A 57671-nucleotide genomic window follows, 5' to 3' on the forward strand; every position below is an offset into this window, starting at 1 on the left:
TTATTCCGTGCCTGTTCCTTTACGGGGCCGGCGGGATTCTTGCAGGATTTGCATCGACGACCTTTGCGAACGCTTTCCCGTGGGTGCTTTTCGGGAGAGGACTGCAGGGGCTTGGAGCAGCCGGTACAGCGCCGATCGCAATGGCGCTGACAGGAGACCTTTTTAAAGGATCTGAAGAAAGCCGGGTGCTCGGTCTCGTTGAAGCCTCGAACGGCTTCGGAAAAGTGCTGTCTCCGATTTTAGGATCATTGATAGCATTGATCGCTTGGTTTTGGGTGTTTTTTGCATTTCCTGCTTTCTGTATTGCACCGATCATTTTGACTTGGATTTTTATCAAAGAAAAAGACAAGAAAAAAGATCCGCCGCCTCTCGGAAAATATGTGAAAGGGCTGACAAGCGTTTTTAAACATGAGGGCAGATGGCTTTTCACCGCATATCTCGCAGGGGCCGTCTGTTTGTTTACTCTGTTTGGCATCCTCTTTTACTTATCTGATGTTTTGGAAAAAGAATTTCATACAGACGGCGTAAAGAAAGGTCTGATCTTGGCGATCCCTCTGCTTGTCATGTGTACAACATCATATATTACGGGCAGCAAAATCGGACAAAATCAGCAGCTGATGAAAAAAATGATGGTTATCGGGCTCGCTCTGATTACGGTTTCCTACGGCACACTGTCTTTTTTCTCCGCGCTCATTCCTTTTATTTCGATCCTTGTCATCAGCAGCATCGGTACAGGCTTTGTTCTGCCGTGTGTCAACAGCTTCATAACCGGGGCTGTCGGAAAAGAGAGGCGCGGCTTTGTGACATCGCTGTACGGATCGGTCAGATTTTTAGGAGTCGCGATCGGTCCGCCGATTTTCGGGAGGCTGATGGAATGGTCGAAACTCGGCATGTTTATGTCGATTGCGGGCCTGACATTAGTCGTCGGTGTGTTGGTGCTGACGATGATTCATGTCAAAAAGGAAGACACCAAAAAAGGGGAGAAGGGGCTGCAGCCTGCTGACGCAAGATAGGAGGGAAGAGAAAAAATATGCGCATTGAAAAGGTTGACACATTTCCGCTGTTCCACAGGCTTTCCTCCCCTTACGGCGATGCGAACGGATTGAAAAGCTACAGAACGTGCTACCTGATTCGGATCACGACAGCTTCAGGCCTGTCGGGATGGGGAGAATGTGCGGATTGGCTGCCTGCTTTGGATGCGGGCTTTAAAAAACGGATCATTCCTTACTTAATTGGAAAAGAAGCGGGCAATCGCACAGAGCTTGTCACCGTCATCAAAAAGTGGCATCAGCGGGCCGCAGCTGCCGTTAGCATGGCTTTAACGGACATTACGGCGAAAAAAGCAGGCCTTTCGGTATGTGAATTATGGGGAGGAAAACTGAGGGAGCAGATCCCGGTCTATGCCTCATTTCAATCATATTCAGACAGGCCCGATTGGAGCCGCCATTCCCTCCGGCTTGTCGAAAAGGCCGTGCGGTCCGGATTTAAAACCGTCAAGCTGAAAGCGGGAGGCAAGTTGTTTTCCGAAGACTTGGCGCATATTCAGGCGTTCCAGGAGATGACAGGCCAAAACACCGGACTGATACTCGATGCCAACCAGAGTTATGACCAGGCCGCCGCACGGAAGTGGGAAACGTGGTTTTCCGCCTGGGGCAACGTGCTTTGGTTTGAAGAGCCCATGCCGTTTGACGTTCCCGCTGAATACCGGATGCTGCGTTCAGCGCTTTCTGTTCCGGTTGCCGGAGGAGAAAATGTAAAAGGCGCAAAACCGTTTTTGCCGATTTTTCTGGAGAACGCAGTCGATATTGCTCAACCCGATGTTATGCACTGTGACGGCACAGACGATTTTCAAACCGTTCTGAAGCTCGCCAGGCATTTCGGAAAAAGGGTTTCTCCCCACAGCTATGACGGCGGACTTTCAAGAATGTACGCCGTTTTCGGACAAGCCTGTCTGCCGCCTTGGAGCAAAATGGACGGAGAAGATATCGAACCGCTCGAATGGGATGCGATGGAGAATCCGTTCACAAAACTCGTGCCCGTCAGCATAAAAGACGGATACATTCAAGTCCCGGACAAAATCGAAATCGATACAGAGCTCGTAGAAGCGTATGGATGGGACGGCTCGTCTTACATGTGAAAGCGCCAACTCGAAAAAATGTGATATTTTTCATTTCCCCTTACATATAGTAGGAAGAGGACAAGTTTCTTTAAAGGGGATTATATCCGTATGGGAAGAAAGCTCAAAATCGTACATGCTATCGTGCTGGGCAGCGTGTTACAGGGTCTCGGCATGGCGCTGTTTTTGTTTCCGAACCATATTCCTTCAGGGGGCGCAGCCGGCATCGCTGTTTTGCTCAATTTTTGGTTTCAGGTTCCGCACGGATTAACCGTCTGGGCTGTCAACTTTTCGCTGCTTTTAACGGCCGTTAAATGGCTTGAACCCGTAACGGTCTTCGGGACGATGGGGGCGATTACCATGACGTCCGTTTCGGTGCAGATCTTCGAATCCTGCATGCCCCTCATGACGACGAACAATATCTGGCTGGATTTATTTTACGGATCCGTCCTTTTGGGGACGGGGGTTGGACTGCTATATAAATACAATATTTCTAACGGCGGTTTTGGCGCCCTGGCTTTAATGATATCGATTTACCGCGGCGGAAAACCGGGAACTGCACTGTTTATGATGAACGCATTCATCTTCCTTTTGACGGCGTCTGTCATCGCCTGGGGAATCGTTATCCAAGCACTAATCTGCCAGTGGATTTCTACGAGGATCATCGATGCGATTTATCAGATTCGCTTCCGTCCGTTATTGATGCCTATCGCCAGTTTCCGCAATAAAAAATAGGCCGCTTTTCAAACGACCCTAATCATATAAATAAAATGTATCTGATCGAAGTCCCAGTCTCAGCGTTTCAAGCGGAATGGCATCCTGAAACGGTATATTCGCCAAATTGGCGTCAGGACCGATTTTTTCAATGAAACACGTCTGCAGCTGTTTCGTCGGCGCTTCAAAAATTAAATCCCTTGAAGCGATGCCGGAATGAAGGATCTCCTCAATAAGCTGGGACCGCATTTCTCCATCGCTTTTGCACAGCCCGCTCGTGCCGCTTTCCCTCGTTTCCGTGATCACTTTCTCGGCTCCGGCTTCAAGATCTTCGAGGATGTAATCGATCCATTCGGCTGACTCCAGCTCACTGCTGAGGGCGCTGTCTTTGCTGCCGACTTCGCTGAACACGTGAAACTCTTTCGAAAAATCGGAAATAAAGCTTGCTTTATCTTTATTAGAGAGACGGACCGTTCCGTTTGATATTTCCACATAACGACATCCATATAATTTGCAGTAGCGATAGTAATCTTCAATTTTATCCTGGCTTAAAAACTTCTCAAACAACGTTCCGCCAAAAAAGAATTGAACGTCATTTTGCTTCAGACAATCGATTTTCTCAACCAAATATTTCGTAATTAAAGATGTTCCCCATCCAAATTTCACAAAATCTATATAATCTGCCGCTCCGTGAATCGTATCTTTAAAAAAGTTCAAGGGAACCCCGTTATCAATCAGGATGGTGATCCCTTTTAATCTTGGTTTAAGCTGCCTGTCGGGCAGTATCAGTTCAGATGAAATCATTGATTACCCCTCACAATCTGCTGTATCTTTCATACTTTTAGGTAAATGTCTGTCGGCCATTATTCAGCTGTCACAATAAGAATTCACCTTTTCCCGTTTTTCGTTTCTCCCATTCATGTGTTGCCGTTCGGCAAGGAGTGATCTTCGTCCACCTCCCATTAGGCAGCATGTTAGCCTCTCATCTCCTGACTTGCTTCTCAACTAGGTATCTATCCATTTTGTGAAGTCAAAGTAAGTATATTCGCCGTCCTTTCATATGGTTCCTCACTAGTTCTTCACAATGAAAACTGACGTAAAAAGAAGGCCCGCGACAGATACGCGAAGCCCTTACTTAATCTTAGAAAATATATCAGTATATCAAATCCGGATCTCTCACCGCCAGTTTTTATTTTAATGCCGCAAGACAGATGTAATGATTGACTGATAGGAATCGGTTTATTTCAATTTGGCGCGCCGGGTCTTTCAGATATTCACAAAATTGCTGAAATCATAACAATTTCCAGATCACATTTAGTTTAAAAAGTGAATAATCTGCCTATATGTTCTTTCAGTTCATGTTTCGTATCAGGGGGTAAGAAAACTAACCTTTAGGACGTATTGGGGGAAAATCGATGAACGATGTTTTAACGTATCACACATGGAATGAAAAAGCTTCTGAAGAGGTGATGGATACCTTCAGCGGCGAGATGGACGTTTTGAAATGGGCGTACAGCACGTATCAAAAAATTGTTTATGCCTGCAGTTTCGGCGCGGAAGGAATCGTTTTGATCGACTTGATTTCAAAAGTTGTGAAAGAAGCGGACATCGTGTTTTTAGATACAGGACTGCATTTTCCGGAAACATATGAACTTATCAATGAAGTGAAAGATCGCTATCCCGGTCTGTCGATTCGCTTTTTAAAACCCGGCCTCTCGCTTGAAGAACAGGAAAAACGCTATGGCAGCGAACTTTGGAAACGCCATCCGGACCATTGCTGCCGCCTTCGCAAGATCGAGCCGCTCAGAGAGCATCTGTCAGGTATGGAGGCATGGATGACCGGGCTGAGGCGGGAGCAGTCGGAAACACGGAAACATGTCCGTTATATCAACAAGGACGACAATTTTAAACTGATTAAAATCTGCCCCCTTATTCACTGGACATGGGAAGATGTCTGGACTTACATTAAGCTGAATCAGCTGACGTATCACAAGCTTCATGATCAAGATTATCCGAGCATCGGCTGTGAGGTGTGTACGTCTCCCGTGGCAGACGGCGGCAATTTAAGAGCGGGAAGGTGGGCCCGTCAGGAAAAAACAGAATGCGGGCTGCATCAATTCCGGTAGGAGCTGGGTAAAAGATGACGATTACCATTTTGGCATTCATTATCGCTTTGTTTTTTGCCATGAACATAGGAGCGAGCGGAGCAGCAGCTTCAATGGGAATAGCGTATGGCGCAGGTGCCGTCCGGAAAAGGCAGGCGGCCTTGTGGATCAGCGGAATCGGTGTATTTTTGGGCGCCATGATAGGCGGAGGAGAGGTTGTGAAAACAATCGGTTCAGGCATTATCCCCACGTCTATTCTCAATGTGCATATTGTCGTGATTATCCTCGGAGCATCTGCGATTTTGCTGTTTATTGCAAACATCGCGGGGATTCCCCTTTCAACCAGCGAGGTGACGGTCGGCTCGATTGTCGGGGTCGGCGTCGCATTTCAAGCGGTATTTACCGATAAGCTGTTGGTGATCGTCATGTATTGGCTGATCATTCCGATTGCCGCTTTTTTTCTCGCTTTTTTCATTGGACAATTGCTGAAAAAAGCCGAGAAGAGGCTGCGGTGGCTTAAACAGCAAAAATGGGCGCGGCTGCTCACCGCACTAGTGATTTTAACCGGGTTTTTAGAAGCCTTTTCGGCGGGAATGAACAATGTCGCGAATTCCGTCGGACCTCTCGTTGGAGCAGGCCTCTTGTCAGTCAGCAGCGGAACGTTTCTTGGGGGACTGTTCGTGGCTATCGGAGCCATTTGCCTTGGAAGCAGAGTCATTGAGACGAATGGGAAAAAAATCACCGAGTTTTCGCTTTTGCAAGGGTCATGTGTTTCCGGACTCGGTGCGTCCCTAGTCATCGGCGCTTCGCTATTTGGCATTCCCGTGCCGCAAACCCAGATTACGACTTGCAGCATCATCGGGATTGGCCTTTCTGAAAAGGGAAGGGCAATTTTTCGTAAAAGCGTTATTTTGAAGTTAATGAAAGTATGGGTTGTTTCACCGGTTTTTTCACTTGTCATTTCGTATAGTCTCGTGAAAATCTTTCTCGATTTTGATTTATATTCAGTTGTAGTTGTTTTATGTGTTTTTCTTGCCACTCTTGGATCTGTAAGCCTTATGAAACATGCCAGGCAGAAACAATCAGATGTCCGAAGAAACAGGGATCATGTAAAGTCGATCGTTGGAGGAAGGGGGCAAAAAAGAGAGCCTGCCGCATGGAGGGACTTTAGTTAACCGGGCCCGCCTGTTTTGGATGATTGGGACTAAGGCCCGGAATCAGCCGGATGAAAAAAGGCGCTCGTGCAGCTTTATCTGTTTCATTGCCTGATCGTGAGAAGTCATGAGCGGAACGGCACTTCTCAGCCGTATGATCGAAGAAGAGGTTGGCACGACGCCGCTATTTTTTGAAGAATACCAATGGATTGGCAGAAGGCGCGGCGCAGCAGATGGCCCTTTTTCTCAGGAAAAGTATTCCTCTGGTTTAAACTACATCCCGATTGTTAACAATGAAGAGAGAGATTCGGGAGGGAACCTTGATGGAATATGTACACTTGGTAGTCGAACTGACGATAGGGTTTGCAGCTTTATTTCTGATGACGAAAATTCTGGGGAAAACCCAATTTGCCCAAATTACGCCGTTTGATTTTATTTCCGCTTTAATATTGGGGGAAATGGTTGGAAACGCGATTTTCGATCAGGATGTCACCATCTGGAAAGTCCTTTTCGCCATCCTCGTTTGGGCCATTCTAATCTATTCAATAGAAGTTTTATCACAAAAAGTGCAAAACATCAGAGGTTTTCTCGAGGGCAGGCCAAGTATTGTGATCAATAAAGGAAAAATCGATTATAACGCCCTCAAAAAAAATAAATTGGACCTGAACCAGCTGCAGACATTGGCACGTGAAAAAGGCTGTTTTTCCTTAAACGAGATCCAATATGCCATCCTTGAAACAGACGGTTCGCTCAGCGTCCTGCCAAAACACAAATACGGGATGCCGACAAAAGAAGACTTAAACATCCCTTACAAACCGGTTCAGCTCCCGGTGCCGTTAATCCTCGACGGCGAGCTCGAAAAGAACAATCTGCATGAAGCCGGCTTTGACGAGCTTTGGCTGCAAAATCAATTATCAAGTCAAGGTATTACACAGTATCAAGAGGTGCTTTATGCGGAATGGCGCGGCGATGAGGGGCAGCTTTACGTTACAACCTATTGATATTGGCAAGCGCGGGTTCGACAAGCTTCGAGCCCGCGCTTTTCTATTTGCGCTCACACGGCTAAAGGATCGTACTTTTTTACCGGTCCGAAAGGCTGTCAATCTCTAAAAAATTCCGTTAAATCATTCAAACGGCCTTCAAATAGAGGAAAGACAAACGACAAAAGGTGCAATTGAAGTTGAAAAATCTGCTTTCAGCCTCTTTTTCTTTTCCTTTTTTCTTCAAAAATCTCCATTTTTCACATGACCTGCGCCGTCCAATCAAAACACGCAAACTTGACATAAATATCTAAAGTGTTAATATACTAACCGTGTTCGAAAAAATACGAACAGAAATGCGAACAAAGGGAGATGTTAAAGATCTTTAATCAAAAAAACGTAGCTTTTATAGGGGCAGGATCAATGGCAGAGGGAATGATCTCAGGCATCGTTCAATCCAAAAAACTGCCTGCTTCGCAAATCTATGTTACAAACCACACGAACCACCGGCGTTTAGAAGAACTCCAGCAGAAATATGGAATACGAGGCGTCAGAAAAGAAGAACTTGACTATCAGAACATCGATTGCTTCATCTTGGCGATGAAGCCGAAAGATGCAGAGAGTGCTCTTATTTCCATGAAACCGCATATTCAACCCCATCAGCTTATCGTGTCAGTTTTAGCTGGCATATCAATTTCATTTATTGAAAACGAGCTGCACGGCATGCAGCCTGTCATCCGAATCATGCCTAACACCTCAAGTGCAATCGGCGCATCTGCAACCGCCATGGCCGAAGGCAGCCATGTAACAGCCGATCTGTCAAAAACCGCGAAACAACTGCTTCAATGCATGGGAGAAGTCTATTCCATCGAAGAAAGCAAAATGGACATTTTCACCGGCATTGCCGGCAGCGGGCCTGCTTACTTTTATTATTTAATGGAGCACATCGAAAAAGCGGGAGCCGAGGCTGGATTAAGCCAAAAACTAACGAGGGAAATCGGCGCGCAGACATTGTTAGGCGCCGCCAAAATGCTGTTGGAAAGCCCTGAAGATACAGCTGTTCTCAAAGACAACATCACTTCCCCTAACGGTACGACTGCCGCCGGTTTAAAGGCCTTGGCGGAAAGCGGCGGAGGCGAAGCGATCGAACAGGCGGTCAAACAAGCCGCAAAACGATCCAAAACCATCAGTCTCGAACTTGAACAATTAGTCGCAGCAAAGTAAGCACCCGTAACGAAGAAAAATACTACAGGAGTGATAAAATGACCTCTAATCAACAGAGGGTAGTTGTCAAAGTGGGAAGCAGTTCTTTAACAAGTCTTCACGGCGAAATCAGCAGCAAAAAGCTCGAAAAACTCGTTGAGCAGATCGTCCGCCTCAAAGATGAAGGGCACGAAGTCCTCCTCGTTTCATCTGGCGCTGTGGCGGCCGGATACCGGAAACTTGGCTTCATCAACAGGCCGGATACATTGCCTGAAAAACAAGCATCCGCATCTGTCGGCCAGGGCTTACTAATCGAAGCGTATTCCAAGCTCTTTTTATCCCATGGCTATATCGCTTCACAAATATTAATCACAAAAAGCGATTTTTCAGATGAAAAACGGTACAACAATGTGAGAAATACGATGAATGTTCTGTTGAAACGCGGCATTATTCCGATCATCAACGAAAATGACACAGTTACCGTCAACCGGCTCAAATTCGGAGACAATGATACGCTTTCTGCTAAAGTGGCGGGTCTGATCGACGCTAACCTGCTGACCATCCTCTCTGATATAGACGGCCTTTATGACGCGAATCCGCGAAAAACGCCGGACGCCGCACTCGTCCGGGAAGTAAATGAAATCACGCCGGAGATAGAAGCTTCAGCAGGGGATGCCGGAAGCGAAGTCGGAACAGGCGGCATGAAGTCGAAACTGGACGCTTTTAAAATTACAATGGCTTCAGGCATCAAAGGATTTTTAGGGCGTGCAGACACCTCCGGTCTGTTGCAAGAAGCAATCAGCGGGACTGCGAGGGGAACGTATTTTATTCCGAATGACGATTCACACACGCTCAACCATAAAAAGCAATGGATAGCATTTAACTCTGGACCTGAAGGAGACATCATCGTCCACAACGAAAGCAAAGAGTTTATTATCGACCGTAAAAAAAGCCTGTATCCTTCTAGTATTTACGAAATTAACGGCCGTTTCAGCAACGGTTCCGTCGTTCGAATCCTTGATCAGGAAGGAGAGGAAATCGGCCTCGGCGTCGTCAACTTTTCCTCATCCCAGCTTCGTAAATGGAAGAAGGATACGAATCAGGAAACAGCCGCTTCCTCACAGGCTGTCGTTGACAGAGAAGCGTTTGTCTGTCATTTAGAGCTATCCGTTCCGCTTTAAAAAACAAATCAAAGGAGGAATTGACATGACGGCGACAAGCGAGAACATCAGGGCACAAATCGAAGAAAAAGCGATAAAGGCAAAAACAGCTGCAAAATCTTTGCGGCTGACAACTGAAAAAGACAAGAACGAGGCGCTTGCTGCACTGGCCGAACACCTGAAACAAAACATGAGCTATATTCTCACTGAAAATGCCAAAGATATTGAAGCGGGACGAAAAAAAGGCTATGATGCAGCCTACATCGACCGCCTGTCGCTCAATGAAGACAGGGTACTGGATTTTGCCGATGGACTGCTGGAAGTCGCGGAACTGGATGATCCGGTCGGAGAAACGCTATCAAGCTGGACGCTCGACAACGGGCTAAAGGCGGAAAAAGTCAGCGTTCCTCTCGGCGTCATCGGCATGATCTATGAAGCGCGTCCGAATGTGACTGTCGATGCAACCGGGCTCGCTCTAAAATCGGGCAATGCGATCGTTTTGAAAGGCGGCTCTTCCGCCATTCATTCGAATACAGCGATCGTATCGGTCATGCACCAAGCGCTGGAAACGACAGACATTCCCCGCGATGCTGTTCAATTTATCGAAAGCACGGACCGAAGCGCCACGAAGCAGCTCTTCAAGATGAAAGAGCATATCGATGTACTCATCCCCCGGGGAGGCGGTGCCCTCATTCAGGAAGTCGTTGAGAACGCAACCGTTCCCGTTCTTGAGACGGGAGTCGGCAACTGTCACATCTATATCGACCGGGAAGCAGACCCTGAAAAAGCAATCGATGTCATGATCAATGCGAAAACAGACCGCCCCGCCGTCTGCAATGCGCTTGAAACGCTGATCGTTCACGAAAAATGGCTTGAGGAAAACAGTGCAGCGCTTATCAATGCTTTAAACGAACACGGTATTCAAGTTCACGGGGACGAAAAGGCGGTTCAATGGATTCCAGGCGCGATACCAGCGGGGGAAGCCGATTGGCAGAACGAATATTTAAGCCTTGATCTCGCGGTTAAAGTCGCAGCAAGTCTTGAAGAAGCCTGCGATCATATCGAAACATACGGAACAAAGCATTCAGAAGCGATTATCACCGAAAATCCGAAAACAGCCAAGGCTTTTCTGAATACCGTTGATGCGGCAGCACTGTATCATAATGCCTCAACCCGGTTCACCGACGGCGGCGCACTCGGCTTCGGCGCGGAAATCGGGATTTCTACACAGAAGCTTCACGCCCGCGGACCTATGGGTCTGAAAGAATTGACCACATGCAAATATATCATGAGAGGCGACGGCCATATCAGAAGATAAATAAAAAAGCCTGCATTGAAACTGCACCTCAATTGTCACCTGACAATCTTGAGGTGCAGTTTTTTCTTACGGCTGCATCCGCCGTATCACGGAAAACATACGGCGTAGTGGTTTTTCTTTAAGCATCCTTTAAAATCCTTCCTTTACATCCTTTCAATCAAATTACATAATGATCTATGATATAGGATTCAAAAGGAGAGTGTACGTTATGCAACCCCAAACCGGAAAAACCTGCGTTCCGACCGGTGTGGATCTTAAAAACACCGGTTTTGGATATACGTTGTCATTGATAAGCGGCAAATATAAAATAATCATTCTATATTGGCTGTCTGAACGCGAAGTGATGCGGCATAATGAGCTGAAGCGAAGCATCGGCACCATTTCCTTCAAAACGCTGAGCATCATGTTAAAAGAGCTGGAGGCAGACGACCTTATTATACGTAAGGAATTTCCCCAAATTCCCCCAAAGGTGGAGTATTCATTATCTGAACGCGGACGTTCTCTCTTACCTTTGTTCAATATGATGTGTGAGTGGGGAGAGAAAAACAGGCTGGGCTGACAGCCTGTTTCAACCGGAATGATTTCCGCAAAACTTAAAGATTGTCAATAAAACGCAAATAATCCCGGGCGCTTTTCTCCAATTCTCCCGCTCCCGGCCCGGTCGCTTCTTCCTCATTTCCGCCGGGCTCATTTTCCTTGCCGTAAAACGCAAAAAATGAACGATAGTCTGCATGACAATATCGGAATGTCGTTTCAAATGGAACTAATATTTGTTCAAGCGTATAGCGGTACCTTCCGTTTTCACCATAATCTTCTTCTTTAATTCCGGCGGATACACCTAATGCCACTTTACGATTTTTTAATCGATCACCTCCATTTGAACCATAAGCCCATCCGTAAGCCAATACATCATCAAGCCATTTTTTAAGAAGAGGCGGACAGTTAAACCAATAGATAGGGAATTGAAAAACAAGATTGCCGTGCGCTTCCACCAATTTTTGTTCTTTTTCCGCGTCAATGTTTCCATCCGGATATACGTCGGACAATTCGTGAACCGTATACTTTTCCGGATATTTTTTGAGCTCCTCTACCCAGCGCTTATTGATAACTGATGTTTCTAAACTTGGATGTGCAACGATAATCAGTGTTTTCAAAAATTTTCCTCCTTCGGCATGTTTTCATCTTGATTATAAAGTTCACACTGCGAATTTGTAAGTATGCACTTTTGGTTCAGGTACTTACGTAAAGGTAAGTATCAGTTGTCATCAAACGGTCCGATTTTGCCTGTCCAAAATCCTCTGGCATGAAAAATGCACTTTTTTAATATAATGTTACAAAGCTCTGCTGCCTAAGGAATTTGACGATCCAAAAAGGGGGTCACTTTATGAATTTTGAACTAACCAGAGAACAGCAAATGGTTCGCGAACTCGCCAGAGATTTTGCGAAACAGGAAATTGCACCGCATGCCGAACATGTTGACAGGACGGGAGAATTTCCGGTTGAGACATTTAAAAAAATGGGGGAGCTCGGCCTCTTGGGAATTCCGTTTCCGGAATGCTACGGCGGGTCAGGCGGGGATACGATTTCCTATGCGCTTAGCGTCGAAGAAATCGGCAAAGCGTGCGGGAGCACCGGTCTAAGCTATGCTGCGGCTGTATCGCTCGGGGCTGCACCGGTTTATTATTTCGGCACCGAAGAACAAAAACAAGAATATCTCGTGCCACTTGCGACGGGCCGGGCGCTCGGAGCGTTCGGGCTGACCGAACCGAATGCAGGATCAGATGCGGGCGGCACCCGGACAAAAGCCCGCTCGGAAGGGGACAGCTATGTGATCAGCGGGGAGAAATGCTGGATCACCAATGCCGGATATGCCCGGACCGTCATCGTCACCGCCGTCACCGGAAAAGATGACAACGGAAAAAACATCATCTCCGCCATCATCGTTCCGACAGATTCGGAAGGCTTCACCATTAATAGCGAATATGACAAAATGGGTGTCCGCGGCTCCAATACATCGCAGCTCATCTTGGACAATGTCCGCGTTCCAAAACAAAATCTGTTGGGAAGCCCGGAAAAAGGGTTTAAACAGTTTCTCAATACACTTGACGGGGGCAGAATTTCGATCGCCGCGCTGGCCGTCGGTATCGCTCAAGGCGCTTTTGAGGCCGCGCTTGCATACGCACACGAACGAAAACAATTCGGCCGGCCCATCTCCTATTTCCAGGCGATTCAGTTCAAGCTTGCCGACATGGCCATGGAAATTGAGCTTGCCCGCAATATGGTGCTGAAGGCCGCCTGGCTGAAAGATCAAGGCCGGCCGTTTACAAAGGAAGCGGCTTTCGCCAAGCTTTATGCCTCAGAGATGGCGTTCAGGACATGTAATCAGTCCATTCAAATACACGGAGGATACGGGTATATGAAAGAGTACGGAGTCGAGCGGATGCTGCGGGATGCCAAATTAATGGAAATCGGTGAAGGAACTTCAGAAATTCAACGGCTCGTCATCGCAAGGCAGCTCGGCATAGGCAAACAAGCGGCAAAATGAAAACGCTTTCCGGGAGAAGGGAGGGACAACGTTGGCAGAGCTGCTCCATTTGACTATCGGAAAATTGTTGGAGAAAACCGCGGCAAACGCACCTGATCACGAGGCTGTCGTCTATCCGGATCGCCGTCTCCGTTATACGTACCGGCAATTTGACCAGTTGTGCAGAAAAGTCGCAAAAGGACTGGTGGCGCTCGGTATTGAAAAAGGTGAACATGTCGCAATTTGGGCTTCCAATACTCCGGAATGGCTCACCGCCCAGTTTGCCTCGGCAAAAACGGGCGCGGTGCTTGTCACAGTCAACACGAACTATCAATTATCAGAGCTTGAATATGTGCTGAAACAGTCAGATGCCACAACACTCATTTTAATGGAATCATACCGGGGCACTTCTTACATTGATATCCTTTACAAACTGATTCCTGAATTGAAGGAGTCGGAACCGGGTAAGCTCGCATCTGAAAGACTGCCTTTCTTAAAAAATATTATTTTGATGGGAGATAAAAGGCATCCCGGCATGTACCTTTGGGATGACATATTAAAGCTCTCCGGTTCGGTAAGCGAAAAAGCGCTTGATCACAGGATGGAACGACTCAAAGAGCATGATGTCATCAATATGCAATATACATCAGGTACGACAGGCTTTCCAAAAGGCGTGATGCTCACTCATTCCAATTTGGCAAACAACGCGGCAAATATTGCGGAATGCATGAATTTATCGAGAAAAGACAGAATGTGCATCCCCGTACCCTTTTTTCACTGCTTTGGATGCGTGCTGGGAACTCTCGCTTGCGTCACCGCCGGTGCGACGATGGTGCCGGTGCAAGAATTCAATCCAAAAGAAGTGCTTTCCGCTGTCGAAACGGAAAAATGCACGGCGCTGCACGGTGTACCGACCATGTTCATTGCCGAACTGAATGATCAAGATTTTGCATCATATGACTTGTCTTCTTTAAGAACGGGTATCATGGCCGGTTCAAACTGTCCGATTGAAGTTATGAAAAAAGTGATCAATAACATGGGGATGTCTGAAATAACGATTGCATACGGACAGACAGAAGCATCACCGGTCATTACCCAGACGAGGGTCAACGATTCGCTCAAAAGAAGGGTCGAAACCGTAGGGCGCGCCTTGCCGAATGTTGAAGTCAAAATAACTGAACCGGGCACAAATCAGGAGGTTGCAAGAGGCGTTCAAGGCGAGCTGTGCACACGCGGCTACCATGTCATGAAAGGCTATTACAAAAATTCTGAGGACACGGCAGCGGTGATTGATGAGGACGGATTTTTGCATACAGGTGATTTAGCCGTAATGGATGAAGAAGGCTACTGCCGGATTACCGGGAGATTAAAAGACATGATCATCCGAGGCGGAGAAAACATATACCCGCGGGAAATAGAAGAGTTTTTATACAAGCATCCCAACATTCTCGACGTCCAAATTGTCGGTGTGCCTGACGAAACATTCGGTGAAGAGATATCGGCCTGGATCAAACTGAAAAGCGGAGCATCCATGACAGCTGACGAATTAAAAGAATACTGCAAAGGTAAAATCGCCCGTTATAAGATTCCGCGCTATATCGCATTTGTCGAAGAGTTCCCGATGACGGCATCGGGAAAAGTGCAGAAATTTAAATTAAGGGAGCAAGCGCTTGAACATTTTCAATTGTAATTTTCTCTTGCAAGTGCGACGAACTAAAATGAGGGACTCTTTTGTTAAACGGATCATCCGCACATGTAAACGGATGCCGTGTAGCCTAAAGCTTTTGAAAGTGAAGCAAAACTGTATCTTAATTGGTTAAGGTACAGTTTTTTTATGAGGTTTTTCAAAAACACGTGAGATGATATTTTTTACGAATAAATGATGACAATTTATTTGCATTTCTGCTCGGAGTGCGTGGAATTCCAGCTCTGTTTTTTGAATAAAATGGTATAAACATCGTGATATTTTCTCCGCTTTAGAGCTTTTCTTATGTTATGAGCAGTAAAGACAAGAATTTTGCAGATGAGATAAAATAACCATTTTCTAAAAAATTATTGAATTTATTGTAAACATTGTTGTATTTTATCGAATTTGTATTACAATGATTCTCATACGTATGATTTAGCCATATATTGTCATATAACCTGTAATTATTTTACTTTTTTTATTCTCTTATATTTGAAATGGAGGGGTTCCATTGAACACAACCTACACTTTGACCCATGCTCAAAGGAGAGTATGGTTTACCGAGCTGCTCGATCCGGGTACAAGTATCTGCAATCTTGCAGCCTGTGTCAAATTCAGGGGCGCTATTGACCTTGATGTGCTGCGGCGGGCTTTGGATTTTTCAGTTTCCCGGCATGATTCACTTCATTTTCAGCTGACAGAAGGGAAAGGGGAAGAGCCTGATCTTTATCTCGCTGAACATCGCCCGCTTTCCATAGAGACTATTGATTTGACAAAGGCCGGCAAGTCCGAACGGAATAAGTGGATTGACGATCAGACTTCGATTCCGTTTAAGCTGTTTCATTCACCGCTTTATCAATTCACCCTGCTGGCGATTTCGAGCGAAGAAGTTTGGCTCTATGCAAAATTCCACCATATCATAATGGACGGTATTTCTCTTAATCTGCTAGGCAATCAACTGATTGAGATGTATCAAAAAATGATTCGGAATGAACCCTTACCTCAACATCATGAACCTTCCTATCTCACCTATATCGAAAAAGAGAAGCAATACTTGCAATCTTCCCGGTTTGAAAAAGACCGCTTATTTTGGACAAACACCTACCACACCATTCCAGAACATTTCCCACTAACAGAAAAAGCCTTGCCTCAACAACAAAGCACCGCCGCTTTAAGAGAAACCCTGACTCTTTCACATCCCTTGGCAGAATCAATCCGACACTTTTGCGAAAAGCATCAAATTAGCATTCTTTCTCTGTTTATGGCTTCGTTTTACATATGCATCAGCAGAATGACATCCAGCAAGGATATTGTGATTGGGACCTATTACGGAAACCGCGCCTCCAGGCTGGAAAAAGACATGCTCGGTATGTTTGTGAGCACACTGCCAATCAGAATGGAAGTCGATCCGGATTGTGATGTTCTTTCATTTGTCACAAGCATCGGGAAAGAACAGCTTTCAGTCATGCGTCATCAAAAATATCCCTACAATCTGCTGATGAACGAATTAAGGCATCAGCATGGTGATCTGCAAAATTTAATTGTCACTTCCATACAGTATCAGCCGCTTCAATGGCAACAAGCAGATGGCTTTGAATATGAAACGGCCATGTATTTCAGCGGGCGCACTGCAAATCAGCTGTCTGTTTCAATTAAAGAGCGCCTTGATACCGGTATCATACAGTTAAATTTTGATTATCATACCGCTATGTTTACTGATCATGACATCAAACGGATTCAATCCCATCTTTTAACCGTTTTGGAGAAGGCGCTTGAGAAGCCGGACCAGCCGATTAAAAACATCGATATGGTAGAGTCCAACGAAAAGGAACGGATTTTGTCTGCTTTTAACCAAACAGATTCCGTCAAACCTTTGGCGCCGACGCTGCATGGTTTTTTCACCCGCCGCGCGGCGCTGTCGCCGAACTTGCCGGCGGTTCGTTTTTCCGGCGGTATCTTAACGTACCGAGAGCTTGATCAGTATACCAATCAACTTGCTGTCCGGTTGAAGAAAAAAGGCGTCGCCAAAGAAAGTGTGGTCGGCGTGCTCGCCGACCGTTCACCGGAGATGGTGATCGCGGTGCTGGCTGTTTTGAAAGCCGGCGGCGCTTACGTGCCGCTTGATCCAGACTATCCTGAAGAACGGCTCAGATATATGCTCGCTGACAGTGGCGCCCGGCTTCTCGTCACAGGGCCGGGTTTGTCCGTCTCCGGATTTTCCGGGGAAACGCTTGAAGTCAATCTGTCATCACTTCGAACGGAACCAGCGGAGAACGAACCGGTTTGCGCTCATACGGATGGCGGCTCACTCGCCTATGTCATCTATACATCCGGTTCAACCGGGACACCGAAGGGCGTCGCGGTTGAGCACCGACAGGCTGCCGCCTTTTTGTCCGGGATGCAGCGCCAGTTCCCATTAACTGAAGATGATGTCATCGTGCTCAAGTCATCGTTTTCATTTGATGCTTCGATCTGGCAGTTGTTTTGGTGGATGATTCCCGGCGCCTCCATGTATTTGCTTCCGCAGGGCTGGGAGAAGGATCCCGCTTTGATGACAGAGGCCTTCACAAAAGAAGGAGTGACGACGGCGCATTTTATCCCGGCGATGGCCAACAGCTTTTTAGACCAGGTCGAGATGGAAACAGAGGAGAAAAGGACAAGCCTTGCGAAAACCTTGAAACGCGTATTCGCCGGAGGTGAAGCGCTCGCTCCCCAGACAGCCGCCCGATTTGCCCGGTCTTTGCCGGAGACTGCGGTCATTCACGGCTACGGGCCGACAGAAGCTACGGTGGATGCCGCATTTTATCGGTACGACCATGAAAAAGACAGGGAACGGATGCGGCTTCCGATCGGAAAACCTGTACCGGGAGCCCGTCTTTATATTTTAGACAGTGAGAAAGCTGTCCAGCCCATAGGGGTGGCCGGAGAACTGTATATCGCAGGCGCGGGCGTCGCAAGGGGCTACTTGAACCGTCCGGAGCTGACAGAAGAACGGTTTCTCGATGACCCGTTTTATCGAGGGGAACGCATGTATCAAACGGGCGATCTGGCGAGATGGCTCCCGGACGGCACCGTTGAATGGCTGGGCCGCATGGACGGTCAAGTGAAAATCCGCGGCTACCGGATCGAACCGGGGGAAGTCGAAGCGGCGCTTCGCCAGATCGACGGCGTGCGGGAAGCGGCGGTTGTCGCACGGACAGAAGGGGAGGAAACCGAGCTTTGCGCCTATATTGAAGGTCAGGACCAACAGACCGCAAGGACAGAACTAGGCAAACGCCTGCCGGTCTATATGATGCCTTCAGCCTTCATCGAGATGGAAAAGTGGCCTGTCACTCCGAGCGGAAAGCTTGACCACAAGGCGCTGCCCGCTCCCGACGGAGCGGCTGAACGACGCGCTTATACCGCGCCGCAAACCATCACGGAAATGAAGCTCGCTAAGCTTTGGGAAGAGGTGCTGAAATACGGCCCTGCCGGCACTCGCGACCACTTTTTTGAACAAGGCGGCCACTCGCTGAAAGCGACAGCGCTCGTCTCCCGCATCGCCAAAGCGTTTGGCGTGCAGGTGCCGCTGAAAGAGATTTTCGCCAAGCCGACACTGGAAGAGCTCGCCGCCGTGATTCAGGAATTGGATGAAAGTCCGCATGCGGCGATTGAACCGGCGGACAAACAGGACACCTACCCGGTGTCCTCGGCGCAAAAGCGGATGTATGTGCTTCAGCAGCTGGAAGACGGCGGTGTCGGCTACAATATGCCGGCGGCGCTTAAGCTGACAGGACCGCTCGACCGCGCCCGGCTTGATGAAGTATTCAGGCAGCTGATCCGCCGCCACGAATCGCTCAGGACGTCGTTTGAAACAGGGGCAGACGGCGAGCCTGTCCAGCGCATCCATGATGATGTCCCGTTTCAGCTGATGGAGTTGGCGGCGGCTGAAGACTTTGTCCGTCCGTTCCGGCTTCAAGAAGCGCCGCTTTTCCGCGCCGCTCTTGTGAAGGAGGCGGAGGAGAGCCACCTGTTGTTGGTGGACATGCATCACATCATTTCCGACGGGGTGTCTGTCGGCACCTTAATCCGCGAATTCAGCGAGCTGTACGTCAGCCAGACGCTTCACCCGCTGCGGATTCAATATAAAGACTACGCCGTCTGGCAACAGGCATTCAAACAAGGGGAGGCGTACAACAGACAGGAAGCCTATTGGCTGAAGCAGCTCGACGGAGAGCTACCGGTGCTGGAGCTTCCGGCCGACAACGCCCGCCCGGCGGTGCGAAGCTTTGCGGGTGATACAGTGTCCCGCACGCTTGATGCGAAAACAACAGCCGGCCTTTACAAGATCGCCCGCGACAACGGTTGCACCCTGTATATGGTTCTTCTCGCCGCGTACAGCACGCTTCTTGCCCGTCTCAGCGGACAGGAGGACATCATCATCGGTTCGCCGATCGCCGGAAGACCACACAAAGACTTAGAACCTGTCATCGGCATGTTTGTCAACACATTGGCGATCAGAACGCAGCCGGCAGAAAACAAATGTTTCAGCGATTTCTTAAAGGAGGTCCGCGAAACGGCGCTTGAGGCATTTGAACATCAGGATTATCTGTTTGAGGAGCTTGTCGACAGGCTTGATGTCGTCCGTGATATGAGCCGCAATCCGCTGTTTGACGCCATGTTTATTTTGCAAAACATGGAACAGCACGATATGCAATTAGCCGGCCTTCAAGTCAATCGCGTTCAAACATTTGCCCATCAAGTATCTATTTTTGACCTTACATTGACCGCTTGCGAATCTAACGGGAATATCCGTCTCGACATGGAATTCAGCACCGATCTTTTCTTAAAAACAACCATCGAGCGCTGGATGAAACATTTGCTTGTACTTTTGCGCCATATCGTCCATCAGCCCGAGACAGATCTTGCACGCTTCAATCTTCTGAACGATGAAGATCAATACCAAATTCTTGTTGAATTTAATCACAAACACCTTCAACTTCCAGAACGAACAGCAGTGTTTCACGAACTGTTTGAAGAAACAACAGCGAATAATCCTCAGAAAATCGCAGTCATTGAGGGCTCGAAACAGATCAGCTATCACCAATTGAATGGTCGCGCCAATCGACTGGCGCGGACGCTTCAAACAGCCGGAATCGGTCCTGGAAAACGAGTTGCGATTTTGGCCAATCGTTCGATTGAAGCCATCATAGGTGTTTTGGCCGTGCTGAAAGCGGGAGGAGCGTATATCCCGATAGATTCCCATTATCCAGAAGAAAGAATTCGGTTTTTATTAAAAGACAGCGAAGCATCTGCGCTACTGGCCCAGGCTGAATATATAGATATCGCTTCACTTTTGACAGATGGCAGTATGCCTTGCATCCAGCTTGACCATGAACATAATGGCCTGCACGAGGAAAATATGGTTTCAACAGCAACTCCAAAAGATACTGCCTATGTCATCTATACTTCGGGAACAACAGGAGTGCCAAAAGGAGTTGAAGTCAGACATCGCAATTTCACACATGCAGCGCTTGCTTGGCGAAGCATCTATGAGCTTGACCGCACACCGGCGAGAGTGCTGCAAATGGCCAGTTTCTCGTTTGATGTCTTTTCAGGAGACATAGCCCGGGCATTCTTAGACGGGGGAACGCTTGTGATTTGCCCGGATGATGTCCGAATTGAGCCCGAACTGTTATGTAAGCTGATGAATCAACAGCAGATTACATTAATGGAATCGACACCAGCCCTGATTGTTCCCTTTATGGAATATGTTTACCGGCGGAAATATCGATTACCGAGCCTAAAGGTGCTGATTCTGGGCTCAGATATTGTCAGTGCACAGGATTTTTACACATTAAATGAACGATTCGGAAAAGAGATGCGGATCATCAACAGCTACGGTGTAACAGAGGCGACCATTGATTCAAGCTATTATGAAATCACGATGAGTAAAGAGCCTTATCACGATTTTGTACCGATCGGCATTCCGCTCCCAAATGTACAAATGTATGTTCTCAACAAGAACAAACAAGTTCAGCCCATCGGCGTCCCGGGAGAACTTTTTATTGGGGGAGAAGGCGTGGCCAAAGGTTATTGGCAAAAAGCTGAATTGACAAAAGCCAAATTCAGCGATCCATTAGCGCAAGGTCGGCCGCTGTATCAAACCGGAGATCAGGCCTGCTGGCTTCCTGACGGCACCCTCCGTCTTTATGGGCGTCTTGATCAACAAGTCAAAATAAAGGGCTACAGAATTGAGCTCGAAGAAATAGAAAATGCGCTTTTGAAGAACGAGCATGTCAAAGAAGCGGTAGTCGCCATTCAAAAAGATATTGAAGGGAAAACCTATTTGGCGGCATACGTCGTTCCTAAAGAAACAGACATCATCGATTTGCGTTTAGATTTGGCAAAAAGGCTTCCGGCTTACATGATTCCAGCCCATTTTGTCGGTTTAGAGAAAATGCCGCTTACATTTAACGGAAAATTGAATAAAGACGCTTTGCCTGCTGCACATGTTCAGCCCCTGGAAACTTACCATGCCCCGCAAAATGAAAAACAAGCATTGCTATGCCGGATTTGGGAGGATGTGCTCCATGTACGGCAAGCCGGCATCACCGACTCTTTCTTTCAGCTGGGGGGAGACTCCATAAAAGCGCTGCAAGTGTCGGCTCGTCTTGCCGCTGAAGGATGGGATATGACGATTCGGGATTTATTTCAATTTCCGACCATTGAAGAACTGGCGAGTCACCTGACTCCGACCGTATCAATTGCCAATCAGGGACCTGTTGAAGGGAATGCCAGTCTAACACCTGTACAGCAAAGGTTTTTTGCCTATCCTGGCGCCTTTGAACATCATTACAATCAAGCAGTCATGCTCACAAGTGAAAAAAGATTGGACGAGACTGCACTGCGCCGGGCCGTATCCGCTTTAATCAAGCATCATGACGCCTTGCGGATGATGTTTAAAAAAGACGATAACGGACGCATCCTTCAATATAATCGCGGAATCAGTCAAACGGATGAGGATGGATTCAGCTTTAAGACCATAGACCTCGCCGATGAGACGCAGATTGCCGAACGCATAGAAGCGGAGGAAAAACGAATACAGCTGGCAATGCGTTTGGACGAAGGACTCCTTTGTCACATTGGATTGTTCAGATTGCGGGATGCAGACCATCTGCTGATCGCCATTCATCATCTGATTGTGGATGGTGTGTCATGGAGAATTTTGCTTGAAGATTTACAAACAGCTTATCAGCAAGCTTTAGCAGACAGAAAAATTAAATTGCCGCAGAAAAGCGATTCTTACGTAACATATGCAAACAGGCTGCATCCATTGTCAACAAGCAACGAACTGCTTGAGGAAGCGGCATATTGGGAGCATGCGATATCTTTTGAAACGACCGCATTACCAAAAGACGGTCACAGGAATGCGGACAGGCTGCAAAAAACGGCACTCATCGCTTCGCGCATGTTAAGCGTGAAACTGACAAACCAGCTGCTGTTTCAGACAAAACAGGCATACGGCACAGAGGTGAATGAACTGATGCTGGCGGCCTTGGGAATGGCGCTTGCCGATTGGACGAAACGTGAGCATTTCCTTGTCAGTGTTGAGGGACATGGCAGGGAAGGACATGTTCCGGACATTGATATTTCCAGAACTGTAGGATGGTTCACCTCGATTTATCCGGTTCTTCTGGACATGAGTGCACCGGACAATTCAAGCGAAAAAACCGCTTGCCGTATAAAAAACGTGAAAGACATGATGAGACGCGTGCCGAACCAAGGAACCGGATACGGGCTTTTGCAATCGTCCCAACGTATTCAGCACCGTGAACCTGAAATCTGCTTTAACTATCTCGGACAGTTCGACGGTCTCGAAGGAATGATGCGGATGTCTCCTTATCAGCCGCGCCACAACATTGCAGAAGAGCGGCCGAGAGAATTTGATTTGGACATTAATGCCATGGTCGTCAATCAGCGGCTTGATATTCAAACTGTCTATACCGACGTCTTTTCCAGGCGTACGATTGAAACATTTATGGATGGCTTCCATGACCGCCTTTGTGAGGTCATTGAGCATTGTTCCGCCAAGAAAAAACGAGAAAAAACATTGAGCGATTTCAGCAATAAACAATTGACTTCCGCTTCATTCGAAAGTATTGCCAATCTCGTAAAAGAACTTTAATTTCGCCGGAAAGGTGTGTGGCATTCATGGCGCAAGAGACAGAGATTCAAGATATTTATCCATTGTCGTATATGCAGGAAGGAATGCTGTTTCATTCACTGCTTCACCCTGATTCAAACGCCTATATTGAACAAATTTCCTTCACCATCAGCGGTGATTTGTGTCTGGATTCATTTCAGAAGAGTCTGGATCTATTGATTGAACGTTACGACATTTTCAGAACGATTTATATAAAAGAGGTGCCTGATCTGGACGGGCCGCAGCAAGTCGTTCTATCACACCGAAAAGTAGCTGTTCAGACGGAGGATATTTCTGCCTTGACGGCTGAACAACAGAATACGTTGATAAATAGCCGCAAACAAGCAGATCGGCTTCAACGGTTCGATCTGCAAAAAGGTCCATTAATGCGGCTGACCCTTTATCAAACAGGAGAAAAACGGCATACATGCGTATGGACCCACCACCACATCATGATGGATGGATGGAGCTTAGGTATTGTGCTGCAAGATTTTTTCCATATGTACTACGCTCTAAGAAACGGCCGGCCTTTCCGCCTTGGGAAGCCGGCGCCTTACAGCACATACATGACTTGGCTTCGCGGTCAGAATAGAGAAAAAACAGCTGCCTTCTGGTCCGATTATTTGGAAGGGTACGGGGAGTCTGTCTCTGTCCCCGGTTCAAAAAGCAAAACAACAGAAGGCGGTTATACACCGAGACACCTTCAATTCTCACTCAAGCCGGAAACGGTTGAAAAACTTTCCGATTTAGCAAGGCGATTGGGCGTGACGTTAAACACATTGTTTACAAGTATATGGGGCTTGCTTCTGCACCGCTACAACGCGACTGATGACGCTGTATTCGGCGCAGTTGTTTCAGGAAGGCCTTCCGCCATTGACGGGATCGAATCAATGGCCGGACTGTTCATTAACACGGTGCCTGTCCGGATTCGCTCTTCTGCGGGTATGTCATTTTCTTCACTCGCCAAACAGGTGCAAAAAGACATCCTGACTTGTGAAGATCACGGCTATTATCCTCTCTATGAGATTCAAAACGAGAGCGGCTTAAACAAAGACCTGGTCAATCATATCCTTGTATTTGAAAATTATCCCGTCCAAATGCAGAAAGAGGTTAACGGCTGGGAAGAATCGGAGGAAAACGCTCTTCATCTTGATCATTTTTCCACGTCAGAGGAAACCAATTACGACTTGAATATTGTCATTGTTCCCGGTGAGACCTTTTACATAAAATTCAGCTATAACGCCGAGGTCTATGATCAAACCGACATACTTCGGCTTCAAGGGCATGTAAAAGAAGTGATCGATTGTATACTATCAGATCCCGATCAATTGATCACAAGCATTGATCCCGTGCCACTCGCTGAAAAAAAACTGATTCATTCCTTTCACGGCAAACAGCGAACTTATCCGGATCAAACAGTTTATGAGCTGTTTGAAGAGCAGGCCGCCAAAACACCGAAACAAGAGGCGCTCAGATTCAATGAAACAAGCTGGAGCTACCGTGAATTAGATGAGCGAGCTAATCAAATCGCTCGTGCGCTAAGGAAAGAAGGCGCAGGTCCAAATCAAGTTGCAGCTGTTATGCTGCGCCGCTCAAAAGAAACTGTCGCAGCTCTTCTCGGCATCTGGAAATCGGGCAGTGCGTATATGCCGCTTGATCCGGATCATCCGCCTGAGCGGCTCTCGTTTCTCTTACGCGACAGTCAAGCCAAATGGCTCGTTACGCAACAAGAACTGCTCCCTTTTATCCCTGCGGATTACAAAGGGAAGATTGTCACAATTGAAGAAACAGACGCGGAACCAAAAGCCGCTCTTTCAGCACAGTCACACAGCGAAAATTGGGCCTACATCATTTATACATCAGGGACAACGGGGCAGCCCAAAGGGGTGCTCGTCAGCCACAGAAGCATTTCCAATACATTGCAATGGAGACGGGAAGAATACAGCATGACAGAACGCGATATCGCGCTCCATCTCTTTTCATATGTGTTTGACGGGTCAATAACAGGTCTGTTCACACCGCTTCTGTCAGGCTCCTGCGTCTTGCTGACCGATGAAGATGATGCAAAAGATGTCGTGGCTATGAAACAGCTTATCGCCCAACACGGCGTCAGCCATCTGCTCTTCGTTCCTTCCTTATACCGCGTACTGCTGGAGACCTTGACAAAAACAGACGCGGAAACACTCCGGGCTGTGACATTCGCCGGGGAAGCCGTGACACCTGATTTAATCACCGTAAGCCGCGAGATTTGCAGCAACGCCGAACTGATAAACGAATACGGACCGACAGAAAACAGCGTGTCAACGACGGTGCTGCGGGATCTTCAGAAAAGCGAGCGATTGACAATCGGACGGCCGGTTGATAATACATCTGTCTATATTATGCACGGGAACCTCCTTCAGCCGATCGGTGCTGTCGGTGAATTATGCATTTCAGGAAAAGGCCTTGCTGAAGGGTACTTTCAGCAAAAGGAATTGACAGATCAAGCCTTTACCGCCCATCCCTTTCATGAAGGAGAACGGCTGTACAGGACAGGGGATAAGGCGCGCTTTTTGCCGGATGGAACGATCGAATACCTTGGACGCCTGGATCACCAAGTAAAAGTCAGAGGATTCAGAATAGAACTAGCAGAAATTGAATCCGCACTTCGCGGCATTTCCGGGGTAAAAGACGCGGCGGCACTCGTACGCACCACAGCAGATGGAGAACAGGAGCTTGCGGCTTATGTTGTGTTGCAAAAGGAAACAGAGCGCTTGGACCTGCATAGAGCCCTTGCCGGGAAATTGCCGGCCTATATGATGCCTGACAGCTTTACAATACTGCCCAAAATGCCGCTTACAACGAGCGGAAAGCTGGATCGCTCCGGTCTCCCGGAACCGGCACATTCAGGCGGGACAGACGTCATGCCGAAAGCGCCCCGCACTTTGCTGGAAACAGAGCTTATGTCGATTTGGCAAGACGTGTTGAAGCGGGAGCGGATTAGCATACATGATGATTTCTTCCAATTGGGCGGTCAATCTCTTAAAGCGGCGGCGCTTGTCTCAAAAATCTATCAGCGGCTTAATGTTCAGCTGCCGATTCGCGAAGTCTTTTCATATCCGACGATTGCCAGCATGGCTCCTGCAATAGAACGGGTCAAAAGTGAGACCCGTCCGGAGATAAAACCAGCACCGGAAAAAAATCTGTATCCTTTGTCTTTCGCGCAAAAAAGGCTCTATGCCCTGCATCAGCTGGCAAAAGACAGTACAAGCTACAACATGCCCGCTTGCTTGGAACTCTGCGGAACACTGAACCGAAAGCGATTGAAAGAAACTTTTGCAACATTAATCGACAGACATGAGGCGCTGCGCACTTCGTTTGTTTTACAGGACGGGGAGCCGATGCAAAAAGTCGCATCATCTGCCGAAGTGAAATGGACAGAGTTGCACATTCAATTCGAGAAATCGCTCAATGAAGTGTTGGAATCGTTCGTTCAGCCGTTTGATCTTGAAAGAGCTCCGCTGATCAGAGTCTGCTTAGCCGCGTTGAACAAAGACCGGCATTTCTTCCTGCTTGATATGCATCATCTCATTGCTGACGGAATGTCAATGAGCACGTTTATTCGTGAATTCACGGCCATTTACAGCGGGAAAGAGCTGCCTCCATTGACACTGCAATATAAAGATTTCGCTGTATGGCAAAATGAACAGTTTTCAGTCGGGGCATTCGGCAGCCAAAAACAGTACTGGCTGGAAGTGCTGAAGGGGACGTTGCCGGTGCTGGACTTGCCGCTTGATCAAAAACGGCCGCTTCTCCCCGATTTTAGCGGAGACACTTTGACCACGCATATTGACAGGGAAACAGGGGCAAAGCTGCGCCAGTTAATGGATGAGACAGGTTCAACGTTATATATGGTGTTGCTGGCTGGCTTCTCAGTCTTTCTTTCTAAAATGAGCGGCCAAGAGGATATTGTCATCGGTTCGCCGGCACATGGCCGAGAACGCGCAGAACTTGATGGCGTGATCGGGATGTTCGTGAATACAATGGCGATGCGAAGCAAGCCTGAAGGGAATAAAACAGTCCGTAAATATTTGAAAGAGATCAAAACACTGACACTTGAGGCTGTTGACAACCAATATTATCCGTTTGAGGAGCTCGTCCAACACCTTGACGCCCCACGAGAAGTGAACCGCAACCCGCTTTTTGACGCTATGCTGGTGCTTGAAAACAGCGATGATTTCAAGGTGGAATTACCGGAACTGACGCTTTTATCACATAAACTGCCGCATCACTCGTCAAAGTTTGATTTGACTTTGCATGCCGAAGAACAAGATGACGGTACGATCAGCTGTCATTTTGAGTACAGTACCGCCTTATTTGAAAAGGCAACGGTCGCGCGCTGGTCTGATCATTTTAAAGCGCTAATCGGCAGCATGTCGGCCAATCACGACATGAAACTGTCCGACATGCAAATGCTGACTCCGAAAGAACAAAACATGCTGATCAATGCTGCAGGAGAAACGGCTGAATACCCGAGACAAGAGAACATCGCGAGTCTATTTGAAAAACAGGCAATGGCCTCTCCGGATCAAATAGCCGCCGTGATCGATGATCGGCAGCTGTCTTACCGGGAACTTGATGAAAAGGCTGAACGGACAGCTGCTGTGTTGAATGAACATGGTGTCGGTTCAGGGCAAGTGGTCGGTTTAATGACAGACCGTTCACTCGATATGCTTGTTGGGATTCTCGGCATCTTAAAAGCGGGAGGCGCTTATTTGCCGATCGACCCTGATTATCCAGCTGAACGGATCCGCTTTATGCTGAATGACAGCGGGGCCAAACTGCTGCTTACTCAATCCGGACAACAATGGGAAGAACCTATAGACATACCTGTTTTATATATTGACGAGGCAGAAAAAGCCGCAGCGAAAAAGCGGCGCCAGCCGATATCAGCCGAACAGCCGGCATATGTGATCTACACATCAGGAACAACAGGAAAGCCGAAAGGTGTAGTGATTGAACACCGCAATGTGGTCAGCCTGATCAAACATGACGAGCTGCCTTTTTCATTCGGATCCCGGGACGTCTGGACGCTGTTCCATTCCTATTGTTTCGACTTCTCAGTTTGGGAAATATTCGGCGCTCTTTTACACGGCGGAAAAATTGTCATTGTCCCGAAAGAAACCGCCCGCGATCCCCATGTCTACCGGCGGCTTTTACAAAAAGAAGGCGTGACTGTGCTAAACCAGACGCCTACAGCTTTTCACGGGCTTATCGATGAAGAATTAAGGCATTCGGACCGCTTACAGCTCCGCTATGTCATCTTCGGGGGAGAAGCCCTGCAGCCCGGGATGCTGATGAACTGGATTGAGAAGTATCCAGAAACGGATCTCATCAATATGTACGGCATTACCGAAATAACGGTGCACGCCACGTATAAAAAGCTGACTCGAACCGATATGAAACACAATAAAAGCAATATCGGAAAACCTCTGGCAACCCTACAAGCCTATGTCGCGGACGCCTATATGAACCTGCAGCCTGTCGGTGTGCCAGGAGAACTGTATATCGCAGGCGCCGGAGTCGCAAGAGGCTATATCAACAGAGAAGAGCTGACCGCTTCCCGATTCATCACAAATCCATATGTCGGAGGTCAGCGCCTGTATCGTACGGGAGACATCGTCAAAAGGATGCCAAACGGCGAGCTGGAATATGTCGGCAGAAAAGATGCGCAAGTGAAGATCAGAGGATACCGGATTGAGTTGGGAGAAATCAGAAGCGCCCTTCAAGAACTGCCTCCAATCAAGGAAGCAGCAGTCATAACAAGAAATGACAAAGACGGACAGCAATCGATCTATGGATATGCGGTAACGGCGCAGAGTATGAATGAAGCAGAGATTCGTACATCTCTCAGAACGCTCCTCCCGGAATACATGATACCCGCGCGGATCATACAGGTTGATGAACTGCCGCTGACAGCTAACGGCAAGCTCGACGAAAATGCGCTGCCAGAACCGGCGACCAATCAGGGCGCAGGTGAAGATATAAGTCCAAGAAACGATATTGAACAGATGATGGCTGAGATTTGGGAAGAGCTCTTAGGAATGGAGGGGCTCGGTGTGAACGCCCATTTCTTTCACCTTGGCGGAGATTCTATTAAAGCGCTGCAAGTATGCGCAAGGCTAAAGCAGCGAGGCTATGAAACAACGGTTCGTGAGCTGTTTAAACATCAGACGCTTGGCGAGCTGTCAAAGCAGGTAACGAAAGTCCGGCGCGAGATTGATCAAGCGCCCGTCAACGGCGAAGTGCCGCTGACGCCTGTACAGCACTGGTTTTTCTCACAACCTTTGTCACACGATCACTTTCATCAATCTGTCATGCTGCACAGTTCCGCGCGATTTGATGAAACAGCTCTGCAAAAAACGCTCGCCCATATCGTGGTCCATCATGACGCATTGCGGATGGTATGCGGATATCAAGACGGAGTTTTAACGCAGTACAACAGAGCCGAAGAGCTTGCCAAAGAGGAGCTGTTTTCGTTTGAACTGCTTGATGTAAGAGAAGCAGGATCATTAGCTCAAGAGCATGTGATGATTGAAAGGGCCGCGGAACATATTCAGAAATCGATTCAGCTTCAGACAGGGCCGCTTGTTGCAGCCGGCGTTTTTCGCGGATCGGACGGCGATCATTTGCTGCTTGTGATTCATCACCTTGTCATCGACGGAGTATCATGGCGCATCCTCTTCGAAGATTTAACCGCCGGATACAAACAGGCCCTGGCGGGAAAAGAAATCGTGCTTCCGGAAAAGACAGATTCCTATCAAACCTATGCCAAGCGGCTGACTGATTACGCAACAAGCCGACAGCTATTACGGGAAATAGATTACTGGACTGAAAGGGAAAAAACAAGAGTTGAACCGCTTCCGAAAGATGCCGAAACCATTACGAATCTGCTGCAAGATACAGACACCATAGACATTCGGCTGACAAAACAAGAAACAGAGCGTCTGTTAACGGCTGTAAACAAGCCGTATACGACAGATACAAATGACATATTACTCGCCGCGTTAGGTCTTGCGCTTCACAAATGGACCGGCAATGATCGATTCAAAATCAGCTTGGAAGGCCATGGAAGAGAAGCGCATTTGGAGGATATCGATATCAGCCGGACGGTCGGCTGGTTTACCTCGATTTATCCTGTTTTACTCGATGCAAGCCTTGCGGAGTCCGCAGATGATCATGAGCGTTTCGGCTACCACATCAAGCGGACAAAAGACATGCTGCGCCGTATTCCGTATAAGGGCGTTGGCTACGGGGTGCTGAAATACATCGGCGGCATGTGGGAACCTGAAGATTTCCAGCGTCCCGACATCAGCTTTAACTATTTGGGACAGTTTGACGAAGATATCAAGTCGAGCGGATTTCGCGTTTCTCCCGTCAAAGCGGGGCATGAGATCAGTCCGGATTGGGAGCGGCCTCATCTTCTCGATATCAGCGGCGCCGTATCTTCAGAATGTCTCGTCATGCACTTTGTCTACAACCGGCTTCAATATGAGAAAGAAACAGTACAAGCTCTAGCAGACCATGTTCAATTTTTTCTCAAAACGATCATCAAGCATTGCACAGAAAAAGAAAACCATGAAAAAAGTGCAACAGACTTCACTGATGAAGATTTAACTTTGGAGGAACTAAGCGACATTATGGGAGCTGTCAATAAATTATAGAAAAGGAGAGTCGCTGATGGTGCAGCAACCGGAAATACAAGATATCTATCCTTTATCTTTTATGCAGGAGGGCATGCTGTTTCACTCGCTATTGGATCAGGAATCTAGAGCCTACTTTGAACAGGCATCATTTACGATAAACGGCTCGCTTGATACAGAACGGTTTCAAAAAAGTTTAGACGCGCTGATTGAACGCTATGATATTTTCCGCACTGCGTTTATACACAAAAATGTGGCAAAGCCGCGCCAAGTCGTGTTAAAAGAGCGGCAAAGCCGCCTTCAATTTGTTGATATTTCTCATCTGGACGAGGCGGCTAAAGAAACATTTGTCGATCAATTCGAACATGACGACAAGAAAAAAGGATTTGATCTGCAAACAGACCCTCTTATGAGAGTATCTATCTTAAAAAGGGCACACGAACAATATCATTGTATTTGGAGCCATCATCACATTTTAATGGATGGCTGGTGCTTTGGTATTGTGATGAAAGAATTTCTTGCGATTTACAAGGCTTTAGGAAAAGGGCAGCTTCCTGATTTTGAACCGGTTCAGCCGTTCAGCAAGTATATTAAATGGCTGATGCGACAGGATCGAAAAGAAGCTGAAGCCTTTTGGAAAACAAGGCTTGTCGATGTCAAACAAACCGCATCACTGCCCAAAACATCATCATCCTCAAAAGGAAAGCTTGAGCAGATGGCATTTACCCTATCTAAAGAACAGACTGAAGGGCTGCGAAAATTGGCCTTGCAAGCAGGCGCGACGCTGAATACGGTTTTTCAGGCATTATGGGGAATCATTCTGCAAAAGATCAACCGCTGTGATGACGCAGTCTTCGGTTCCGTTATTTCCGGGAGGCCGTCTGATCTTGAGGACGTAGAAAAAATGGTCGGGCTTTTCATTAATACCATTCCCGTCCGGGTCCAAAGCGGGCCGGAGTCCTTTTTGACATTGGTCAGCCACTTGCAACAGGAGTCACTGAAAGCGGAAGCGTACAGTTATTATCCTTTATATGATATTCAGGCGCAAAGCACGCTGAAACATGAGCTGTTTGACCATATTGTCGTATTTGAAAACATACCGGCCCAGCGCGAAATTGAAAGTCTGAATCAAGCTGATGCATTCGATTTCACAGTCGATGATTTCGATATGGATGAAGTTACCAACTATGGATGCAGCATTAAAATCATTCCGGGAAGCTCGCTTTATATTCGCATAAATTTTGATATCGGACTGTATGATCCAGCCATGATGAAAAAAATCGAACTGTATTTACGCCATATCATAGGCTCTGTCATCGCTGATCCCAATCAACAAATCGCACAAATTGCATTGCTTGGCGAAGAAACTGCCAAAAAGATGCTGTACGAATTCAATCAAACAGAGCCCGCTGCACCTTTAGCGCCGACGCTGCATAGCTTTTTCACCCGCCGTGCAGCTCTGTCGCCGAACATGCCGGCGCTTCGTTTTTCCGGTGGTACCTTAACATATCGAGAGCTTGATCAGTATACCAATCAGCTCGCTGTCCGGTTGAAGAAAAAAGGCGTTGCCAAAGAAAGTGTGGTCGGCGTGCTCGCTGACCGTTCACCAGAGATGGTAATCGCGGTGCTGGCTGTTTTGAAAGCCGGCGGCGCTTACGTGCCGCTTGATCCAGACTATCCTGAAGAACGGCTCAGATACATGCTCGCCGACAGCGGCGCCAAGCTTCTCGTCACAGGGCCGGGTTTGTCCGTCTCCGGTTTTGCCGGTGAGACGCTTGAAGTCAACCTGTCATCGTTTCAAGCGGAGACAGCGGAGACCGAATCGGTTTGCGTTCATACAGATGGCGGCTCACTCGCCTATGTCATCTATACATCCGGTTCAACCGGGACACCGAAGGGCGTCGCGGTTGAGCACCGACAGGCTGCCGCCTTTTTGTCCGGGATGCAGCGCCAGTTCCCATTAACTGAAGATGATGTCATCGTGCTCAAGTCATCGTTTTCATTTGATGCTTCGATCTGGCAGTTGTTTTGGTGGATGATTCCCGGCGCCTCCATGTATTTGCTTCCGCAGGGCTGGGAGAAAGATCCCGCTTTAATGACAGAAGCCTTCACAAACGAAGGAGTGACAACGGCGCATTTTATCCCGGCGATGGCCAACAGCTTTTTAGACCAGGTCGAGATGGAAACAGAGGAGAAAAGGACAAGCCTTGCGAAAACCTTGAAACGCGTATTCGCCGGAGGTGAAGCGCTCGCTCCCCAGACAGCCGCCCGATTTGCCCGGTCTTTGCCGGAGACTGCGGTCATTCACGGCTACGGGCCGACAGAAGCTACGGTGGATGCCGCATTTTTTCGATACGACCACGAAAAAGACAGGGAACGGATGCGGCTTCCGATCGGAAAACCTGTACCGGGAGCCCGTCTTTATATTTTAGACAGTGAGAAAGCTGTCCAGCCCATAGGGGTGGCCGGAGAACTGTATATCGCAGGCGCGGGTGTCGCAAGGGGCTATTTGAACCGTCCGGAGCTGACAGAAGAACGGTTTCTCGATGACCCGTTTTATCGAGGGGAACGCATGTATCAAACGGGCGATCTGGCGAGATGGCTCCCGGATGGCACCGTTGAATGGCTGGGCCGCATGGACGGCCAAGTGAAAATCCGCGGCTACCGAATCGAACCGGGAGAAGTCGAAGCGGCGCTTCGCCAGATCGACGGCGTGCGGGAAGCGGCGGTTGTCGCCCGGACAGAAGGGGAGGAAACCGAGCTTTGCGCCTATATTGAAGGTCAGGATCAAAAGACCGCAAGGACAGAACTGGGCAAACGCCTGCCGGCCTATATGATGCCTTCATCATTCATCGAGATGCGTGACTGGCCTGTCACACCGAGCGGAAAGCTTGACCGCAAGGCGCTGCCCGCTCCCGACGGAGCGGCTGAACGACGCGCTTACACCGCGCCGCAAACCATCACGGAAATGAAGCTCGCCAAGCTTTGGGAAGAGGTGCTGAAATACGGCCCTGCCGGCACTCGCGACCACTTTTTTGAACAAGGCGGCCACTCGCTGAAAGCGACTGCGCTCGTCTCCCGCATCGCCAAAGCGTTTGGCGTGCAAGTGCCGCTGAAGGAGATTTTCGCCAAGCCGACACTGGAAGAGCTCGCAGCCGTGATTCAGGAATTGGATGAAAGCCCGCATGCGGCGATTGAACCGGCAGAAAAACAGGACACCTACCCGGTGTCCTCGGCGCAAAAGCGGATGTATGTCCTTCAGCAGCTGGAAGACGGCGGTGTCGGCTACAATATGCCGGCGGCGCTTAAGCTGACAGGACCGCTCGACCGCGCCCGGCTTGATGAAGTATTCAGGCAGCTGATCCGCCGCCACGAATCGCTCAGGACGTCGTTTGAAACCGGGGTAGACGGCGAGCCTGTCCAGCGCATCCATGATGATGTCCCGTTTCAGCTGATGGAATTGGCCGCGGCTGAAGACTTTGTCCGTCCGTTCCGGCTTCAAGAAGCGCCGCTTTTCCGCGCCGCTCTTGTGAAGGAAGCGGAGGAGAGCCACCTGTTGTTGGTGGACATGCATCACATCATTTCCGACGGGGTGTCTGTCGGCACTTTAATCCACGAATTCAGCGAGCTGTACGCCAGCCGGACGCTTGCCCCGCTGCGGATTCAATATAAAGACTACGCCGTCTGGCAACAGGCATTCAAACAAGGGGAGGCGTACAACAGACAGGAAGCCTATTGGCTGAAGCAGCTCGACGGAGAGCTGCCGGTGCTTGAGCTTCCGGCCGACAACGCCCGCCCGGCGGTGCGAAGCTTTGCGGGTGATACAGTGTCCCGCACGCTTGATGCGAAAACAACAGCCGGCCTTTACAAGATCGCCCGCGACAACGGCTGCACCCTGTATATGGTTCTTCTCGCCGCGTACAGCACGCTTCTTTCCCGTCTCAGCGGACAGGAGGATATCATCATCGGTTCACCGATCGCCGGAAGGCCGCACAAAGACTTAGAACCTGTCATCGGGATGTTTGTCAACACATTGGCGATCAGAACGCAGCCGGCAGAAAACAAATGTTTCAGCGATTTCTTAAAGGAGGTCCGCGAAACGGCGCTTGAGGCGTTCGAGCATCAGGATTATCCGTTTGAAGAGCTTGTCGACCGGCTTGATGTCGTCCGTGATATGAGCCGCAATCCGCTGTTTGACGTTATGTTCGCTCTGCAAAATATGGAGCGGGAATCACTGACTCTGCATGACTTGCATTTGACGACTATAGCTCATGACGCCCATAAAGTCTCTAAGTTTGATATGACTCTTTATGCAGCTGAAGAAGATCAAGAGACAATCCGTTTTGATGTTGAATTCAATACAGACATCTATCAAAAACAAACGATCAAGAAATGGCTTTCCTACTATATTCATATTCTCCATCATGTGATCGAACATCAGAACATTCATCTCGGAGATATCCATGTATTAGATGAACATGAGACAAGCTCATTCATTCACACATTTAATCAGACAAAACAAAACTACCCGAAACACGAAACGATCAGCCGTTTATTTGAATATCAAGCAGCCAAAACACCTCACGCCCCGGCCGTTATATATGACAGGCAAACCTTGACTTACCGTGAACTAAACGAACGCGCCAACAGAATAGCCGCTGCGCTTCGAGCAAATGGCGTCGGTTCAGAAAGTGTTGTCGCACTATTAACAAGTCGCACCCCTGAACTTGCGGTCGGAATTCTAGGTATTTTAAAAGCCGGCGGAGCCTATCTTCCCGTCACTGAAGACATGCCGACAGAACGGCTGGAATGGATGTTGTCTGACAGCAATGCTGTGATGCTCCTCCAATCAGATCGATTAGAATCTCATATGGCAGGAAAACGGTTATTCATAGAAGACATCCAGCTTGAGGTCGGCATTTCAGCAAACAGTCCCGAACAGCAGGGCGGTCCTGATTCTCTCGCTTATATCATGTATACATCCGGATCAACCGGCACGCCAAAAGGCGTAATGGTTGAACAGCGCGGCGTCGTCCGTCTCGTAAAAAACAGCGATATGGCATTTTCACCTGAAGACAGGATTTTATTGACAGCGTCATTGGGATTTGACGCGATGACATTTGAAGTATTCGGACCGCTATTAAACGGGGCATGTTTATACATCAGTGACAAGGAAACTTATTTAGATTCCGATCGGCTCAAGACATTCATACAGCAGAACGGCATCACGACTTTATGGCTGACATCATCCTTATTTAATCAATTATCAGAACAAAATGAACGAACATTTTCCGACCTGTCCAGATTGATTCTCGGCGGAGAAGCCCTGTCGCCAAACCATGTCAATCGCGTTCGCAACACGGCGCCGAATCTCGCGCTATGGAATGGCTACGGCCCAACGGAAAACACAACATTCTCAACGTGCTTCCGGATTGAACACGAGTATAAGCATTCTATTCCGATCGGCCGCCCAATCGCTAATTCAACCGCTTATATTGTCAACAGCCGCGGGAGATTGCAGCCCATGGGTGTCATCGGAGAATTATGCGTTGGCGGAGACGGGCTAGCCAGAGGCTACTTCGGGAGACCTGAACTGACGAAAGAAAAATTTGTGCCAAATCCCTTCACACCTGGTGAACGAATGTACCGGACCGGTGATTTGGCCCGCTGGCTGAAGGATGGGTCGATTGAATATATCGGCCGGATGGATGATCAAGTAAAAATTCGCGGCTACAGGATTGAGCTGGGAGAAATTGAAGCAGCATTGCGGCAGATTGACGGTGTCAAAGAAGCCGCCGTCATCGTGCGAACCGGTCCCTCAGGACATAAAGAACTCCTTGCCTATATGAGTCTGCAAGCGGAAATGAATATCGAGAAAGTCAGATCCCTTCTTTCTCAGCAATTGCCCGGGTTTATGATCCCGGCGCATTTGGTTGAGCTTGCCGCCTTGCCTCTGACACAAAACGGAAAGCTCGACAGAAGAGCGCTGCCTGAGCCGGAGACCACAGCAATCAACACAGCATACGCCCCTCCGCGCAACCAGCTGGAGGAACGGCTTGCCGTGATCTGGCAAGAGGTGCTCGGCGTTGAAAAAGTCGGGATTGAGGATTCGTTTTTTGAACTGGGAGGCGATTCGATTAAAGCCCTCCAAGTATCTGCGCGCCTTGGACGGTTTGACTTGAAAATCACGGCAGGCGACTTATTCCGCCATCCAACTATTAAAGAAGCCGCACCTCTCATCCGCAAGACTGAGAGAAATATAGATCAGCGGCCGATTGAAGGAGAAGTACCTTGGACGCCCGTTCAGCGCTGGTTCCTCGCACAGCATATTGAAGAGAGGCAGCATTTCAACCAATCTGTCATGCTTCATAGCTCAGAAGGATTTCAGGAACAGCCGCTGCGAACAGCTTTACAGCATCTTGTCATCCATCATGATGCCCTCCGCATGACAATCATCGATGACGGCGGCCAGCTGCAGCAATTTAACAGGGGAATTCATGGAGAACTTTACAGCCTGAACATAAGAGACCTTTCTAAAACGGCACAATGGGAGAAGCTGATTGAAGACGAAGTCGCTGATTTGCAGCGCAGTATCCATTTGCAAACAGGCCCACTGCTAAAAGCAGGCTTGTTCAACACAATGTCGGGAACTTATTTATTTCTCACCATTCATCATTTGGTCGTCGACGGGGTCTCATGGCGGATTTTGCTTGAGGATTTATCGGCAGCATACAGTCAGGCGGCCGCAGGACAACCGGTTCAGCTTCCGCGGAAAACGGACTCATACCAATATTTCGCAAACCGGCTTGCCGAATACGCAGAGAGCAGCAAGGTCATTCGCGAACAATCGTATTGGCGCACTGTTGAAAAAGAAAAAGCCGCTTTACTTTCTTGTGAAAAACCGCATAGCGCTGCGGACAACATTCGGAAAACGGAAAGCTTTACCCTTTCCGAAGAAGACACACACGTTTTAATCCACAAGGTTAACAACGCCTACAACACAGACACCCAGGATATTCTGCTGACGGCAGCATCATTAGCCCTGTGTGATTGGATGGGAGAGAGGAAACTGCGGATCGCGATGGAAGGACATGGGAGAGATCACACCCTTCCTGAATTGGATATCAGCCGGACAGTCGGCTGGTTTACCACAATATATCCTGTGTTGATTGATTTACATGCAGCCGAAGGCGAGTTGGGGCTGGCAGTGAAAACAGTCAAAGATACACTCGGCAGAATACCGGACAAAGGAATGGGATACGGCATTTTGAAATATTTAACATCCTCTGAAAACAAAACAATCCAGTTCAGCAAAGCGCCTGAAATCGGTTTTAATTATTTAGGGCAATTCAATGATACAGAACGCCAACAAAAGTTCAGCTTTTCGGGGCTTGCAAGCGGGAAAGACATTACACCTACATGGCAGCGTGAGCAAACGCTGGAAATGAGCGCCATGGTAAGGCAAAATCAGCTGCATTTCAATTTGAGCTATCCGCCAAGCCGGTTCCATAAAACAACAATGAAACAGCTGCTGCACATGGTGAAACATAATTTGCACCAAATCATCAAACATTGCGCACATAAACAAGAAACAGAGAAAACGGTCAGCGATTTTAGCAGCCAATCGTTAACAGCGGAAGATTTGGACAATATTGCGAGCTTTGTCGAGGAACTGTAGGAACAGGAGGCAGGGAAAAAATATGACAAAAAAACATGAGATTCAGGATATTTATCCGCTTTCTTATATGCAGGAAGGCATGCTATTTCACACCCTTCTTAACAAGGACACACAGGCATACGTCGAACAAGCCTCATTTTCAATGACAGGAAAGGTTGACACAGACATTTTTCAGAAAAGCATCACTGCTCTGTGCGCCCGGCACGATATTTTCAGAACGATTTTTATCAGTCAAAATGTATCCGTTCCGCAGCAGGTCGTCTTAAAAGAACGGACGATCACCGTTGAAGAAAAAGATCTGACTCATTTGGATCGATCCGGCCAGCTTAGATTGATCGATGACGTCAAAAAAACAGACAGAGCCAAAGGATTTCATTTGCAAAAAGATGGATTGATGCGCGTCATTCTTTTTAAAACAGGGGAACGCGAATTTACATGCATATGGAGCTTCCATCACATCATTATGGACGGCTGGTGCCTCGGGATTGTCCTGAAGGAGTTTTTCCATATATACGCTTCCCATTTGCACCAAACACCATTAAAGCTTGAGCCTGCTGTGCCTTACAGAACTTATATTCAATGGCTGATGGAGCAGGACAAAGAAGCCGCCGCCCGGTACTGGGAGGGTTATCTTGAAGGATATGACCAACAGAGCCGGCTGCCGCAGCAAAAAAAAGCGGGCGCCAAAAGCAGACAAGAAGAAGTCACCTTTTCCCTTTCTAAAACAGTTACGGATAAGCTGAAAGAGCTGGCCGCAAAGGAAGAAGTCACATTGAGCACCATTTTTCACACGCTTTGGGGAATGTTGCTGCAAGCTTATAACCAGACGGATGATGCGGTTTTCGGTTCGGTTATTTCCGGCAGGCCGGCTGAAATTGCAGGGATAGAGCGGATGATCGGCCTTTTCATTAACACGGTACCGGTGCGTGTTACCGGTACAAAAGTGCCTTTTGTGAAACTGATTAAACAAGTGCAAAAAGATGCGCTCAATGGGCAGCCGTACAGCTACCACCCGCTCTATGAGATACAGGCGGAATCCACCGTCAAACAAGGCTTAATCGACCATATTCTTGTTTTTGAAAATTATCCTGTTGAAAAAGAAATCGCACTGCTGAACAGTGGACAAGATGCAGAGGATCTGTTTCGCATTCATGATTTCAACATGGAAGACGAGACCAACTACAGCTTTTATCTCATGGTGGCACCAGGTGAAAACATTCATCTCAAAATGAGATTTGATTCCGGCATTCATGAACGTTCTTTCATCGAAAGCGTTAAAGGCCATTTGCAGCATATCATCGCACAAGTGCTGGAAAATCCGAATTTGACCCCGGAGGAATTGACGATCACAACACATCAGGAACAAAAAGACCTGCTCAGCACGTTGAAAATAGAGACTAAACAGCGTGAATATGAAACGATCCAGTCGATGTTCGAACGTCAGGCGGCACAATTCCCTGATGAAAAAGCAATTCACTATGAAGGGCAGTCGATCACTTATAAAGAGCTGAATGAAATGGCCAACAAACTTGCACGCCTTCTCCGAAAACGGGATGTCAAACGCCAGGAGCCGGTCGCGATCATGGTCGAACGTTCTCCCGCATTAGCGGCGGGAGTACTCGGCATTTTAAAAGCGGGCGCGGCATTTGTTCCGATTGACCTGAGCCATCCTGCCGAACGCATTCGCTATTGCATAGAAAACAGCGGCTGTCAGCACATAGTATCACAGCATCATGTGGCGGCTTTAGCAAAGTCAGCCGCAACAAAACGATCTGTGACATTCATAGAAGAAGCAGATGCGGAAAGCGACGGAAGCAATGTCGAGACGGTAAACACTGCGGAAGATTTGCTTTACATCATGTATACATCTGGAACAACGGGGAAGCCGAAGGGAGTTTTATTTGAACATCGAAATATGGCCAATTTGCTTCATGACCAATTTGAAAACTCACGTATTGATTTCAAAACAAATGTGCTCCAGTATGCATCTTGTGCGTTTGACGTCTGCTATCAAGAATTGTTTACAACTTTGCTTAGCGGCGGCACGCTTTGCATCGCGCCTGAATCAATCAAGCGCGACCCAGCTCAGTTGTTTTTGTTGATCAATACACAGCGAACAGAAGTCGTCTTTTTCCCGACGGCTTTTGTGAAGATGCTTTTTAATGAGGAACACTATGCGAACCACTATCCAAACTGTGTGAAGCATGTCATCACTGCGGGGGAGCAATTGACGGTCTCGCATATTTTTAAGGCATTGCTCAAGCGGCACGGCATACACTTGCATAATCATTACGGCCCGGCGGAAACCCATGTCGTCTCGACATGCACCATTCATCCTGAGGACGACATCCCGGGTTCTCCGCCGATCGGAAAACCGATCAGCCATAACGCCATGTATATCCTTGACAAATACAAACGACTTCAGCCCTGCGGTGTAGCAGGAGAGCTTTATATATCAGGCGCGAGCGTCGGGAGAGGATATGTCAATAATCCAATCTTGACAAAACAGAAATTTTTGCCCGATCCATTCAGAGCGGGAGCCGTCATGTATCGAACAGGAGATATAGCAAGGCTTCGTGCAGACGGACAAATGGACTATATCGGCCGGACGGATGATCAAGTGAAAATCAGGGGCTACCGGGTCGAACCTAAGGAAATAGAGGTGACATTGGCAAATCATCCTGCTGTTAAGGAAGCGGTTGTCCTGGTTCAAAAAGACAGTGAAGGGGAACATGAATTGTGCGCATACTACAGCACACGGAAACCGATCGACCCTTCTGCATTGCGTCATGATTTGGCCGACGCCATCCCTGACTACATGATGCCAGTAAAATGGACTGCTGTGCCAGCGATTCCGCTTACAGCAAATGGAAAAGTCGATAAAAGCGCCCTCCCAGAACCGACATCATCCGCATCGCATCAGTCATACGCCGCACCTCGCAATTTGAACGAGCTCAGGCTTTCACAGCTTTGGGAAGGTCTACTGAAAAGGGGGCCGGTCGGCATCCGCGACAACTTTTTTGAACTGGGCGGCCATTCTTTAAAAGCAACATCGCTCATCTCTCGCATCGCCAAAGAATGGAACGTTCAGATTCCGTTAAGTGATGTCTTTGCCCATCCGACCGTAGAAGGGTTGGCAGCAGTCATCAGTGAAGCGGAAGAAAACCCGTTTGCTTCGATTCAGCAAATAGAGAAGAAGGAGACATATCTGGTTTCTTCCGCACAAAAACGGATGTATGTTCTGCACCAGCTTGATGGCGGAGGAGTCAGCTACAACATTCCGGCCGTTTTGGAGCTGACAGGCGAGCTCGATCAACAGAGAGTGGAAGCTGTATTTCGCGAACTGATCCGCCGGCATGAACCCCTTAGGACATCATTCGAAGCAGGAGACGACGGCGAGCCGGTGCAGCGGATTCATGAAAAGGTGCCGTTTGCTTTTTCAAACGAATCTTCATCTGAATCATTTATCCGGCCGTTTGATCTTGGAAAGGCTCCGCTTTTCAGGGCGGGCTTAGCGACCATTGAAAAAGGACGATATCTGCTTTTAGTGGACATGCACCATATTATTTCAGACGGTGTCTCCATCCAATTGCTCATGCAGGAATTCAGCGAGCTGTATAAAGGACTTGAACTGGCTCCGTTGCGCATTCAATACAAAGACTATGCAGCATGGCAAGAAACATTCAAAACAAGCGACATATACAAACGGCAAGAATCGTATTGGCTCAAACAACTGGCCGGTGAGCTGCCAGTGCTCGAATTGCCGACGGACAAACCGCGGCCCCCGGCAAAAAGCTTTGCAGGTGACAGGGTTACGTTCGAGATCAGTCAGGAGCTTACATCACGTTTACAACAGCTCGCAGGAGAAAACAGATGCACACTGTATATGACGCTTCTTGGCATATACACCGTTTTATTATCACGGCTAAGCGGGCAGGAAGAGATCATTGTCGGTTCGCCGATCGCGGGCAGACCGCATGCTGACCTGGAATCCGTGCTCGGAATGTTTGTGAACACATTGGCTTTTCGAACACGTCCGGTGAGCGGAATATCTTTCAAACAATATTTACAGGACATTCGAGAAACAGCGCTAGAAGCCTATGAACACCAGGACTATCCGTTAGAGGAGCTGGTTGACCGCCTCGGCGTTCAGCGGGAGATGAGCCGAAATCCGCTCTTTGATACAACGTTTGCACTGCAAAATATGGAGCGGCAACAATTGTCGATGGAGGGGCTTGAGCTTCGGCAGAAAGATATCAGCCACCCGATTTCTAAATTCGACCTGTCACTGTACATGGCCGAAAGCGGCGGACAAATATATTGTCAGTTTGAATACAGTACAGATTTGTTTGAACGGAAAACGATTCAAAAATGGGCCGATTTTTTTAAAACGTTGGCTAAAAACGCTGCACAGCATCCGGAGCTGGAACTGGACCATTTGTCAATCCTTTCGAAAAAGGAAGAAAGCGCACTTCTGCAAAACCTCAGCCCGATGCAAAAAATGGATTTCCCACTGGATCAGCCGCTTCATCATCAGCTCGAGCAGCAGGCAGAAAAGACGCCTGATCGTCCGGCCGTTTTGGCGGATGGCGTCTCTATCTCCTACAGAGAACTGAATGAACGGGCCAATCAAATTGCATGGAAGCTAATTGGCCTCGGTATTCAACAGGAAGATGTGATTGCCGTGATGGGGAGACGTTCACCAGATATGCTGATTGGAATTTATGGCATTTTAAAAGCGGGAGCTGCTTACGTGCCGATCGACCCTGACTATCCTGAAGAACGAATCCGTTTTTTAATGAAGGACAGCGGCGCAAAGACCTTGCTTGCAGAATCTAATCCATCGATGTTTGAAGGAACCATTTTGCCGCTAGATGGCGGGCGCGGGAATCACGGAGAAGCGGCAGTCAATCCGAATCTCCCGGTACCGCCCGATGCCTTGGCCTATATCATCTATACATCCGGCTCAACGGGACGCCCAAAAGGCGTCATGGTGGAACACAGGTCCGTGGTCAATTTTTTATACTCACTGCAAACCCGCTACTCACTTAACGACTCGGACATCATTCTGCATAAAACGTCTTACTCGTTTGATGCTTCAATATGGGAGCTGTTCTGGTGGCCATTCGCCGGGGCTTCTGTTTATCTGCTTCCTCAAGGAGGGGAAAAAGATCCTGAAATCATCTTAAAAGCGCTGGAGGAAAAGGAAGTTACAGCCGCCCATTTTGTCCCTTCTATGCTTCACTCATTCTTGGAATATATGAATCATAGAAAAAAACCGGCCGACATCAGACATTTAAAAAGAGTCTTTGCAGGCGGCGAGCAGCTGGGGGCGCACCTCGTCTCCCGTTTTCATGAGCTTCTGCCGAGGGTGGAATTGACAAATTCCTACGGACCGACGGAAGCGACGGTAGAAGCGGCATACTTTGATGTCCCTAAAAGGAAAACACTTGACCATGTCCCGATCGGCCGATCAGGACACAATATGAGACTCTATATTTTAAATAAAAAACGGCAGCTTCTGCCGTTCGGCTGTCGAGGGGAACTGTATATCGCAGGCGCGGGCGTCGCAAGGGGCTACTTGAACCGTCCGGAGCTGACAGAAGAACGGTTTCTCGATGACCCCTTTTATTCAGGGGAACGCATGTATCAAACGGGCGATCTGGCGAGATGGCTCCCGGACGGCACCGTTGAATGGCTGGGCCGCATGGACGGTCAAGTGAAAATCCGCGGCTACCGGATCGAACCGGGGGAAGTCGAAGCGGCGCTTCGCCAGATCGACGGCGTGCGGGAAGCGGCGGTTATCGCCCGGACAGAAGGGGAGGAAACCGAGCTTTGCGCCTATATTGAAGGTCAGGATCAACAAACTGTAAGGACAGAGCTGGGCAAACGCCTGCCGGCCTACATGATGCCTTCATCCTTCATCGAGATGAAAGAGTGGCCTGTCACTCCGAGCGGAAAGCTTGACCGCAAGGCGCTGCCCGCTCCCGACAGAGCGCCTGAACGACGCGCTTACACCGCGCCGCAAACCATCACGGAAATGAAGCTCGCCAAGCTTTGGGAAGAGGTGCTGAAATACGGCCCTGCCGGCATTCGCGACCACTTTTTCGAACAAGGCGGCCACTCGCTGAAAGCGACAGCGCTCGTCTCCCGCATCGCCAAAGCGTTTGGCGTGCAGGTGCCGCTGAAGGAGATTTTCGCCAAGCCGACACTGGAAGAGCTCGCAGTCGTGATTCAGGAATTGGATGAAAGCCCGCATGCGGCGATTGAACCGGCGGACAAACAGGACACCTATCCGGTGTCCTCGGCGCAAAAGCGGATGTATGTGCTTCAGCAGCTGGAAGACGGCGGTGTCGGCTACAATATGCCGGCGGCGCTTAAGCTGACAGGACCGCTCGACCGCGCCCGGCTTGATGAAGTATTCAGGCAGCTGATCCGCCGCCACGAATCGCTCAGGACGTCGTTTGAAACCGGGGCAGACGGCGAGCCTGTTCAACGCATTCATGATGATGTCCCGTTTCAGCTGATGGAATTGGCCGCGGCTGAAGACTTTGTCCGTCCGTTCCGGCTTCAAGAAGCGCCGCTTTTCCGCGCCGCTCTTGTGAAGGAGGCGGAGGAGAGCCACCTGTTGTTGGTGGACATGCATCACATCATTTCCGACGGGGTGTCTGTCGGCACCTTAATCCGCGAATTCAGCGAGCTGTACGTCAGCCAGACGCTTCACCCGCTGCGGATTCAATATAAAGACTACGCCGTCTGGCAACAGGCATTCAAACAAGGGGAGGCGTACAACAGACAGGAAGCCTATTGGCTGAAGCAGCTCGACGGAGAGCTACCGGTGCTGGAGCTTCCGGCCGACAACGCCCGCCCGGCGGTGCGAAGCTTTGCGGGTGATACAGTGTCCCGCACGCTTGATGCGAAAACAACAGCCGGCCTTTACAAGATCGCCCGCGACAACGGTTGCACCCTGTATATGGTTCTTCTCGCCGCGTACAGCACGCTTCTTGCCCGTCTCAGCGGACAGGAGGACATCATCATCGGTTCGCCGATCGCCGGAAGACCACACAAAGACTTAGAACCTGTCATCGGCATGTTTGTCAACACATTGGCGATCAGAACGCAGCCGGCAGAAAACAAATGTTTCAGCGATTTCTTAAAGGAGGTCCGCGAAACGGCACTTGAGGCATTTGAACATCAGAATTATCCGTTTGAGGAGCTTGTCGACCGGCTTGATGTCGTCCGTGATATGAGCCGCAATCCGTTGTTTGACGCTATGCTTGTCGTACAAAATATGGATCGCCAAGAGCTTTTCCTGGATGGACTGCATATTCAGCCTGCCGATATGCCTCAAACTGGGGCGAAGTTTGATCTGACGCTGCAAGTTTCAGAAGGGGATGAACGCATACACTTTCGGTTTGAATATGCATCATCTTTATTTAAACAAGATACGATCGAACGCTGGGCATCACATTTCACGACAATGCTTCAGCACATTGTCCACGCACCGCAGACAGCGTTGCCTGCCATCAGCATGCTGACAGCTAAAGAACAACAGCTGCTGATGACAAACTTTAACAGGATGCCGGAACAACACGGCCCTAACATAACCGTTCACGAATTATTCGCCCGTCAGGCGGCAAAATCGCCGAGTGCAACTGCACTCATCACTCGGGAAGGGGTGCTCACTTATCAAGAATTAGACGAATGGTCCAACAAAATAGCGAGAACATTGCAAAATCAAGGGATTGGTCCGGATCTCACTGTAGGTATTATGATTCCTAAATCACCAGGCTTGATCGCAGCCGTTCTCGGAACCTGGAAAGCAGGGGGCGCCTATGTCCCAATTGATCTTGGATATCCGGACGAGCGCAAACAATATGTATTAGCCGACAGCGGAGCTAAGCTGCTGATCACCGATAAAAAAGCAATTCATCAAGTACCTGATGGTTTTAAAGGCGAAGTGCTTCTGATTGAAGATGTACAGGAACAGGACACCTCACCTATTCTAACTGCTTCCGGGCCTGATCATTTGGCTTATATCATTTATACATCAGGTACGACGGGCAATCCAAAAGGCGTCATGGTGGAACACAGAGGAGTCGCTTATACAGTTCAGTGGCGCAGTGCTTTTTATGAATTTCATGATCATGATATCGCGCTTCAGCTTTCCTCATTTTCTTTTGACGCATTTGTCACAAGTATGTTTGCGCCGCTTATATCAGGAGTGCAGACCGTTATCCCGGCTGAGGAAGAAGCGAAAGACATTCTCGCTATTAAACAATATCTAGCCGATTACGGCATTACGCATATGAATCTCGTTCCGATTCTATACCGGACACTGCTTGACGTATTGCAGCCGGAAGATGTACAAACACTGCGACTTGTCACATTAGGAGGCGAAGCGATTGAACCGAATTTGCTGGAGCGCAGTTTCTCGCTCAGCCCTGACATAGAGATTTCCAATGAATACGGGCCGACAGAGAGCAGCATCACGGCCACTGCGGCCAGAAGATTGAAACGAGAAGAAAACATCACGATCGGCCGGCCGATCGGCTATACAAATGTTTATATTTTAAAAGGAGATCACTTGCAGCCTATCGGTGTCACCGGAGAACTTTGCATTACAGGACCGGGGCTTGCAAGAGGATATATCAATCTCCCTGAGCAAACGGCAAAAGCTTTCGTTCAAGATCCGTTCCATCCAGATCAGCGCATGTATCGGACGGGGGATTTGGCGAAATGGCTGCCGGACGGCACACTGCAGTATGTCGGCAGGATGGATGAACAAGTCAAAATCAGAGGCTACCGAATCGAGATAAAAGAAGTGGAAGCGGCACTCTCCGGCCTTGCCGTAGTAAAAGAAGCGGCAGTGGTGGATTCTGTTACCGCAGCAGGTCATAAGGAACTGTGCGCTTATATCGTTGTTGAAGACGGCGCAGATTGCGGCATGGTGCGCAAAGCTTTGGCCAAAAAAGTGCCGTCTTACATGGTACCGGCGTTTTTCCAAACGCTTGATGCATTGCCTACCATGCCAAACGGGAAGCTGAATAAGCCCGCACTGGCAAAGATCCCGCACAAGGGAGAGACTAGGCAAACATTTACGGCTCCGGCCACTGATATTGAAAAAGAATTGGCTGCCATCTGGCGCGGGGTGCTCGGTGTGGACAAGATCGGAATTGTTGAATCATTTTTTGAGCTTGGCGGAGATTCCATTAAGGCATTGCAAGTCTCCGCGAGATTGCATCAATCAGGAAAGCAATTGGCCGTAAAAGATATCTTCAGCCATCCGACAATCCAAGAATTGGCGCCATATGTCCGTTTATCACAACAACCGATCAGCCAAGCATCTGTAGAAGGCGAGATGACATGGTCACCGGTGCAAAAATGGTTCCTGTCTCAAGATATAAAAGAAGCCCACCATTTTAATCAGTCGGTTATGCTGCATCGGTCAAATCCGTTAGATGAAGATGCATTGAGGAAAACGCTAAAAGCGATAACCGTCCATCACGATGCACTCAGGCTCATATGCGCCAAAGATGAACAAGGGAACTTGCGCCTGTACAATCGTCCAGCGAACATCGGAGAGGACCAGCTTTACAACTTGCGAATCTTCAATCTGGCCGGCGAACCAAAAGATCATGAACACATTATCAAACACCAAGTTCGTGAGCTGCAAAAAGCAATGGACTTGGAAAACGGGCCGCTGGTGCAAGTCGGGCTTTTCCGCTCAAGCGAAGGAGATGACTTGTTTCTTGCTATCCATCACTTGGCCGTCGACGGCATATCATGGCGGATTATCCTGGAAGACTTGGCATCCGTCTATGAGCAGGCGATTCGCGGAGATGACATAGCACTCCCGCCAAAAACCGCATCATTCCAGACATATACCGAGCAATTAGCCAAGTATGCAGAAAGCCGGCGGTTATTACAGCAAGCAGACTATTGGCGCGCCATCGAACAACATGAAACAGTTGCACTGCCAAAAGATCAGACACATATCGACAAAACCGCTTTGAAAAAACGTAACACCGTATCATTTACTTTAGCTCAACAAGAAACAGACGCGATTCTAAAAGATGTGCACAATGCTTACAATACGGATACCCAAGACCTGCTATTGGCGTCAGCGGTACTCGCTATATGGCAATGGGTGCCGCAAAAGGCGCTAAAAATCGCGCTTGAAGGGCATGGCCGTCAATCTGAGGCGGCACATCACGATATCAGCCGAACTGTAGGGTGGTTTACTTCCATATATCCAGTATTGCTTCAACTTGAACCCAATACATGGGATGACCATCATGAAGAATATATGATCCGCGCATTAAAAATAACAAAAGACACGTTAAGGCGGATACCTGATAAAGGATTTGGATACGGTGTTCTCAAATATATGACACCGCCTGAAAAAGCAAAGATCAAATTCGGCAAAGCACCTGATATCACCTTTAACTATTTAGGACAATTTGAAATCGGAAACCGTGCGCAAACCGAAACAGAACAGCTTGATGCATTTACATTTTCTCCTTTGGGGGGCGGCGAAGATATCACCGGCACTTGGAAGCGTGAACAGTCGCTGGATATCAGCGCACTCGTAGCCGAAGGCAAACTGACCGTTAACATGACATATGAAACAGGGCGTTTTCAAAAAAAAACCATTGAGCGGCTTTCCCAAGATTGTCAGTACTATCTCAGAAAGCTGATGAACCATTGCCTCGGCAAAACTGAAACAGAAAAGACCGTCAGCGACTTTGATGATCGCGAGCTGACCGAGGAAGCTTTTAAAAATATAACCGACTTACTCGGATTTCATTAAACGAGCGGAGGGAAACAATGGATCATACACAAAAAATCCAAAACATTTATCCTTTAAGCCACATGCAGGAAGGAATGCTTTTTCATTCTTTCCTGCAAGACGAAGGAACCGCATATATTGAACAGTCCGTCTTCACAATAAGGGGTCAGATCCATTTAGACTGGTTTCAACAAAGTGTCCAATCGATCATTGACCGCCACGATATTTTCAGAACGGTTTTTTTGCCTCATGTTGCCGGGCTGAAAGAACCGCGCCAGGTCGTTTTACGCGATCGATCCTTTCAATTGCATGCTGAAGACTTGACCGAAATGCCGGAGACCGATCAAACCGCATATATCAGCCAGTTTAAAGAGCGGGATCGGCAGAAAGGCTTCAATCTGCAAAAAGATATGCTGATGCGTATTTCTCTGTTCAAAACGGCGCCGGAACAACACGTATGTGTATGGAGCCATCACCACATCTTAATGGACGGCTGGTGTCTCGGGATCGTACTCCAAGAATTTATGCAGTTGTACGAAGCCATCTATACGGGTGAATCTGTGCCTTTAGATCCTGTTCAGCCATACAGCGCATATATTTCCTGGTTGTATGATCAGGACAAAGACAAAGCCAAGGAATATTGGAAGAACTACTTGACAGACTTCAATGCGCCAACAGGTCTTCCGAAAGTGTCTGCAAAACCTGCTGAAAAGGGATATCGGCAGAAAGAGCTGATGTTTTCATTAGACCGAAAGTTGACAGCCAGACTCAAAACAATCGCCAAACAGCATGGAGCCACACTCGCCACTCTCATACAAACCGTGTGGGGCTTAATGCTTCAGCGCTATAACCGGACAGATGATGTCGTGTTCGGCTCTGTCGTTTCCGGCCGTCCTTCCGTGATTCCGGGTGTTGAGAAGATCATCGGTTTATTTATCAATACTGTGCCGGTTCGAATCAAGACCGAGAGCGAAAATGAAACCTTTTCAGAGCTGCTTCGCCGCTCCCAAAAAGAAAGGCTCGCTCAAGACATGTTCAACTTTTATCCATTGGCTGACATTCAGTCGCAAATCACTTTCAAACAGCATGCGATTGACCATATTTTCGTTTTTGAAAACTACCCTTTGCAGCAAATGCAAGACTCGGCAAACCGCGCCGAATCACCGCTTCAGATCGAAAATGTAAAAGTGTCGGAGCAATCAGGCTACAACTTCAACCTCATGATTGCCCCGGATGATGAACTTGTCATCAAGTTCATCTACAATGCAAACGTTTATGATGAATCATGGATTGACTGTGTGAGGGGCCACCTGCTGGAAGCTTTGCGAAGAGCGGCGGAGGACACCGATATCCCCGCCTCCAGGCTGCCGATGATCGCGCCTGACGAAAAAGCCCGGATCATCGGGGCATTCAACGATACAAAAACAGATTACGATACGAACAAAACAATCACTGACTTGTTTTCCAATCAAGTAGAGAAAACGCCGGAGCATATCGCACTACATGCCGGCGGCTTGACGATGACATACCGAGAGCTGGATCAAACATCCACTGCATGGGCCCGCATCTTCCAAGAACAAGGCTTAAAGAAAAACGGAATTGCCGGCATTTTAGCAGAGCATTCACCTGAATTCATCATCGGAGTTCTTGCCGTTTTGAAAGCAGGCGGCGCCTATCTCCCGCTCGATGCCGAACTGCCGCCTGAACGGATCAGCTGCATGCTGAAAGAAAGCGGGGCGGACGTATTGGCCGTTCAGAAAGGACTCAAGACGAACATTGATTTTCCGAAAAAAGTGTTGATATCCAAGGAAGCGAAATTGGCACCTGTCAGCGATATAAACATAAATACGTGTCCGGATGATCTGGCTTATATCATGTATACATCAGGTTCGACAGGCAAACCAAAGGGCGTAATGATTTCGCACCGCAATGTCGTATCACTGATCTCAAACAGCAATTACACATCAGCCGATACAAATGACCGATTGATCTTAACCGGTTCACTCGGCTTTGACGCCATCACATTTGAAATATTCGGAGCGCTCCTGAAAGGAGCATCTCTTCATGTTATCGACCGCTCGACGATGTTGACTCCTGCCCGTTTTGGCAGCTATTTGCTTCACCATGATATCACAGTGCTGTTTTTAACAACGGCTCTCTTTAACCAGCTTGCACAAGCCCAGCCGGACATGTTTTCAGGGCTCTCCACTTTATATGTCGGCGGGGAAGCTTTGACGCCTGCACTGATGAATACGGTCAGACATCGGTGCCCAAACCTGAAGCTTTATAACATATATGGTCCGACGGAAAATACAACATTCTCTACATTTTATGAAGTCAAGCAAGATTTTTCACAAGCGATTCCCATCGGAAAACCGATCAGCAATTCAAATGCCTTTATTGTTGACGAGAGCGGTCAGCTCGCGCCGATCGGCGTTCCCGGCGAACTTTGCGTCGGCGGCGATGGGGTTGCAAAAGGATATTTGCACAGACCTGATTTGACGAGTCAAGCATTTGTAGAGCATCCGTTTCAACCAGGGGAAAAAATGTACAAAACGGGCGATCTGGCGCGCTGGCTGCCAGACGGCAACTTAGAATATATCAGCCGGATGGACCGGCAAATCAAAATTCGCGGCAAACGAACTGAACCGGCTGAAATAGAAGCGCGGCTCATCGAGATTGAAGGCGTTCAAGAAGCCGCTGTCATCATTGAAGAAAAAAACGAAGAAGCATTCCTTATCGCATATTATGTAAGCGATGATCAAACAGAGGAAAAAACGATCCGTTCATTACTATCAAGGCAGCTTCCCGACTATATGATTCCTCATGATTGGGTTAAACTGGACCGCATGCCTCTTTCGGCAAACGGCAAAATCGACCGCCGCGCGCTGCCTGCACCTGATCAAAAAACGGCTTTGAAACAGATTGTGCCGCCAAGAAACTGGGTCGAAAAAGAACTGATTGACATATGGAGACCTATCCTTGGCGTGAAGGAGCTCGGTATTGAAGATGACTTTTTCGAACTTGGCGGTCATTCGCTAAAGGCTCTTCAAGTCATTCACCAGCTGAAAAACAGCCAGGGGATCGATATTCCGATTGAATTATTATTCGAGAATCCAACAATCGAACAATTGGCCGAAAAGCTGTTTTCACATGAGCTGCGCGCCTCGGCCGTACAGCATGTCAGCAGACTGAATCCGCCGACCGGAGTGAACCTTTTCTGCTTTCCTCCCATTTCGGGCTTCGGGATATTTTATAAAGATCTCGCTGCCAAGCTAAACGGCAAAGCGACTGTGTACGGATTTAACTTTATTGAAGAAGACAGCCGTATGGAACAATACGTGAACAACATCATCCAAAAACAGCCTCGGGGTCCTTATATCCTGCTGGGATATTCAGCGGGAGGCAACACGGCATTTGAGACTGTCAAAGAAATGGAAAACCGTGGTTTGGAGGTCAGCGATCTCATTATTGTCGATGCATATCAAAAGAAACAAGCATTGCCGCCACAGCCAAGCAGCACCTCGGCAGAACATGTTCCCGCTCACCTCAGGGAAGCAGTCATCAAAAAGACGGCAAACTATCAAAAATATTGGGCACAATTAATCAATGGCGGCCAAATCAACGCAAACATCCACTTTATTGAAGCCGGCATTCAGACGGATCAAATTGACAGATTCATATTGCAAAAATGGGCCGACGCCACAACAAGAAACTATCAAGAGTATAAAGGAGCCGGGCCGCATCAGGATATGTTCGAAACTGCCTTTCTGTCAAAAAACGCCGAGATCATTCAACATATCCTCACAAACAGCGGCAAACATGCAGAGCATTCTCGGTAAAAGCCGTCCAAACACCAACAGGCCCGAGCCAAAACATTGAGAGTTCTAAAGCGATTTCTTAAGCTTTAGGACTTTTTTCTTTCAAATCATCATAAGCTGTAAAGAACAGACAAGACCCGTCTGAACCTATGGCAGGAAACAGGATAAGCTACTTCACTTTCGAATTCGCACAATAAATAAATGAAGGCGCTTTCAAATTCTATTTCAGACACTTTTGAATATGAAAGGGGGCATTTTTTTGTTTCAAAAATTGCTTATCGCCAATCGTGGCGAAATCGCACTTCGGATCATCCGAACTTGTAAACGGCTCGGTATTCAGACAGCTGCCGTCTACTCTGAAGCGGATGCTGAGTCCCTGCACGTTAAAGCTGCAGATGAAGCCTGGCTGATCGGCAAACCGCGGGTCAGTGAAAGCTATTTAAATATCGAAAAAATCATCGAAACCGCTAAAAAAGCGGGGGTCTGTGCCATCCACCCGGGATACGGCCTGCTTTCCGAGAACAGCCGTTTTGCCGAAAGATGCCTGCAGGAAAATATCACGTTTATCGGTCCGCCGTCCGATGTGATCGCCAAAATGGGGAGCAAAATTGAAGCAAGGCTAGCGATGGAACAAGCCGGGATTCCCGTCGTTCCCGGCGTGACAAAAAGCTTGGCCGGTCTGAATGAAGCCAAGGCTCTTGCCGAATCCATCGGCTATCCCGTGATGCTCAAGGCTTCTTTTGGAGGCGGAGGCATCGGAATGCAGCTGATTCGCAATGAAGGCGAATTAGCAAAAGCATATGAAGGCAGCCAAAAACGAGCCGCCGATTTTTTCGGAGACGGGGCTATGTACATCGAGAAATATATCGAAGATGCAAGACATATCGAGATTCAGATTTTAACAGACGAATACGGAAATGCCGTCTATCTTTGGGAACGGGACTGTTCGATTCAGAGACGCCAGCAAAAAATCATCGAAGAAGCACCTGCTCCGTTATTCGATGAAAACATGCGCGCGAAGCTCGGTGAAGCGGCCGTGAAAGCCGCGCTGTCGATCGGCTATGCCAACGCCGGGACAATCGAGTTTTTAGTAGACAGCAAGAATCATTTTTATTTTCTCGAGATGAATACCCGCCTGCAGGTCGAACACCCGGTGACAGAGGAAATTACAGGGCTCGACATTGTCGAAGAACAGCTCAATATCGCAGCAGGCAAAGCGCTTCCGTATAAGCAGAAAGACATTCGGCGTGACGGACATGCGATCGAAGTCAGAATCTGTGCCGAAGATCCGAAAACATTTTTCCCTTCGCCGGGACGGATCACTGACCTTAAGCTGCCTGAGCACCCGAATGTCCGTCATGAATGCGCAGCAGCCCCAGGTATGAACATCACACCGTATTACGACCCGATGATCGCCAAGATGATCGTCAAAGGAAATAGCAGAGATGAAGCCATCCGGACATTGGCCGAAGCGCTCTCACAATATCAAGTGAAAGGCATTAAGACAAATATTCCGTTGCTTGAAGACATCGTACGTTCTGACGAATTCCGAAAAGGCGGGGTCCAAACCGATTTTATCAGTCGTTATCAGTCAAAATGAAATTAAGGAGGCGTGCCATGAATACTGTTGTCACCAATATGGCGGGAAACGTGTGGAAAATATTAGTGAAAGCAGGAGACAAAATCGAAAAAGGGCAGGAAGTCGCCATTTTAGAATCGATGAAAATGGAGATTCCGATTGTCGCCGAAACGGCCGGCACCGTCAAAACCGTCAGAAAAAACGAAGGTGATTTTGCCGATGAAGGAGATGTCTTATTGGAGCTTCAATAAGGTCTGGAGGATGGCAAATGAATGTACCGAAGAAAATTTTCATTAAAGAAGTCGGGCCGCGCGACGGTCTGCAAAATGAAGAAACCGCACTCTCGACAGCCGATAAAATAACCTGGATCGACATGCTTTCCCAAACAGGGCTTTCATATATCGAAATCACTTCATTCGTTCATCCTAAATGGATTCCTGCACTGTCTGATGCCCTTGACGTCGCCAAAGGCATTAACCGGAAGCCGGGCGTCACCTACGCAGCCCTCATTCCGAACCGAAAAGGGCTGGAACGGGCTCTCGAAGGAGGGATCGATGAAGCTTCTGTTTTTATGTCGGCAAGCGAGACACACAACCGGAAAAATATTAACAAATCGATCGGCGAAACGCTTCCAGTCTTGCAGGAAGTCACCGGGACAGCAAAACAAGCAGGCCTCACCACCAGAGCCTACCTGTCCACCGTATTTGGCTGTCCTTATGAACATCATGTGCCATTAGAACAAATCATACGCCTCTGTGATGCGTTGTTCAACATGGGCATCGACGAACTTTCTCTCGGAGATACAATCGGCGCAGCGAATCCCGTGCAAGTTCAAAAGGTGCTTGACGTACTTTTAAAACGCTTTCCGAAAGAGAGTTTCGCCCTTCATTTTCATGATACGAGAGGGATGGCGCTCGCCAACATGATCACAGCGATGGATATGGGAATCACCGTATTTGACGCATCATGCGGCGGGCTGGGCGGCTGTCCTTATGCCCCTGGAGCCACGGGAAATGCGGCAACTGATGATTTGATTTACATGTGCGCCCAGATGGGCATCGAAACCGGAGTTGATCTCAGCAAGCTGCTTTCAGCTGCCAAATGGATCGAAGACAAAACCGGGAGAGAGCTACCAAGCCGAAATTTGCAGGCGGCGAAATCAAAGAATTGCTTTTCATAGATTGAGGAGGAGGAAGACCGAATGGAGCCCAATGTTCTTTATTCCATAAACGAGCAGGCGGTCGCCGTGTTGACGTTGAACAGACCGCAAGCTGCAAATGCCCTCTCGCTCGGACTTCTCGACGACCTTCAGCATATCCTTCGCGATATCCGTTCAAACCCGACCGTCCGCTGTGTCATTATAACGGGAGTAGGGAACAGGACGTTTTGTGCAGGTGCCGATTTAAAGGAAAGAGCCCGCATGAGCCCCACAGAAGCGAAGCAGGCCGTTTCCATGATTCAACAAGTGGTCAGCCAGACGGAAAAACTGCCGCAGCCCGTCATCGCTTCATTAAACGGAAGCGCTTTGGGAGGGGGGCTGGAGCTTGCATTGGCGTGCGACATCAGGATCGCAGCCGAACATATTGAACTCGGCCTCCCCGAAACAACGCTCGCGATTATTCCCGGGGCAGGGGGAACACAGCGGCTGCCCCGCTTGATCGGCAGGGGAAAGGCAAAAGAAATGATCTATACCGGCTGCCGCATCAGCGCCGAAGAAGCGCAAAAGATCAGCCTAGTTGAACATGTCGTTCCGCTTCAAAAGTTAAAGGAAACAACCGAAAATATCGCAGCGAACATTGCGGCGAACGGACCGGTTGCCGTCAGACAGGCGAAGTTCGCTATCAATCAAGGGCTTGAGACAGATATCGAAACTGGACTCGTGATTGAACAAAAAGCCTACGAACTGACGATTCCGACGAAAGACAGAACAGAAGGGCTGAAAGCTTTTACAGAAAAGCGGAAGCCGTATTATACGGGAGAATAAAACGAACGGGGGGACAGCCGATGCCGGCCGAAAAGGAATTGTATGAACGCATTCGCCGGATTCAGGAAGGCGGAGCGCAAAAATACCATGAAGCTAATGAGAAAAAAGGAAAATTATTTGTCAGAGACCGATTAAAGCTGCTGCTTGACGAAGGCCTCGACCTTGAGGACGCTTTTTTTGCCAATTGCATGGCAGACGGGCTTCCAGCAGACGGAGTCGTCACGGGAATCGGAAAAATCGGCGGCCGAACCGTTTGCGTCATGGCTAATGATTCAACGGTGAAAGCAGGATCATGGGGAGCGAGAACCGTCGAAAAAATCATCCGCATCCAGGAAACAGCCGAAAAGCTGAATTGTCCGCTTCTTTATTTGGTCGATTCAGCAGGCGCAAGGATTACGGATCAAGTTGACATGTTTCCGGGGCGAAGAGGAGCAGGGCGGATTTTTTATCAGCAAGTCAAATTATCCGGGCGCATCCCGCAAATCTGTCTTTTGTTCGGTCCTTCAGCGGCAGGCGGCGCCTACATACCGGCTTTTTGCGATATCGTTATCATGGTCGAAGGTAACGCCTCGATGTATTTAGGCTCGCCGCGCATGGCGGAAATGGTGATCGGCGAAAAAGTGTCGCTTGAAGAAATGGGCGGAGCGCGAATGCACTGTTCTGTTTCAGGCTGCGGAGACATTCTTGCCGAAACGGAAGAAGATGCGATCAAGTCGGCGCGCCGGTATCTTTCCTACTTTCCGCCGAATTACACCGAAAAAGCGCCTGTTATTGAAGCAAAACCCGCTCGTCCGTTTGACCGGCCGTTGGAGGAGATCATTCCGAAAAACCAAAACGCACCGTTTCAAATGATGGATTTAATCGACCGGATCATTGATGAAGCGTCTTTTTATGAGATCAAAAAATTGTTCGCGCCAGAGCTGATTACCGGTTTGGCGAGGATTCACGGGCAGCCTGTCGGCATCATCGCCAATCAGCCGCGTGTCAAA

General features: G+C 48.4%; 24 protein-coding genes (2 of these 24 only partly in view). 22 read left to right on the top strand and 2 right to left on the bottom strand.

Features of this window, described 5'->3' with window-relative positions:
• The 3 genes from M1E06_RS10885 to M1E06_RS10895 all read left to right on the top strand — a co-directional run.
• Positions 1 to 1013, top strand: partial view of an MFS transporter gene (locus M1E06_RS10885; RefSeq protein ID WP_020451716.1) — the 3' portion only. It extends 229 nt beyond the left edge of the window; the window shows 1013 of its 1242 coding nt (coding positions 230–1242); its start codon lies beyond the left edge, outside the window; the stop codon is at positions 1011 to 1013.
• Between the two features lie 17 nt (positions 1014 to 1030).
• Positions 1031 to 2137, top strand: coding sequence for a mandelate racemase/muconate lactonizing enzyme family protein (locus tag M1E06_RS10890; RefSeq protein ID WP_023855743.1), 1107 nt, complete (start codon positions 1031 to 1033; stop codon positions 2135 to 2137).
• Positions 2138 to 2227: 90 nt separating this feature from the next.
• On the top strand, positions 2228 to 2851 hold the full coding sequence (locus tag M1E06_RS10895) for a YitT family protein (protein ID WP_020451714.1): 624 nt from the start codon (positions 2228 to 2230) through the stop codon (positions 2849 to 2851).
• A gap of 18 nt (positions 2852 to 2869) precedes the next feature.
• On the opposite strand, the gene M1E06_RS10900 is transcribed toward M1E06_RS10895, so the two are convergent.
• Positions 2870 to 3634 carry a phosphosulfolactate synthase gene (locus tag M1E06_RS10900; RefSeq protein WP_020451713.1) on the bottom strand — a complete coding sequence of 255 codons (765 nt, stop codon included), beginning with the start codon at positions 3632 to 3634 and terminating at the stop codon, positions 2870 to 2872.
• Positions 3635 to 4245: 611 nt separating this feature from the next.
• Between M1E06_RS10900 and M1E06_RS10905 the strand changes: the two genes are divergently transcribed.
• The 7 genes from M1E06_RS10905 (at position 4246) to M1E06_RS10935 (ending at position 11309) form a co-directional block, all read left to right on the top strand.
• On the top strand, positions 4246 to 4956 hold the full coding sequence (locus M1E06_RS10905) for a phosphoadenylyl-sulfate reductase (RefSeq protein WP_020451712.1): 711 nt from the start codon (positions 4246 to 4248) through the stop codon (positions 4954 to 4956).
• Between the two features lie 14 nt (positions 4957 to 4970).
• Positions 4971 to 6110: an inorganic phosphate transporter gene (locus tag M1E06_RS10910; protein ID WP_216904503.1), complete on the top strand. Its 1140-nt coding sequence runs from the start codon at positions 4971 to 4973 to the stop codon at positions 6108 to 6110.
• A gap of 302 nt (positions 6111 to 6412) precedes the next feature.
• Positions 6413 to 7090: a DUF421 domain-containing protein gene (locus tag M1E06_RS10915; protein WP_020451710.1), complete on the top strand. Its 678-nt coding sequence runs from the start codon at positions 6413 to 6415 to the stop codon at positions 7088 to 7090.
• A gap of 351 nt (positions 7091 to 7441) precedes the next feature.
• Positions 7442 to 8293 (top strand): pyrroline-5-carboxylate reductase, encoded by an 852-nt coding sequence (gene proC / locus M1E06_RS10920; protein ID WP_080131416.1) that lies wholly within the window; start codon positions 7442 to 7444, stop codon positions 8291 to 8293.
• A gap of 38 nt (positions 8294 to 8331) precedes the next feature.
• Positions 8332 to 9453 (top strand): glutamate 5-kinase, encoded by a 1122-nt coding sequence (proB, locus tag M1E06_RS10925; protein ID WP_020451708.1) that lies wholly within the window; start codon positions 8332 to 8334, stop codon positions 9451 to 9453.
• A 25-nt stretch (positions 9454 to 9478) separates the two neighbouring features.
• A complete protein-coding gene (locus M1E06_RS10930) occupies positions 9479 to 10750 on the top strand; it encodes a glutamate-5-semialdehyde dehydrogenase (RefSeq protein ID WP_080131415.1) in 1272 nt (423 codons plus the stop codon).
• Positions 10751 to 10958: 208 nt separating this feature from the next.
• Positions 10959 to 11309 (top strand): winged helix-turn-helix transcriptional regulator, encoded by a 351-nt coding sequence (locus M1E06_RS10935; RefSeq protein WP_080131414.1) that lies wholly within the window; start codon positions 10959 to 10961, stop codon positions 11307 to 11309.
• 34 nt (positions 11310 to 11343) lie between these two features.
• Here M1E06_RS10935 and M1E06_RS10940 read toward each other — a convergent pair whose 3' ends face one another.
• A complete protein-coding gene (locus M1E06_RS10940) occupies positions 11344 to 11904 on the bottom strand; it encodes an NAD(P)H-dependent oxidoreductase (RefSeq protein WP_020451705.1) in 561 nt (186 codons plus the stop codon).
• A 230-nt stretch (positions 11905 to 12134) separates the two neighbouring features.
• Here M1E06_RS10940 and M1E06_RS10945 point away from each other — a divergent pair, with 230 nt between their 5' ends.
• The 12 genes from M1E06_RS10945 to M1E06_RS11000 all read left to right on the top strand — a co-directional run.
• Positions 12135 to 13295 (top strand): acyl-CoA dehydrogenase family protein, encoded by a 1161-nt coding sequence (locus M1E06_RS10945; protein WP_020451704.1) that lies wholly within the window; start codon positions 12135 to 12137, stop codon positions 13293 to 13295.
• Positions 13296 to 13326: 31 nt separating this feature from the next.
• Complete coding sequence (locus tag M1E06_RS10950) at positions 13327 to 14964, top strand: AMP-binding protein (RefSeq protein ID WP_020451703.1); 1638 nt, start codon at positions 13327 to 13329, stop codon at positions 14962 to 14964.
• A gap of 508 nt (positions 14965 to 15472) precedes the next feature.
• A complete protein-coding gene (locus tag M1E06_RS10955) occupies positions 15473 to 23128 on the top strand; it encodes a non-ribosomal peptide synthetase (RefSeq protein WP_080131413.1) in 7656 nt (2551 codons plus the stop codon).
• 26 nt (positions 23129 to 23154) lie between these two features.
• Positions 23155 to 30849 carry an amino acid adenylation domain-containing protein gene (locus M1E06_RS10960; protein WP_337819349.1) on the top strand — a complete coding sequence of 2565 codons (7695 nt, stop codon included), beginning with the start codon at positions 23155 to 23157 and terminating at the stop codon, positions 30847 to 30849.
• 16 nt (positions 30850 to 30865) lie between these two features.
• The gene (locus M1E06_RS10965; protein WP_456270554.1) at positions 30866 to 38506 is read left to right on the top strand and encodes an amino acid adenylation domain-containing protein; all 7641 of its coding nucleotides are present in this window, start codon (positions 30866 to 30868) and stop codon (positions 38504 to 38506) included.
• A gap of 22 nt (positions 38507 to 38528) precedes the next feature.
• Entirely contained in the window at positions 38529 to 49319 is a 10791-nt protein-coding gene (locus tag M1E06_RS10970; protein WP_080131410.1) for a non-ribosomal peptide synthetase, read from the top strand.
• Between the two features lie 17 nt (positions 49320 to 49336).
• Positions 49337 to 53140: a non-ribosomal peptide synthetase gene (locus tag M1E06_RS10975; RefSeq protein WP_080131409.1), complete on the top strand. Its 3804-nt coding sequence runs from the start codon at positions 49337 to 49339 to the stop codon at positions 53138 to 53140.
• Between the two features lie 238 nt (positions 53141 to 53378).
• Positions 53379 to 54719, top strand: coding sequence for an acetyl-CoA carboxylase biotin carboxylase subunit (locus M1E06_RS10980; RefSeq protein WP_020451697.1), 1341 nt, complete (start codon positions 53379 to 53381; stop codon positions 54717 to 54719).
• Between the two features lie 17 nt (positions 54720 to 54736).
• A complete protein-coding gene (locus M1E06_RS10985; RefSeq protein ID WP_003182452.1) occupies positions 54737 to 54949 on the top strand; it encodes an acetyl-CoA carboxylase biotin carboxyl carrier protein subunit in 213 nt (70 codons plus the stop codon).
• Between the two features lie 17 nt (positions 54950 to 54966).
• The gene (locus M1E06_RS10990) at positions 54967 to 55878 is read left to right on the top strand and encodes a hydroxymethylglutaryl-CoA lyase (protein WP_080131408.1); all 912 of its coding nucleotides are present in this window, start codon (positions 54967 to 54969) and stop codon (positions 55876 to 55878) included.
• A gap of 21 nt (positions 55879 to 55899) precedes the next feature.
• Positions 55900 to 56682 (top strand): enoyl-CoA hydratase, encoded by a 783-nt coding sequence (locus M1E06_RS10995; protein ID WP_039072760.1) that lies wholly within the window; start codon positions 55900 to 55902, stop codon positions 56680 to 56682.
• Positions 56683 to 56702: 20 nt separating this feature from the next.
• Positions 56703 to 57671: the 5' portion of an acyl-CoA carboxylase subunit beta gene (locus M1E06_RS11000; protein ID WP_026579615.1), read on the top strand. Its footprint extends 561 nt past the window's final position; 969 of the gene's 1530 nt are visible here — the first part of the coding sequence; its start codon is at positions 56703 to 56705; its stop codon lies beyond the right edge, outside the window.

Source organism: Bacillus sp. AK124 (assembly GCF_053903085.1).

Coding starts and splice junctions, on each gene's coding strand:
- M1E06_RS10985 (WP_003182452.1), top strand. CDS start 54,737: ATGAATACTGTTGTCACCAATATGGCGGGAAACGTGTGGAAAATATTA.
- M1E06_RS10965 (WP_456270554.1), top strand. CDS start 30,866: ATGGTGCAGCAACCGGAAATACAAGATATCTATCCTTTATCTTTTATG.
- M1E06_RS10960 (WP_337819349.1), top strand. CDS start 23,155: ATGGCGCAAGAGACAGAGATTCAAGATATTTATCCATTGTCGTATATG.
- M1E06_RS10915 (WP_020451710.1), top strand. CDS start 6,413: ATGGAATATGTACACTTGGTAGTCGAACTGACGATAGGGTTTGCAGCT.
- M1E06_RS10930 (WP_080131415.1), top strand. CDS start 9,479: ATGACGGCGACAAGCGAGAACATCAGGGCACAAATCGAAGAAAAAGCG.
- proC (WP_080131416.1), top strand. CDS start 7,442: ATGTTAAAGATCTTTAATCAAAAAAACGTAGCTTTTATAGGGGCAGGA.
- M1E06_RS10890 (WP_023855743.1), top strand. CDS start 1,031: ATGCGCATTGAAAAGGTTGACACATTTCCGCTGTTCCACAGGCTTTCC.
- M1E06_RS10975 (WP_080131409.1), top strand. CDS start 49,337: ATGGATCATACACAAAAAATCCAAAACATTTATCCTTTAAGCCACATG.
- M1E06_RS10935 (WP_080131414.1), top strand. CDS start 10,959: ATGCAACCCCAAACCGGAAAAACCTGCGTTCCGACCGGTGTGGATCTT.
- M1E06_RS10945 (WP_020451704.1), top strand. CDS start 12,135: ATGAATTTTGAACTAACCAGAGAACAGCAAATGGTTCGCGAACTCGCC.
- M1E06_RS10970 (WP_080131410.1), top strand. CDS start 38,529: ATGACAAAAAAACATGAGATTCAGGATATTTATCCGCTTTCTTATATG.
- M1E06_RS10910 (WP_216904503.1), top strand. CDS start 4,971: ATGACGATTACCATTTTGGCATTCATTATCGCTTTGTTTTTTGCCATG.
- M1E06_RS10990 (WP_080131408.1), top strand. CDS start 54,967: ATGAATGTACCGAAGAAAATTTTCATTAAAGAAGTCGGGCCGCGCGAC.
- M1E06_RS10895 (WP_020451714.1), top strand. CDS start 2,228: ATGGGAAGAAAGCTCAAAATCGTACATGCTATCGTGCTGGGCAGCGTG.
- proB (WP_020451708.1), top strand. CDS start 8,332: ATGACCTCTAATCAACAGAGGGTAGTTGTCAAAGTGGGAAGCAGTTCT.
- M1E06_RS10995 (WP_039072760.1), top strand. CDS start 55,900: ATGGAGCCCAATGTTCTTTATTCCATAAACGAGCAGGCGGTCGCCGTG.
- M1E06_RS10905 (WP_020451712.1), top strand. CDS start 4,246: ATGAACGATGTTTTAACGTATCACACATGGAATGAAAAAGCTTCTGAA.
- M1E06_RS10900 (WP_020451713.1), bottom strand. CDS start 3,634: ATGATTTCATCTGAACTGATACTGCCCGACAGGCAGCTTAAACCAAGA.